The following is a 52,588-nucleotide window of genomic DNA, read 5'->3' on the forward strand; positions in this document are numbered from 1 at the left end:
CCCTAATCAATCAGAAAAATTGTAAATTTTTGCCCTGATTATTCTGGTAAACTATACTCAGGAATCAGTGGTAAACATTGCTTCGGAATCGGTGGTAAACATTGGGTCGGAACAGTGGTAAACTTTGGGTCGGAATATCCAATTATCATTTAATTAACAAAGGTCTTAAAAATTTATCAAGTGATGGGCTATCATTCTTTAATTAGTTAAAAAGTGAGTTAGAAAGAATAATTTATTTTTTTAAATTATTAAGCCCATTCCCCTACACTTCGCGAAAAGCTACATTCCGGAAAAAGCGCTTCATTACACAAGGTCTTGGACACAATTTCAAAGTTTCCGATTTCCATAACGCTAAATCCCCCAAAAGCGGAAAACGTCAATCTACATCTTTGAAATTAAGACCGCTTTAAACTCTACTAAATAGGATAATTCGTTTTCATAATCCGTTCAGCACATTCCCCTACATTCCGCGAAAAGCTACATTACGGGAAAAGAGCTTCTCTAAAAAGGTCTTGGACATCATCCACAATTTCAGCTTTCCATTTCGTTAACCCTTCCCGCGATGCTGGGAAGGAACACTTCATTCCCGAGCCAAAATCGTGAATTAAGTCCGCCTTCTTGAGCGGAAAGTCATCGCCTCAGTTTTCTTAACAGAATTTGCGGCGAAGTCTTCTTGAGCCTTCACTCGAAAATTCTTAAAAACCGAACCGCTGCCTTACACATTTTAAGGGGTTTATAATGGATAAAGCCTTTGTTGTTTTTCGGGGCGTCGAAAAACAGGCACGACATAACCAATTCTAATTTAACCACAGCTACTTATCTCGCTTAAGTACCGGTACGCTCAAACGCAACTGCGTTTAAAAGAATTGCTAATGCCCTTATGGAACTTGTCAAGACTGTACAAGTTTTAATGAAAAATAAGGCTTCTACTTCCTTGAAACCCGCCGAAAAAGGCAGGTTTGCTACGTCGCAAACACACCTGATTTGTTCCCTAAAAGTCTTGACAAAACCCACTCTATCCATTGTGCTGTGCACAGAAGAAAAGAACAAACACCCCTTAAAATTTAATCTGTTTTAAATCAATAGGGGAAATATAAATCACTTAAATATTTAGTTATGAGTACTATTAGAAATCACGTACAGTTAATTGGAAACGTTGGTCAAGAGCCAACCATTACGAACCTTGAAAGCGGTAAGAAAGTAGCCCGCTTTTCACTCGCTACTAACGAGTATTACAAGGACAGCAAAGGCGAAAAGCAAACGGACACCAATTGGCATACCGTAGTGGCCTGGGGAAAGACCGCTGAAATTGTTGAGAAATATGTCGAAAAGGGCAAAGAAGTAGGAATCACAGGGAAACTAAAGACCCGAACCTACACGACCGATGATGGCAACCAACGCTATGTAACGGAAGTCGTAGCCGATGAAATCCTTCTACTTGGAAGTAAAAGCGATAAGTAATCTTCAAAATAAAGAGGGCGTTCCTCTCGAAAGTTGCGCCCTCTTTTTCATTATTCACACATTAAATATATGCACAATGAAAGCACAAGTTAACGAAATAAAAGAGCGATTGCAATATTTTACGGGAACAGAAATGTTCTATCAAATCCCCTTACTAAGAACACGTTTTACGGACGGATTGAAATATTTGTCAGAAGTAGCAGAATGTTTTTGGCTCATTACGGACACTTCCGTAATTGCAAAAAGTCTGATGAACCGAAGCGAATTTATAACCATAGACTTTAAAAGATTGCCCGAGGAAAAACAAAATTTTACAGGATATGAAGCTGAAATTATTTATACAGATGGCAACGACAATATTTTGGAAAAACACGGCTATCGGGCAACCGATTTTCCGCTCGATGAATTGCGGTTATTTTTTGTAAATGATACGCTGATGTTACCAAGCGAATATTAAAAATTCAGGCTATGGTTTATCTCAATTTTACAGACTTGAGCGAGGAGGCTCAAAACCGACTTTTAGAGGATTCTAAAAAAGACGTGGAACGAAAATTTGGCGATGATATTCGCAAATACGTAAGGGAAAATTACACCTGTTTTGAAACGATGATAGAGGAAGAAGCATTACGAAATTTATATTCCTATAAGTTCATATTCAACATCTAATTTTCTAAACTTAATAATCAAGCACCTCTAAATTTTGGAGGTGTTTTTTCTTTTCAAGTAATTCCAGTTCAATAAAAAAACCGTATCTTTATTTCGCTGAAATTCAGCACACATAATTTATATAGCTACCCTATTCTTAACTTTCGCTGGTAGCTGTATCCATCTATATTTTACATATTGGAATTTCCGAATTCCTAAAAGGGCAATTGGCTTTTTAGCCAGATTGTATGAAATTTTTGTCACGCTTTGGCGTGACGAAAAGGAATAGCAAGAGGGTAACGGGCAGAGCCGCGTTACATATCCCTTTTAGCTTATAACCAATTGATTTTCAACAACTTGAAAATTAATGGATTATATATATTTCTTCGATTTGCGTCAAATGCCCTTGAACAACCTGTAAACAGGGATGGATTTACGTCAAATACACAAAAAAAGCGAAAGAAAATGGATTCATTCATCACCATCAGGTTCAAAAGGAAAACTGCCAAACGTTTTCAGGAATTTTCAAAGACACACTTCAAGACCCATACCGAAGCAATGGAAAATATCCTTGATTTTTTCTTCTATAACGAGATATCGCCAAAGGAAAAATTGGGTCCGACAGGGCGAACCATCGAAGCCAAACTATTAAAAAGAATCAATGCAGTCATCGCTATAATGCGTGATGTTGAAAAGACACAAACCAAACCCACGGTCGCAATGATTCAATCCCTTTTTGAGACAGAACAGCCAAACAAAAAACCGCTGATTTTAGAAAAGAAATATGCCGAAGAAAAAAAGGAAGTACGCTTCCGTGAAAAACAAAATCCAAGTAACCAACTGTAAATTTTTGAGCTATGTATATTACAATCTCACCTCAAAAAATAGGAGGTAATTATTCTAAAAGTTCGGCTGATTTTGTTGGCTATCTGGAGAAGGAAAACCAAGGATTGGAACAACAGGATATGGAGCATTTTTTTAACCAATATGGCGACGAGATTTCAGCAGAGGAAGTGGTCAGGGAAATTGATAGCAATACCGCAAAACTTGAAAAGCACGAGCCACGGTTTTATTCTATTATCGTAAGCCCTTCACAATACGAACTGAAACGGTTGCAAAACCATAATAAAGATTTGCAAAAATATACCCGGGAGATTATGAAGGATTATGTGGCTTCATTCAACCGTGAAATAAATGGGCGACCCGTCAATATCGATGATATAAAATACTATGCAAAAATTGAACACCAAAGAACCTTTAAAGGAACAGATAAACAGGTGCAGGAAAACCAGCCTTTTGCCACAAAAATACTTCAATTAAAAACTGAAGTCCGAAATGTGCTAGATGGACGAGCAGAAGGAAATGTGAAAAAATTGGAAAAAGAAATCGGGAAACTAGAAAGAGAAGCACCGCACCAACAGAACGGAAAACGAATAGTACAAGGAATGCCAAAAGCAGGAGACCAAAGCCATTTACATATTATCGTTAGCCGCAAGGATGCATCAAACCGATTCAGTTTGTCACCTGGAAGTAAATATAAAGCTTCCGACGTTGAATTAAATGGTAAAACGGTAAAACGGGGATTTGATAGAGATGGGTTTTTTGAGAAAGCAGAAAAGACTTTTGATAAGACTTTTGGCTATCAAAGGAACTTCGCTGAAACCTATAAGGCAAGAAAGGATTTCATCAAGAATCCGAAAATCTATTTTGCATCGTTGATGAAACTACCAACCAACGAAAAAGCGATTGCGTTCAAATTAATGCGTGAAAGTAATATTCCAATAATGCCGAGTATTCCGGTCACGCAGGCACAATTGGTAATGAAAATATTTAACAAGCTACGACGTGGTGCGGAAGTGGCCATCAAATCAAGTTCCATCGGAATCTAACTTAAAATTATACAAATGGACAATCTCGTAACAGTACTTTTTATTATTGGTGTAGCCAGTGTTCTTTTCTATGGAATATTTCGGGTTAGCAGATATGCATTTGTCGTCAATTTTCTATTGATTGGCGCTTTTGTGTATTATTTAAATGAACAATTACCATTGGTGCAAATAGCACTTTATTTTGTTTGTCCTCTGATATTAATTAATTGAGCTATACATTTAGCTACCATTAATAATTTGGGAATGTAGCCGTGGTTTTCCTTGTATCATTCTCTTTATATTATTGTGAAAAATGGTTTGTTTTGACTGTGATCGATTCAACCTGTATGAATATTCATCCAGGTACCTTCTGACATGTTGTTTTGAAATAGGCGCATGAACTGTCCTCAACCAAGACTTTATCTTGTGGATTATAATATGAAGTTCCTTGAAATTTTTTCCTTTATTACTAGGTACCTGCTCGATATTATACTTTTTCTTTAATGGGCTGTAACCTCGCCATTTGTCGGTAACCACCTTTGCTTCTTCAGATATATGCTGTTCGAACAATGGGGTAAATGACTTGGCGGAATAATCGTCAATTACCTTGGCGTAGGCACGTTTAACTTTGCGTTCTTCATTAAGCTCCACCGCTATTATAACCTTGGTTTTACGGGTGTTGTAGCTTCTGCCAGGAGCATTTTCTTCTTGTCCGCCAATGATAAATTCATCGACATGAACCAAACCTTTCAAAGGATGTTTTTTGCTGCTTTCCATTGCCGAGCGTACTTTGTGCATAAAATACCAGGCTGTGCCCTGGCGGATACCATAACGTTCGCCCATTTGGATACTGGAGAGGCTTTTGCTAGTTGTACTCATCTCAAAAACGATACAAAAGGCTTTTCGTAACCCGAACTTGACCTTATGAAAAAGTGTTCCGGCCGTTGAAGATTCTACCTTTCCACAACCATAGCAATGATACTTATGGTCTTTTTTTAAGCATCCTTTAGTATGACCGCATTTTGGACAAGTAAATCCATCGTGCCATTTCAAGTTAGCCAAATATTCCCTACATGACCCATCATCCGGAAAGACTTTCATAAAGTCTAGGATATTTTTACCTTTAAATTTATCCATAATCAATGTTTACAAGGGCTAATATACGGCTCTTATATGTATAACTCAATTAATTAATATAGGAATGTATGTATTCTTGCATAAAACGGACGAGCCTAAAAGTGGAAATGCCAAATATCAGGTCAACTTTGCCACTACAAAAGGAAACTTCAAACTGGATAACATCAAACGTGGTGCATCTATAATCGGTTCTGCGGGAAGTGGAAAGACCGAAAGTGTAGTCTATGGTTTTTTGAAACACTTCGAAAAAGAAGGGTTTTGCGGAATTATCCACGACTACAAGGATTTTGAGCTTACTGAAATGGCTTATCCCCTTTTTAAAGATGGTAATATCCCGTTTAAGGTCATTTCCTTTGATAAAATCATACATAGGGTAAATCCTATTGCACCACGCTATTTAGAGAACGAGGAAAGCGTAAACGAAGTTTCAAGGGTATTGATTGAAAACCTTTTGGAACAACGGGAATCTGGAACAACTGGAACGACCAAATTTTTCAATGATGCTGCGGAAGGCTTGATTGGTGGATTGATTTGGAAATTAAAAACTACCTATCCACAATTCTGTACCCTTCCACATTTAATCGCCATTTATCAATATCTGGACACAAACAGCCTTATCCAGTTTTTGGAAACCAATACGACATCGAGGGCAATGGCAGATGCTTATATAAGTGGAAAAGATTCTGAAAGACAGACCGCAGGAGTAAAAAGCACCTTGGCCAATGCTTTTAAACGAATTAGTACACACCGCATTTTTATGGCGTTGTCTGCGGACGAAGTGCCACTCAATATAAATAGTCCTGAAAATCCAACTGTAATTTCGGTCGTGAACAATCCCAAATTTGAAACTTCGTATTCTCCTGTGATTGCCACCATCATCCATACCATTACAAAACAAATGAGTGTACGCAATGCAAAGCCTTCTTTTTTGATGATGGAAGAAGCACCAACCATTCGTTTATTGAATATGCATCGTATTCCTGCGACACTTCGAAGCTATAATATTTCTACGATTTATGTGATGCAGGACAAAATACAAAATGATATGATGTATGGGGACAAGGCAAGCAAAGCGATTTTAAGCAATCTATCCTACCAATTTTTCGGTAAAGTCAATGACCCAGACACCGCAAAATATTACGAACGGTTTTTTGAAATTATTAAGGATCCTACCAAAAGTATAAGTCGTGGGCATAATTTGGATTTTGACACTAGGGTAACTACTGGAGAAAAAGAGATTCCAAAGATAAGGGCTGACGTGTTTTTTCGGTTGAAGCAGGGCGAATTTATCACTTATGCAGATGGGAAGGATAAGAAGGTGCAATTTAAATTGGAAAAAATCAAAAGGGAGCTTCCGGAGAATACCAAAGAATTTTCTAACGCTGATTTGGAGGCTAATTTTGAGAGGATTTTTGAGGAAGCGAGGTCTATATTTGAATAGTAAGGAAAAAAGACCTCACTTTCTTCGTTAACCTAAATATCATTGAGCTTTTCTGCATCTATATTGAGAAAAAGGATGGAATGAATCATCTATAATATTCCAAAAACCGTATCATTAAAACTTATTCGCCGATTAATTCATTACTATCTGACCAAGGCACCAATTTTCAGATTTTATCCATATACCAAATCTTTTATAAAGAAATGAAACAAGAGAAGGGCTGCGATAAAAATTCCAATTAGGGCCATAATTGCCCATAACTTGTCTCTTTTGGTTATTTTACTCTTAGACCTTTTCTCCCTTCTTCTTATTCTTCTGTTTAATGACATAATTTGATTTCGAGTAATCAAGACACTTTTCAACTGGCAATAGGGACAATCCCTGAACCTTAAAAAATTTCAATTATTAAGAGGAAGGCGATGTCATCTATATAAATGAACTAGTTAAACACTATATTTTCAACTCCCCACAGTATTAGATAAATTAAAAATCCTTTGAATAGTATCAATCCGAAAAAAGCAGGTAAAAAAAGTAGAAAATGGCATCGAAAAAATAAATTATAAGTACTATAGAAAAGATTCCGACAAGTGCTAGGATGCCGTACAATCTGTCTTTTGTTGTCATAGTACTTTTTAGGGATTTTTCATTCCTTTTTCTTTGCCTTCTATTTCTACGATTTTGAGACATTTTATTCTTTATATGCTTCTTCCAATTTTAAATTAGTCCCATTTCATTTTCTGTAGTCGAATGGCATTGAGTATGGCAAGGAAGGCTACTCCAACATCTGCAAAAACTGCTTCCCACATTGTAGCCATCCCCATTGCGCCCAAAATCATAACAATGATTTTTACACCGAAAGCCAAACCAATATTCTGCCAGACAATGCGTCTTGTAGACCGGCCTATTTTTATTGCCCTTGCTATTTTAGAGGGTTGGTCGGTCTGGATAATGACATCCGCCGTTTCAATGGCCACATCGCTGCCCAAACCACCCATTGCAATGCCTACATCACTTATTGCCAAAACCGGGGCATCGTTAATGCCATCGCCAATAAAGGCAATCTTGCTGTCCGGGCGTTTTTTTAAAGTTTCCACTTCATTCAATTTATCTTCCGGTAAAAGCCCTCCTTTTGCCCAATCGATTCCCATTTCGTTTGCCACTTGCTGTGTAATTGAATCCTTGTCGCCCGAAAGCATTATAAGTTGTCGAATTCCTGCTTGACGTATTTGTTCAATGGCTTCGTGCGCATCTTCCTTCAGTTCATCGGCTATGGTTACATAACCTGCAAATTTTCCATCAATGGCTACCATTACAATGGATTCAACAATAGCGTCCGTTTCTGATGGAACTTCAATACCGTTTGAGGTCATCAAAGCTTTGTTACCTACAAGTACTGTTTTTCCGTTGACCATCCCTTTCAAGCCCTTTCCGGCTACTTCCGAAACATCGGTCGCCTCATAATCCGAACCGTCCGCTTTATATTCCAATATCGCCTTCGCAATGGGATGTGTGGATTGTTCTTCCATCGCCATCAGGTACTTCATAAACGTTGCCTTTTCTAATGTTATGGGTTTAATTTCCTTTATTTTAAAGACCCCGTGGGTAACGGTTCCGGTTTTGTCCATTACTATCGTATTCACTTGGGTCATTGCATCCAAAAAAGATGCGCCCTTGAAAAGTATACCGTTACGGGATGCGGCACCCAATCCACCGAAATAACCTAGGGGAATGGAAATGACCAATGCACAGGGACAAGAAATTACCAGAAAAATCAAGGCTCGGTATAACCAATCCTGAAACACGTAATCGTCCACAAAAAAATAAGGTAAAAACGTTAAGCATACCGCTAAAAAAACTACGATAGGAGTATAGATGCGTGCAAATTTCCTTATAAACAGTTCCGTCTTTGATTTTCTTGCGGTAGCATTTTGTACCATATCGAGAATACGGGCAATGGAACTGTCCTTGAATTCTTTGGTGGTTTCCACTTCTATAACACCTTCTAGATTGATGCTCCCGGCAAAAACCTTGTCTCCTTTGGCAATGGTGTCGGGTTTGCTTTCCCCCGTAATCGCTGCGGTATTGACCGATGCTTTTTCGGATAGTAATTTGCCATCTAAAGGAATCTTTTCGCCTACGCGCACTTGTATTTTTTCTCCAATTTCCACGGTCTCGGGATTGACGGAAACATAATCGCCGTTTCGATACACCACGGCCTCATTAGGGCGTACATCAAGCAGCGCCTTTATATTACCCTTTGCTCGTTTTACAGCTGCGTTTTGGAAGAGCTCACCTACGGCATAGAAAAGCATTACCGCAACGCCTTCAGGGTATTCCCCAATGGCGAACGCCCCCAGGGTTGCGATGGACATTAGGAAAAATTCGGTAAAGAAATCACCGTCCTTGATACTTTCCCATCCCTCTTTTATAACAGGAAAACCAACGGGGATGTAGGCTACCGCATACCAAACGATTCGCACCCAACTTTTAAAAAATGGGAAGGCGTCAAAATAATCAACCGCAATACCTACTATAAGCAATACAAAACTGAAGATGGAAGGGATATATTCCTTAATACTCAGTTGTGCTGAAACCTTATTTTCAATTGATGTATCGTTGAGGTCTCTTAAATTTAGTTTTTTCTTTTTCATATATGTTTTATTTTAAAATAGTTTTAGAACAAAAAATACCATTATTAATAGATAGACGATATAGGCTGCATCGAAAACGAATATCTGCCATCTGCTAAAACCGTGAAGTTCCTTGCTTTGATGGACAAAAAGGGAATACAAAAGCGGCATCAGCCCAACGAAGGCAAGGTTCACCCAGAACAACTGAAAATCTTCGATAGGGGTGGTTACCAGTGCCAATGGGAAAAAGGCTACCGTCATCGTAACCGCATTATCTGCGATAACACTGGTGGTGCCTGCCGTTACTTCGCCTCCTTTCACCACGCTCCAGGTCTTGAATATTTCAGGCGCGGTGGTCATTATACCCGTGATGAACAATCCGCCAACGATTTCAGAAATATTCAGGGTCGAAACAATATTTTCAGTGGCCTTTACAATAAAAAAAGCTCCTACCGCTATCGCCAAGGCTCCTGCAACAGATAACCAAATCTGTTTTTTGTCCCATTCTACATTTTTGCCCTTTTTCCGGCCTTTTATGATGGCGTGGGCCAAGAAAACTGCGTAGGCAGCGAGCATAATCCACCCATCCACAGGCTGAAGTCCTCGCCAGGCTTTGGGCAAAGTCAAAAGGGCGACAAGGGCGATAATCCCCAGATAAGGCAGGGAAAGGACAGAAATAGATCGTTTATTCAGCACAAGAATATTTTTATCGAGGTGTTTTTGATGTTTCTCATTGTTCTTGAATCGTTTCCGTGAAGCGAAATACGCTATGGTAACCATTAACGGAATGGAAATGATATTTGAGCCCAATAGATTACCTAGACCAATATCGGATACGCCCCGGGCTGCACTGGTAACGTTTACAGCTACCTCGGGGCTAGCGGTTACAATGGCAAGGAATGCTGCACCTGCTGAAGCGGTCAGGCCCCATTGGCGTCAAGAGTTGGTCCGCACCCCAGTGTGCCGCCCAAGCTGCTACCCCCAATACTAATATCCATAACCAGACGTCCATTAATAATTGTTGTTTATTATTGTTCTGTTACCATCGGTATATTTCAACTTTTTCATATTCGATCTTTTCTGGACCTTTCGTTGTTTGTTTTGAAAGATCAGGAGCAAAATCACTCCCGTGCTAATCCAAACATCTGCGGTATTAAATACAGGGTCGAAAAAAGTAAATTCATTGCCTCCCCATAATGGCAGCCATTCCGGAAGCCTTGTATCTATAATTGGAAAGAACCACATATCGACTACATTACCATTTAAGAATCCGGCATAACCACCGCCCGAGGGGAATATTTCTGCAATGTTGCGAAGTGCGGGATCACTTTTTTCAAAGATCAGTCCGTAAAATGCACCGTCAATCAAATTACCCAATGCACCTGCGTATATAAATGCTGCACAGATTACAAAAACCTTTGCATATCCTTCACGTATCATCTTTTTGATATAAAAAGTCCCCCAAACAATGGCGGCCAGCCGAAATAGGATCAAAACAAGCTTGGCCAGATATCCCTCCCCAAACTTAAAGCCCCAGGCCATTCCGGGATTTTCCAAAAAATGCAAGCGAAACCAATCCAGGCCAAATACGTAGTACTCCTCGCCATAATAAAAATGGGTCTTCACATAAATCTTTATGGTCTGGTCTATTGCCAACAACAGTAAAATCAATAATGCTACACTACTTTTATTCATAATTTCCTATTGTTTCCCAACGTCTTGTGCAACATATATTTGCATTATTTAGATAATTTTAAAATTCTTATGGCGCCCCGCATTACAAACGTGAAGACGATGCCGCCAATCACCAAATCGGGCCATTTGCTATTCAGAAAATAGACCAGTACCCCTGCCACTATAACCCCACCGTTTACAATAATATCATTGGACGTAAAAATGGCACTGGCCTGCATATGCGCCTCCTTACTTTTAGCCTTGTTTATCAACCAAAGCGAAATAAGATTCCCCAGTAGGGCAAAAATTGAAACAATGATCATCCATTGGAACAAAGGTGTTTCTGTATCGCTGAAAAACCTTCGCAAGACCTCTGCAAACCCAAGTGTTGCCAATGCCATCTGAAAGTATCCGCTGAATTTTGCCACCTTCTTTTTTCTTGAAATGGCACCACCTACTGCGAATAGGCTCAACGCATATACGATGGAATCTGCCAGCATATCCAAGGAATCCGCCACAAGTCCCATAGAAGAGGAAATCCAACCTGTGGTCATTTCGATAACGAAAAATCCAAAGTTGATGCCCAAGACCCACCAAAGGATTCTTTTTTGTTTGGATTGGTCTTCCATTACGGGTGTTTCGGCTTCTGTGGTTCCCTCAAAGGAATCCCCAAGTTTTAAGCTGGCTATAGACGTTTGTATTGCTTTAACACCGTCCACGTGATATATTTCTAATTTTCTATTGGGAATATCAAAATCCAAGTGTTTTACTTGAGCATAAGACTCCAACTTCATTCGAATCATCTGCTCTTCTGAAGGGCAGTCCATTTTAGTTATTATAAAAGTGCTTTTTTTCATTATTATTTGTTACTAGATAATTTTATTTAATGATTCTTTTTGCTTTATTGGAAGCGCTAATTTTTTAATTTTTTGTTACGAATCCGTATTTTTAATCATATCCCTAATGTATGTCTCGGCTTGGCCAATGGTGTTTAATTTTTCTGCCTCATTATCTGGAATGGCTATATTGAACTCGTTTTCAAACTCTAGCATCAATTCGACCATATCCAACATATCCGCACCAAGGTCTTTCGTAAAATTCGCTTCCGGTCTTATTTGATTCGGATGTATTCCAAATTTATTGACCAAGAGCTTGTTGAATCTTATTTTAAATTCGTCCATCTGTACTTCATTTATTTATGCGATTCTATATATCTTTCCAAGAGTGACTTCAGGCTATCTAAATAGTCCACGAACGAGTTAACGGAAATCTCGGGTGTTTCGCAATCAGGGATTGTAATAGGGTTTTCATCAAGATATTGGTATAGTTCGGGGTATTCCTGCTCAATTCTCAATGTCAATTCGTTAATTTCCTTGGTCAATCGCTGAAGCTTCTTCATCTCTTTTATTCTTTATTGTGCCGGTTATTGTAAATATTAAATATGCAATGCCCTGTCTTCTGTAGCGGCCAGACAAGCTTCCTTAAAGGTCTCGGAAAATGTGGGGTGCCCGTGTGACATTCTTGCAATGTCTTCGGCAGCTGCCCGAAATTCCATCGCTACCACCGCTTCGGTATAGCTGTCTGCAATGCGTGGCCCTATCATATGCACTCCCAATATCTCATCAGTTTCTTTATCTGCGATTACTTTTATGAAGCCGTCGGTGTCCATACTTATTTTCGCCCTTGCGTTGGCCTTAAAAGGAAAAGAGCCTGTTTTAATACTTCTTCCTGCTTCTTTCAATTCTTCTTCGGTTAAGCCTACCCCGGCCACTTCGGGCTGGGTATAAACAATATTAGGAATAAGCGAATAATTGATATGTGGCTTTTGATCTGCTATCCTTTCGGCTACAAAAACGCCCTCTTCACTGGCTTTATGGGCAAGCATTGCCCCTCGGATTACATCCCCAATGGCATATACACCCTTGACATTGGTTTCAAGGTTCTCATTTACCGTTACCTGTCCTTTCTCATTGGTTTCCACGCCAATGTTTTCAAGGCCTAAATTGGCGGTGTACGGTTTCCGGCCAATGGCCATAAGGCAATAGTCGCCTTCTAAATTCATTTCTTTTTTATCGGACAGGTTTTCCGCTTTCAATTCAACTTTGTTGTCCGTTGCTGTTGCATTGGTCACTTTATGTTCCAAATAAAACTCAATTCCCTGTTTTCTTAGGGAACGATGCAATTGATGTCCCAGTGCGCCATCCATAGTGGCGATGAGGCTATCAAAATATTCCACAATAGACACCTTAGAGCCCAGGCGGGCGAAAACAGAACCTATCTCAACCCCGATAACGCCTCCACCAACGACCAATAAATGGTCGGGAATTTCCTGTAGGGCAAGGGCTTGGGTGGAAGAGATTATCCTTTTTTTATCGATTTTAATATTGGGCAAGGAAGCGGGTTTGGACCCTGTGGCAATGATAATTTTATCGGTTTCTATAGTTTCCGTTTTAGCTTCGGCCTTAATCTCAATCGTGTTTTTGTCCTTGATGGTGCCGTGGCCTTCATAGACGGTAACTTTGTTCTTTTTCATCAGATACCCAACGCCATTGATGATTTCCTGTACCACATCCTGAACCCTTTGGTTCATTTTTTTGATATCGACATTGGCTTCTTTTACATCAATCCCAAAATTTTCGAATTGATGTTTGAGTTTGTAATAATGCTCAGAGGCTTCAAGCCAGGCTTTTGACGGGATACAGCCCACGTTAAGGCAGGTGCCGCCAAGCGTGCTGTACCTTTCAATAATGGCTACTTTTAATCCCAATTGGGCGCAACGGATGGCACTTACATACCCGCCCGGGCCAGACCCTATAATAGTTACATCAAATTTTTCCATATTCATATTTTTTTTAAGGTAGTTACGGTGGAAAAAACCTTAAGCTTGACCATTGGGGGCTGGGATTCAGGCTTAAGGTACTCCCACCTATTATTTTTTGCTACAATTTTTACATATCCCTTTTAATACCAGGTTCACATCGTTCACTTCATAATCGTCCGGCAAGCTCTCTTCCGATATTTTATTTGGCAGACAGATTGTTTTCTTACAATCGATACAATGAAAGTGCATATGTAAATCTGTACTGTGTTTAACATTGGTGTTTTCATCAGAAAGCGCATATTTTGCAAAAGCAGTTCCATCGTCAATTTGGTGCACCATGCTTTTTTTCTCAAAGAGCTTTATCGTCCTATAGAAAGTGGTCTTATTGGCTGTTTTGATATTTTTATGGATAAAGACTTTTTGCATTTCATTTAAACTTACCGCATAAGTTTTCCTTTTGAGGTATTTGTAAATTTTCAACCTCATTTCAGTGGAACGTATCCCTTTGGACGATAATTTTTTTTCCGTTTTTGTCATTTTATATTCTTTCGAAAAACAGTCTAAGTCCGGATTTTCTATTCTTTTTTATAAGCCAAAAGCCTTAACGCATTAAAAACCACCAGTAGTGTGGAACCTTCATGGATTACAACCGCCATTCCAATATTTGCCAAGCCGAATATGGTTGAAGGTATAAGTAGGGCAACAATACCAAGGCTTACCCAAAGGTTCTGTCTGATAATCGCCTTTGCCTTCCTGCTTAAGCCTATGGCAAAGGGCAGGGTTTCCAACTTGTCGGCCATTAGCGCAATATCCGCCGTTTCCAGGGCCACATCACTTCCAGCAGCACCCATAGCTATTCCTACAGTGCTGTTTGCCATGGCAGGGGCATCATTAACGCCATCGCCCACCATTGCCACCTTGGATTCCTTTTCTTTTAATTCTTTTATAGCATCCACTTTTTCTTCCGGCAATAGGCTCCCCCAGGCATCGGTCAATCCTATTTCTTCTGCTACAGCGTCTGCTACCTTCTGGTTATCACCGGTAAGCATGATCATTCGTTTAATGCCGATTTCTTTTAATTTTTTAAGGGTTCCCTTGGCGGCTTCACGAGGGGTATCCATTAATGCAATGATGCCTATATATTCTTCATTTTTTCGTATAAGCATTGTTGTATTTCCACCACCTTCAAGACCACGCACTTTCGTAGCTATTTTTTCGGAAGGTGTACTCTCATCAAGCCCTTCGTACAGGTCGAGGTTACCTATATAGATTTTATCATTGCCAAATGATGCTTTAATCCCTTTACCCAGAACTGCCTCCAAATTAGAGGCATTTGGGATTTCCTCGCCTTCCAGACGCTCTTTTCCATCACGAACTACAGCTTTGGCCAGGGGGTGATCACTAAGACCTTCCACGGCTACTGCTATTTTGAGAAGTTCGTTTTCAGAAATTTTTCCAAGTGGCACCACTTGGGTAAGTTTTGGCTTTCCTTCCGTTAGAGTTCCGGTTTTATCAAAGGCTAGGGCGGTAATAACCCCCAGGTCCTCCAGAGGGCGCCCTCCTTTAATTAATACCCCGCCACGGGCAGCTCTGGCCACTCCACTTAATACAGCACTTGGGGTCGAGATTGCCAACGCACAGGGACTTGCAGCTACCAGTACCGCCATTGCCCGGTAAAAGCTCGCGCTAAAGGGTTCGTCAATAACTAAAAAAGCGAACAAAAGAATCCCGACCAAAATAAGGACGGATGGTACAAAATATTTTTCGAATTTATCGGTGAGCAACTGGGTAGGTGATTTTTGGGTCTGGGCTTCGTTAACCAGTTTCACCAATCGGGAAAGCGTTGAATCTTTGGCTGCTTTGATCACTTTAATTTCCAAAGTATTGTTCCCATTGATCGTTCCTGCAAAAACGCGGTTTTCATCTTTAATATCATCTACCTCTGAGTAATCCTTCTCAACATCTTCTACGGGAACTTTATCTACCGGTACACTCTCCCCAGTTATTGGAGCCTGGTTAACACTACTCTGCCCATCTACCACTACTCCATCAGCTGATATTTTACTATTTGGTTTCACCACAATGATATCCCCAATATTGAGTTTTTCGATACCAACTTCTTCCGTTTTACCATTTTTCTTAACCAAAGCTGTTTTTGGCGCCAGTTCAGCCAATGCGGCGATAGATTTTCGTGCTTTGTTCATTGCATAATGCTCCAGGGCATGCCCCAGGCTGAAGAGAAATAACAATAAGGCACCCTCGGCCCATTCTCCTAAAATAGCAGCGCCGATAGCGGCTACCAACATTAGAAAGTCAATTTCAAAACCACCCTTGGCAACGGCCTGTATGGCTTCTTTCGCTGTAAAGTAACCTCCAAAAAAGTAGGCACCTATGTATAGGGATAAGCTGACCCATTCCGGTATTGATGTTACGTAGGACAAACCAAAACCAATACCCAAAAGAACACCGCAAATAATAGCAAAAATAAGTTCGGTGTTTTTCCCAAAAATACCTCCGTGGGCGTGGGAATTTTCTTCCCCGGCCCCGTGGCTATCCGCTTCTTTATGATTCTGGACATCGGTATCTTTATGCTTTTGTTCTTCTTTATCCTTTACCTTTTCTTTATTTAAATTTTGAGGATTCTTTTCGGCAGATTTAAAGCCTTTATTTTCAGCAGAGGAGCTTTTATTAACTTTTATGTTTTCTTTTTCTAACTTTGCACTTATTTCATCAAAACTGGTCTCACGCTTATCATATTCTAAACGGATCATTCCTCCCGCATTGGCGGAAGCTTCCAAAACACCATTGGTATTTAGCAGACTCTTTTCTATAGTTCTTGCATGCCGGGTATGCCTAATCCCCTCAACCTCTATAAGAAGATGTCCATATTTCTCGGTAATTTCAGCCCCGGTTCTTTCTGCCAATGATTGAATGCGGTCAATAGAAATTATATCCGGATCGTAATGAAAGCACAATTGTGGCACCGTATCTTCCTGATCATCCGCTATGTGGACTTTTTCAAGGCCATTTTCGGCTTCCAGTTCCTTAATTAGCCTTTCCACACAAGCGTCTTTTTCATTAGGTACCTGTGGAAGGATTACGGGAATTTTGATTTTTAGTTTTTTCATATCCTTAGTTATTTGTATCCAGTTTTTTGCTTGTTCCTTATCCTGAAGGTCAAAATATTTGACTTCTGAACCGGTAAAGAAATGAGTAGCTTTAACGACCCATTCCTGCTATTTTTTTCGCCTACAAATTTTATGACTTTTTTCGATGATATTGTGGATTAGCGGATGGATTTTTTATATCCTTCTTCGTGATTCTACCATTGATTTTAGCAGCAATCAAGTTTTCTTTTTCTATGTCCAATACCTATATCATTTTTTCAATTTTATAGGGTTTATATTAATTTAAGTGTATCTCCAAATACTCCAGAGCCTCAGGCATATCCAACTCACGGGTACCATTCCCGGTTCTGATAAAGAAATGCGAACGGTCAATCAAATTCAAATACACAGGTTTTTGTGCTTTGTGAACCCTTACATAACAGATATCCTTTTCTTCGAATTGGTAAAAGGCCACTTTAACCAAAGGGCAAAAATGAGTGCCGAACTTGAGGGACACCAATTGCATTATATATTGCTCAAACCCGTCCTTGCCAGGTTTTTTTAAAGTACCGCAATCCTGTTCCAGCCCCAGAATACTACCTTCATCATCAATTCCGATAATTAAATGCCCTTCTTGGGTGTTCATAAACCCGGCAATTGTTTTTGCTATTACGTCCTCCAAAGCCTTATTCGGTTTAAACTGCCTCAAATCCCATCTCAAGGTAGATTTAAATTCTACTTGCTGGTTTTCTCCTGCCGCAATCAGCTCCCTGATCTCCTCCAGCTTATCTCTTCTTCCGGTCAATTGAAATATTCTTTGCCTGACCATAAACATAAGCGACAAGGCAATGCCCAGCAGTCCAAATAGCAATTTGATGATGGCTTGATCCAAATCCCATGAACTAACTTCCTGCTGATATGAAGCAAGCAGAGATTTCCACCATTCGCCATTACCTCCCTGCATGTCATACATGTGGAGTGAAATAACCAGGGGCTGTATTATAAATAAGCCAAGGGCTAATCCAATGAATATAAAAACAAATACTTTGCGTTTTTTCATTTTTACCTTCTTTTATAAGCCATAGGTGCCATCGCTTTCGATGCCTGTGCCTTATAACTACTTCTTCTTATCCTGAAGGACTTTCTTCTTTTGTTCAAATTCCTCATCGCTTATCTCGCCCCGGGCGTATCGTTCTCTCAGGGCTTCCATAGCCTTATCCTTCCGTCTATTTTGTCCCGGGGTGGGATAAGGAATTAAGAATATCCAAAAGATGAGGATTATCCAAAGCCCCCACCATATCCAGTGCATTCCCCCAAAATTCCAGTTGTCCATCATAATCTTTCTGTTTAAATTTATTTAACTTTTTTAATGATTTTCTTTCTCCATCCATTCCTTGGCCAAATCTTTTTCTTCAGGGCTAAAGAATTTAATATGTGCCCTTGTAAAGGGAATCAAAACTTCCGTAAACTGTTCCTTCCATTTTGTATTTCCCACCAATGCAACCTTTTTAACGCGTTCTTCATTCGGAAGTTTCAGTTCAATGCCCTTCCAATACGCACTTGCGCTCCACCCTTCAAAATTTTCCATTTCAATATACCAGTACACTTTATGGTTTGCCTGTATATGGTTTTTTAATTGAGATATCAAATTGTCATAATCGGTAGCATCCAATCTATTTTGAGCTACCATATATACCTTGCTTTCTTTTTTATAAATTTTCATCATTGTTCCAATTTTTTTTTAAAAAAACTTAATCCAAGTCATTGCTACATTTCTCACAGACTCCCTTAGCCACCAGATTGATATCCTCTGCCACGTAACCTTCGGGCAGGTTTATCTGAGGGATTTTATGTTCTGTAAGGCACACGGTTTCCCCGCAACTATTGCAATGAAAATGTAAGTGAAGGTCGTTACCCACCTCGCATTCACAATTGTCTTCGCACAGGGCATATTTAATGATGCCGGTGCCATCCTCAATTTGATGCACAATTCCTTTTTCTTCAAATGTCTTCATAGTACGGAAAAGCGTACTCCTTTCCGAGCTTTCGAAATCCTTTCCAAGGTCGCCTAAGCTAACGGCCACATTCAGTTGTGCCAGCCGTCTATAGGTCATCAGGCGCATTGCCGTAGGGCGGATGCCTTTGCTTTCCAACTTTTTTACTATTTTTTCCATTTGCTATAAAAGTATTTAGGGATCGTAACGCTTTATGGATTCCCCGGTTTTTATCTGGAAGGCATCTTCAATATCGGAAAGATAAATTATTCCGTCACCGGGTTCAGTTGTTTTTGCATTCTCAAGGATAATATCTATTGCTGATTGTGCTTCTTCGTTTTGACATACCAGTTCTAACTTTACCACCGGACTGTCTGTTACACGGAAATCTAAAGAAGGTGATGCGCCTTTTGCTTTAAAAGCCCCCGTTCCTTCTCCCTGGGAAAGGGTCATACTTTTAAATCCGCTTTCACTAAGAGCTTCAATTACATTTTGAACTCGTTTCGGTTTTATAAATGCTTTTATTTCTTTCATTGCTGTAATATTAATTTTAGTATTAAGGATGAACCCTCTGGAATTTTAATTAAGACAAACATTTAACAGAGAGTCCATCCATCTAATTTTTTTAATTTAATGACCATGGGAAGTCTGGCTTTTCTGCATTTCAGAAACCAGATAATAGGCATTATTATAGGCAACCAACGTACCTTCAGGCAGAGGCTCCAGCAGTTTAATTTCAACCCAACCATCTTCATTTATTCCCGTTCTAACCTGCACTGGTTTCAATTCCCATTCGGTTTCACCATCTTCCTGGTGTTTTTGGGCCGTAAAGATGTAGGGATTTCCTTCTTCTTCAATTATTGCTTCTTCCGGTAAGGCAGGAACAGCTTCTTCACCGGTCCTGATTTTTCCGTTTATATACATCCCCGGAATTAGAAAATCTTCTTTATTATCGATTTCTGCATGCACATGTACCGCTTTAGGGTTTTGTTCAAATTGTTTCCCCACTGAATAAATTTCCCCGGTTAAATTACTGCCTGGAACCGATTCCAGTGTAAACGCAATCTTTTGGCCTTCTTTCACCTTATAAATATCTTTTTCAAAAACCATTAGATCGGCATGAACATGTTCATTATCAACTACCATAAACATACTGGTCTGAGGGTCTACATATTGTCCTACCTGTACCAGTACTTTTTCAATATAACCTCCAATTGGGCTTACTACCGGAATATATTCATATAATTCACCGTCTCTAACCTGGGAAGCATTTAGGTTTAACTGGCGCAATTGCGATTCGTACCCCCGCACTTCACCTTGTACAGACTGGTAATCTGATTGGGTTTGTTGAAAAGATTTTCCAGATCCTACCTCTGCTTCATATAAACGTTTCTGTCTTTCAAATTCCTTTTCCAAAAATTGCATCCTACTATATGCATTAATATAATCAGACTGCATTCTGGTTAAATTTGGGTGAGAAAGATAAGCCAACACCTGACCTTTATTTACCTTATCCCCCTCAATAACCTTTATAGAAGTTATATTACCGCCTAAAATTGCCGTAACGGTAGCTTCATATTGTGGCGGCACTTCTAACTGGCCATTGGCTTCCACAATACCGGACAAAGCTTTTTTAGGCAAGGTATCTACTTTAATCCCCAGACTATTGAATTTCATTTCTGAAAGATGTACCGAACGCATCCCACCTTCTTCTTCACCGTGTTCTTCATCTCCTTCCTCACCGTGATTTTCACCTTCTTCGGTATTAGTAGTTGCAGTTTCACTGGAAGCATCTTCCCCTGCCGCAGGATTTTCTTTACATCCAAAGAATATGCTGAGCGTTAAGGCAAGCATTAGAATATTTATTGATCTTGTATTCATATCGATTTTCTTATTTTAATTTTTAATTTGAATTCTTAAGGTAATATTCCAGTTGGTAACGGCTGTCGAGATAATCGTTAAAAGCACTCCAGGCATTTACTTCGATTCTAATGGCATCTCTTATATTTTGAAGGAAGGTTACGTAATCTATAGCACCTTCCTTAAATGCTAATACCGACCCATCCTGTTGTTCCTGTGCTAAAGGAAGCGCTTCATCCCTATAATAATTCCATGAGTTTCTCCATTTGATGTAGTCTTCCCGCATATTTTTATAGGCGATTTCCAGTTCGAGTTTATCCTGGTAAAAGTTTTGCTCTGCAATCTGTCTATTTACTTGTGCTTCCTGGGTACGGCCTAATTCCGGCCCAAAAAACAGTGGAATTTGAATTCCTATTTGATATTGAAAGAAACCCGATTGCCCGGCTATTTCCTGCCTACCGTATTGACCCTGAAATTTGGGCAAAAATTCAGATTTTCGTTCTCTGGTAACCGCTTTTGCCACGTCAATTCTTTGTTCTGAAACCTGTAGTAAGGGATGATTTTCAAGAGACTCTACCAGAAAGTTTAAAGGTTCATCCAATGCTTCAGCAGGCAAATCTGGTACATCGTAAATTGTGTCACTAACAAACCATAGGTTTAAGCGCTGTATTGATTTCAGGTAATCTCGATAAGCTTGTTCTAACTGTATTTTCACCTCATTCCCCTGATTTGAGGTGGCAAGATATTCCAGTTTAGAGGTAGCTTCTGTCTCATACCTGATTCTAGCCGCCCTTTCAATATCTTCGAAAATAGAATCCATTTTCTTATATACCTGATACCTCTTTTTACTTGTATAAACAGATGTCCAGGCCCTGCTTACTTCACGTTCAATTTCAATAGTAGATAGCTCTAAGGCATTTTCAGCAAGTGCCACCCTTTCTTTCTGTAGTTTTAACCGGGGCACTATTCCGAAAATATCGATGCCTTGTTGTTGGACGCCAATTTGGGTATAGATCCCATCAGAGCCATTTCCTACTTCTTCTTTTCCTGTAAAGATTTGGGTGTTTCCAAAATCAAAGGCGGTTTTGCGCAATACTTCCTCACTTTCAATTTCGAGCTGGGCAGCTTGGAGCTGTGGAAAATTTTTGATTGCCATTTCTTTTGCATCCTCCAAACTAATAGTTTGTAAAGTATCCTGCTGTGGATATTCCGAGGACATTTCACCAGATTGGGCATTTACGGAAAAGGTTCCGCCTAACATCAAGCCAATTATCAAAACCGTAGCTAAAGATCGCGTATTGGAAGAACCAAGATTGTTCTGTTCCTTCTTCTCACGTCTCTTCTCTACAAATGTATAAAGGACAGGAAGAACAACCAGGGTAAGCAAGGTAGCTGTAAGCATGCCACCAATAACTACCGTAGCAAGGGGTCGTTGTACTTCAGCTCCTGCTGACGATGAAAAAGCCATCGGCAGAAATCCAAAAATATCTGTTGTTGCTGTTAACATAATGGGACGTATTCGTTCTTTGGTTCCTGTAAAAATTCTATCTTTTATACTGGTTACCCCTTCTTCTTTTAAGGAATTAAACCTGTTAATAAGCACCAGCCCGTTTAAAACGGCAACCCCAAACAATACAATGAAGCCTACACCAGCTGAAATACTAAACGGCATATCTCTTAACCAAAGAGCAAATATTCCTCCAATAGCCGCCAGTGGTATCGCCATATAGATCATGATAGATTGGGAAAAAGATTTTAAGGCAAAATATAGAAGCACGAAAATCAGGAATAATGCTATCGGTACAACAATCACTAATCGATCTTTGGCACTCTGAAGGTTTTCGAATTCCCCCCCATAAGTTATATAATAACCGGGAGGTAGTTCCAATTCTTCATCTAATCTTTGCTGAATATCATTAACGACTGACTCTACATCCCTTCCCCGGGCATTTACACCCACATAGGTTCTTCTATACGTGTCATCCCTTGAAATTTGCATAGGACCCGGAACATATTCGATATTTGCTATTTCTTTTATCGGCACCTGAGTTCCGTCTGGAAGATCGATATACATACCACGCAAATCATCAATATTCTTTCTATGTTCCTCATCAAATCGAACTACTAAATCGAATCGTTTTTCTCCTTCAAAAATGACTCCGGCTGTTCCTCCTGCAAAAGCTGTACTTATGTAATCATTGGCTTTTTGGATATCCAGTCCATATTGCGCAATTTTATCACGGTTAAATTTAACGGTCATTTGTGGGAGGCCTGATGTTCGCTCCGCGTTTACGTCTCCTGCACCAGGCACGGTTTGGATAATACTGGCCATTTCCTGTACCTTTTCCGACAACACCCCCAGGTCCTCTCCATATAGTTTAACCGCAATATCTTCTCTTACTCCCTCTAATAATTCGTTGAACCTTAATTCTACAGGTTGCGTAAACACAAGGTTTACCCCAGTAAGTTCTTTATTGAGTTTTTCCTTGATTTGCGCTATAAGTCCTTCTTTAGTTTCAGCGGTTGTCCAATTATCCTTATCTTTTTCAAGAATCAGGTACATATCTGCTATATCCATCGGCATTGGATCTGTTGGGATGTCCGCTACTCCAATTCTTGCTGTTGCTGTTTTAATTTCAGGAAAATTTTCTAGAAGGATATTTTCTATTTTTTTGGAAACTTCAATAGACTCTGTTAATGAACTTCCTGGTCTGATTAAAGCCTGCATTGCAATATCCCCTTCATCCAGTTGAGGCACAAATTCTCCTCCCATTCTGGAAAAAAGGAAACCGGCTAATACAAGTAGAACAGCAGCAGCACCTACAACAATGAGCTTCAGTTTTAATGCCCCTTTCAGTAAAGGCATATATACCCTTTGTATTCCACCAATTATCTTATCACTTATCCTTTCCAGCCAGCGTTCAAACCTTCCAAACCAGTTCTTTTTATTCTGAATGGGTTTCATAAATAGGGCAGACATCATAGGGACATAGGTAAGGCATAAGAAAATAGCACCTATCATGGCAAAACCGAAAGTGTACGCCATCGGCTTAAACATTTTACCTTCTACCCCCGTAAGAAAAAGTATAGGCGTGAATACAATAAGAATTATAATCTGTCCAAAAAATGCGGAACTCATCATCGTGCTCCCAGCATCATAGGCTACTTCATCCATTTTAGCCTGATTGAATTTCACCTTGCCAGATCTTATCCGTTTTTGTATTTCATACACGGTTCCCTCGATGATAATCACTGCACCGTCTATAATGATTCCAAAGTCAATAGCGCCCAAACTCATTAGATTGGCCCAGACATTGAATTGTTTCATTAAAATAAAAGCAAAAAGCAGTGATAAGGGAATAGTGGTAGCAGTAATAAGTCCACCTCTTAGACTACCTAATAACAATACCAGGGCAAAAATCACTATCAATGCACCTTCCAGTAAATTTGTTTTAACAGTATCGGTTGTTCGTGCTATTAATTCACTCCGATCAATAATTGGCTCTATGGTCAAACCTTCAGGAAGTGACTTTTCAACTTCTGCCATCCTATCTTTAACATCCTGAATTACGGCATTGGGATTGGCGCCTTTTAACATCATTATTATCCCGCCTACGGCTTCCTCTCCGTCTTGAGTGAAAGCTCCGTAGCGTACCTGATTTCCAAACTGAACATCTTCCGCAACATCTCCAATAGTTATCGGAACAGCATTTTCGGTAGTAATAGCAATTTTCCTTATATCCTCCAGTGAACGGATTAAACCTTCACCTCTAATAAAATTTGACATTTTATTTTTCTCAATATAAGCTCCACCGGTATTCACATTGTTTCGGGCCAGCGCCTCATAAACCTCAGAGATACTTATACCCATACTGTTTAATTTCTCAGGATTGATTGCTACCTCATATTGTTTTATGGAGCCTCCAAAAGAATTTACTTCCACCACACCTTCCAGCAAGGTAAGTTGTCGCTTGATTATCCAGTCCTGAATAGTTCGTAGTTCCATGGGAGAATATTCAGTTTCGTATCCCTCCTTTGGCTTTATGGTATACTCATAAATTTGACCCAATCCGGTTGAAATAGGTCCCATAGCAGGACTTCCAAATTTATCGGGAATGGTTTCTCCCAATTCATTAAGTTTTTCCTGTACTAGTTGACGAGGGAGATAAGTTCCCATATCATCTTTAAAAACAATAGTAACTACCGAAAGTCCAAACCGTGAAATAGAGCGAATCTCTGTAACTCCAGGTAAATTACCCATCGAAAGTTCTACGGGATAGGTTACAAATTGTTCAATATCTTCTGTGGCAAGATTTGGCGACTGGGTGATCACCTGAACCTGATTGTTAGTAATATCTGGCACCGATCCCAGGTTGACGGTCATCATGGACCAAATACCCGTCCCTATCAGCGCTAAGGTAAGTAGTCCAATAATAAATTTATTATTAATGGAAAATGCGATTATCTTATTAATCATATAAATAAAAATTTAATTCAGTTAAAATTCTTGATAATAATTTTGTGCCTAACAAAATCTATCAATAGGACCAAGGATCTAGTATGAGAACCAGGATTTGGTCAAAAAAGGATATAATTATCCTTTAAAAAAACTGAATTAAACTTTTGGAGGATCTAAAAAGGAAAGAATAGGTTCTTCCACTGAGCTGTCAAAATGGACAAAGGCTTTTGATGGAATTTCAATAATCAAAGCCTTGAAATTTGAAGAACCGAAATCTACTGTATGCACATGGCAGCAATGGCAACTACAAAAAGGAGGGCATAAATCTGCTACTTTATCATGTGAATAGTCGATATCTAAATTCTGCGTAGCAACCACTGTTACTTCTGAATCAGAAATCACTTGTGAAGTGTCACTATCATTACAGGCTAATAAGTTAAGCCCGAATATATATAGAGATAATATGACAGCGATAATTTTCACACTACAAAGATAAAAAAAAATCAATGCACAGATTGTGCAATGATGATTTAGAATTTCAGAAATCAAAAATTAATGACGCTATCCAAAGCATTATCGGCATCCCTATGCATAAAGTTAGATTGGTAATTTATAGTAGTGGTAATCGATGAATGTCTATATAATTTTTGGAGCATATTAATTGGGATTTTATCTTCCGATATATTCCCAAATGTATGTCTAGCAATGTGCATAGTTACTTTTTTTGATATTTTGGCTTTATCAGCGACCGATACCAAATATTTATTGAATTTCTTGTTGGCCGTTTTTGTTTTAGCATAGACATCTTTTGCATCTTGTAAATTTGCCTTTTTCATTTCCGGAAATATAAAATCGTCATCATTTTGTTTACTGTCCTGATAATATTCCAAAATCGGAAATATTTTATCTGGGATTTTAAGGGATAACAATTTTAAATTCTTGTTCATTCGATAATGCAGCCTTTCGTCATAAATATCGGTCCAACGAATTTTCAATACGTCAGCTACCCGAATTCCGGCAAAATAAAAACTGAAAAGCCAAACATTTCTAGCGTGAGTCTCGTTGTCGGTCAGATTTTCAACGGATTCAAGTTTTATGACCTCATTTTTGGTAAGGCCTATTTTTTCGGTTTCAGGGAACTTAATCCGTATTTTATCTGAACCGAAGGGATAGAGTTTTCTATCTACTATACCCAATTTAATAGCTCTATTATAGATAGTTCTAATCACAATAAGATTATTTACTATCGACCTTTCCGATAGGTTGTGTTTTGTACGGAGGTAAGTTTTAAATCTCTTTAGAAAGTTTTCATCAATTTCTTGAAAGGTAAGTTGTTTTGATTTGGTAAAGTTCAATACGTGGTTAACACGAGCCTTGTCGGTCGAGAGCCTAGACAGCTTTTCGTTTGCTTCTAAATCATCAAGAAAATCTTGTGCCACTTCGAAAAAAGTAACTGATTCGGAAGATGCATAAAGTTTCTCTTTTATTTGATTAGCCGATATATCCTTTTTGCTCGATTGCAAATCAATCAGCATCTTATTCGCCTCAGACAGTTTAGTACTAAGCAAGCCGTTTAACCTATCTGAGTAAGGGTGTGATTTTCTAACTCTAATATTTTTTCCATCCCAATCATTAGGGTCAATATTATGACCTATATAATGATAATTTGAGCGACGGTTTTTAGTAATACGAATACAAAGAGGACAATGCCCTTCTTTATTGGGCTTTTTCCGAAGTACTATTTTTGCGTTTGATGCCATATCTTAAGTATTGAGAATATAAAGATAATCATTTTTGGTACAACATAGGTACAACAAATTAGGATTTTAAACGATATCAATTGACATTATATAAAATTAATTATATGTTAATCAGTTGATTATAATATAACTTACGGAAATTTGGTGGTAAATACGCTGGATTCAAAATCCAGTTCCTTCGGGAGTGGGGGTTCGATTCCCCCCCAAGGTACAAAAAGGGATAAGCCGAGATTTAGATCTCGGCTTTTTTATTTTGGTACAACATACAACATTTTAAATTCTTCAACTTTAACATTTTGGTTGTGCGTTTTTGGTACCATTTGATCCTATTTCTTGCTCTTGGTCAAGGTATACCCATCTCCATCTTACCTAAAGGGTATGATTGGTAAGTTGAAAAAACATCTAACCTAGTTTGAAAACCCTTATCATCATTGGGATAGGTAGGAAAGTAGGGGGAATAACGATATTTGAGGCTATGAGAAGAAAAATTATATATACCATGGCGTGCGAAATCCGGTTCCTTTGCCACCTCCGGCAACACCTGCAACAATAGGGAGACCTGTTGCTTGAAATTATTCATAATTTTCCAATGCTTTAGGGACCGTGATACGGTATTTGGATATATAAACACCATCTTTTACCAAGGAGCGTTTTCCTTTTCCAAGATCGATTTTTTCCAAGTTGGTGTATTTAAACCAATCGTGCCCTGCCTTTTCTGCCATGTACAGAAAAAGTCGTTTCACCTTTACGGATGAGCAGGCCTCCAAAAGTTCCTGAACCTGTTTCGGCCTAAGGTTGTTCAAACCTTCCATTATTTCGTAGCACTCGACCAGTTCTTGTTTTTTGGGCACTAGATACAGACATTCCATTAAGGCCCTTGCTGGATTCGACACCAACAAATTGAAAGTCCCTTGCTCCAAAGTTTGTAGTCCTATATTGGAAGGAAGGAAGGTGGAACTGTAGTAGTCCACTTTTAACCCCCAGTTGTATTTTGAAAACCAAGCGGGCAATTTTTCTTCGCTTCCCCCGAACAACGTTATTTGCTTTGTGGATAGTTCCAGATAATGGACTTTTCCCAATAAGGATAAGGCGGTCTTAGCTCCCGGATGGATAGTTAGGTTAGCTTGTTCTTGCAACGCAAATAATGCTCCTTGATAGGTAGGCTTATCACCCATTCTCATCCAAGCTCCGGAACCTATGGAATATATCCAGCGGCTCTTTTTATATCGATTGAGCAATTGTGTGGAGAATCCATTTTCCGTTAACCATGAGCTTAAATAGACAACTCCCGGAGGCTGTGAATTGAGAAAACGGTTTATTTTTTGTTGTTTATCCAAACTAAAAGTCTTTGTATTAAATCTTTTTTAAACTATTAAAAGCCTAAAAGGTTTATTATTACTCAAATATGCAAACTATTAATTTGTGTATTTGTATTTTTTTAAACTTTTGTGTTCCCAAAAAATGTCTATAAAAAAGTATGGTAATGGATAGTGTTCATACAATATATCCGAAAGTTAAATGTTGCAAAATATTTCTCAGAAAGGTGACGGCCAACATTTTTTCAATCTTTACTTGTTCCATTTAATTGCCGTCCCCAAATTGGAACAAATGGACGGGAAAAAACGCTATTGATGAAATTCGTTGCTTTTGCTCCCCACGGTCGCAAAAGAAAGCTGAATAAAAAAGCGAACGAAACGGAGTGAAGTGCTGCAAGCCCCAAATCCAACTAATTTACTGAGCGTGGCAAAATCAGTTAAGTTTAAAGAGTTCCCATAGAACCTTTTTGAGAGGTATCCCAATGCATAACTATTAGAAGATGTAGACTTTTCTAACTAGTTTTTATTGTTGGTCATTTCCAAAAAAAAGGTGGATATCCTCTTTCCATTGCCTCATTTGCCGGTAGTAATCTGTATGATGAATTTATTCTCATCATGCTTGGCCTTTGTCGGAAATCGGTTGATGCGCTGCATGAGAACCAAGAAACGATAAACACGCTCAATAGGGGAAAGTGCCAAGAACTCCCTTTCCTGCTCCATATTGGCTTCTTTTTTGGTACGAAATTGCACTTGCATATGTCTAATTATTGCCGTTCTGGATTATAAAGATATTATAAGTTGAAAAGAACCATATTTTTTGAGGTTTGTTCTTCCAGAAGTAAGCGTAACCGCTTTCCTAAAGTCTAATTTTTGCAACATGTCCTTTTTTGCGCAAAATGTCGCTGATGTTGTGCATTCACTGCGCTCAATTATTTTTCGCACATTTTTGTTAAAAAACTGTGAAAAAAAATTAGCAGGAATCATACTTGCTGGATTTTTTTCCGAGCCCTTATTCCGCGTTTGCTCCGAAGGGTTTTTGCGGTTACAAAACATGAATGTTGATAAAAGTGTTAAGAACCTAATGGGTGAAACTTAAAATTCAACAGAAGAAAATATGAATTTTACATTCAAGCTATTTTTTACAACTCCAAACCGTTTTCTTCATGCAGATTACTCATATTACCAAGAGGGACTTTAGTACGCAAGAGTTTGATTTAAACAAGATTACGAATGCGATATTGAAAGCCATGACAGCTGTGGAGCATGGCCATATTACCGATGCGCAGACCATTGCCAGTAACGTCAGCAAGGTGTTATTGGAACGAAAAAGTCAGGATGAACATTATTTGCCTACCGTTGAAGAGGTACAGGACGTGGTGGAGAACGAACTTATGAACAGTGAGTTCCACGATGCCGCAAAGGCCTACATTATTTACAGAAACAAAAGGGCACAAATGCGCGAATCGGATATTTTCGAGAAGCGTATCAACCTGAAGCCTTATGAGTATCCCCAATTGTATGAGTACGTTCCGGCTATCCGACATTCGTATTGGATACATACAGAATTTAATTTCACCAGTGATATCCAAGACTTTAAATCCGGCTTGAACGAGGTGGAGCGCAGCGCCATAAAAAACACCATGCTTGCCATTTCCCAAATTGAGGTGGCGGTAAAAACATTCTGGGGCGACATATATCACCGTATGCCCAAACCGGAAATCGGTTCGGTAGGGGCAACATTTGCCGAAAGTGAAGTGCGCCACCACGATGCGTACTCCCACCTTTTGGAAATTTTGGGCTTGAACCAAGAGTTCGAGAACCTGAAGAAAAAACCGGTTATCATGAAGCGGGTGCAGTATTTGGAGACTGCCCTTAAAAATGCAAAAAGCGAGAACAACAAGGAGTATGCGGAATCCATCTTGCTGTTCTCCCTATTTATCGAACATGTATCCCTGTTTTCCCAGTTCTTGATCATCATGGCGTTCAACAAGCATAAAAATGTGCTAAAAGGAATTTCCAATGTGGTAGAGGCTACCTCAAAAGAGGAGCAGATTCATGGTGATTTTGGAATCGATGTGATCAACATCATCAAAAAAGAACATCCGGAGTGGTTCGATGATGCTTATAAAGAGATGATTCAGGATATCTGCGAAAAGGCATTTGAGGCAGAAAGCAAAATAGTGGATTGGATCTTTGAAGAAGGTGAATTGGACTTTTTGCCAAAGAAATTGGTCAACGAATTCATCAAGAACAGATTCAATAACTCATTGGAGAGCATTGGGATTTCCAAAGTATTCGATGTCGATCAAAAACTATTGGAACAGACCGAATGGTTCGATGACGAGATCATAGGGACAAAACACGGAGACTTTTTTGTAAAAAGATCCATCAACTATAGCAAAAGAACACAAAGTATAACTAGCGACGACCTTTTTTAATTATGGAGAAGAGAACACAAATAACCCCGACCACCGATCAAAAGCAGGATAACAAAACACAAGAACTTGTAAATGCAAGAAAGGATACTTTGTCCAAACTCAAAAGTGAGGAAGACAAAGGATTTGAATGGTTGAACGAGTATAGCCGGAAGTTTTTGGCATCTGGTTATCTTACCGAAGGGGTGGGGCCCGAGGAACGCATCCGTGAGATTGGTGATAGAGCAGAGGAGATTTTGAAGATTCCTGGGTATTCGGACAAATTCTATGGCTATATGTCCGAAGGATTCTTCTCTTTGGCTTCTCCGGTATGGTCCAATTTTGGAAAAAAGCGCGGGTTGCCGATTAGCTGTTTTGGATCGCATATCGATGACGATATGGGAAATATCCTTTACACCCAATCCGAGGTGGGGATGATGTCCAAGCTTGGTGGGGGAACATCCGGTTACTTTGGTAAAATAAGACATAGGGGAGCTCCTGTAAAAAATAATGGACAAGCTTCTGGAGCGGTCCATATTATGCAGTTGTTCGAATCCATGGTGGATGTGGTAAGCCAAGGGTCGGTACGTCGCGGACGTTTTTCTCCATATTTGCCGATTGACCACAAGGACATTATGGAGTTTTTGGAAATAGGCACCGAAGGCAACCCTATACAGCAATTGACCCATGGGGTAACGGTGACCAACCAATGGATGCAGGAAATGATCGAGGGTGATGTTGATAAAAGAACCGTGTGGGCCAAAGTATTGCAGCGCAGGGGCGAAATGGGGTATCCTTATATATTCTTCTCCGATAATGCCAATGATGGTGCCGCAGATGTTTATAAGGACAAGAACCACCGGATACATGCCAGTAACCTGTGTACCGAAATTATGCTGCCCTCCAATGATGATTGGTCGTTTGTTTGTGTGCTTTCCAGTATCAACTTAATGCATTACGACAAATGGAAAAAGACCGATGCCGTGGAGACCATGGTTCACTTTTTGGACGCCGTAATCACCGAGTTCATCGAAAAACTGGAAGCTTATAGGGATTCTTCCGATAGGGAAGACCAACAAACTTTCCTATTTATGGAAAGGGCCTACAATTTTGCAAAACAAAACCGTTCCTTGGGCTTGGGTGCTTTGGGATGGCACTCTCTTTTACAGTCTAAAAGATTGGCCTTTAACAGCCAAGAGGCCTATAACTTGAACAGTGAGATTTTTAGGGAAATAAAAGAGCGTTCGTACAAAGCATCCGAGCAATTGGCAGAACGCTTTGGCGAGCCAGAAGTATTAAAAGGTTATGGAAGACGCAATGCAACCTTGAACGCTATTGCGCCAACTACATCATCTGCCTTTATTTTGGGGCAGGTATCCCAAGGAATTGAGCCTATTTGGTCCAATTGCTACGTAAAGGATATCGCCAAGATCAAGGTCACCATCAAAAATCCGTTCTTAATGGACTTGTTGGAAGAAAAAGGACAGAACACTTCCGAGGTATGGAAGAGCATCCGTGATATGGATGGTTCCGTGCAGCATTTGGACTTTTTGACCGAGGAGGAGAAGGCGGTGTTCAAGACCTATTCGGAATTAGATCAGTTGGATATTGTATACCAAGCGGCCAACAGACAAAACCATATTGATCAGGGGCAATCGGTGAACATCATCGTACACCCCGATATGCCTACAAAGGACATCAACAAAATCCACGTTACGGCATGGAAATTGGGACTAAAATCCTTGTACTATCAGCATAGTATGAACGCAGCGCAGAAATTCAAGCAAAAGAAGGATTGTGTGAGCTGTGAGGCATAGGTAAGAAAACGACCGACCATAAATGAATGAAAGGCCCTAGGAAACTAGGGCTTTTTTTATTGTAAAAATGTCATAATCAATATTTTGTGCGTTTATTGGGGTTGATTGAACCGGATAGGCCTTGACCGCCGACCTAGTTTGTTTTCGTATTGGGCAAAAAGCTCAATGGACCCTAAATTTAGGGTGTTTCTTTCATCGGTTATTTGGGTTTTCACAACAAAAGCATCCCGCCATACAACATAACTTCCCATTTGTGCCATGTTCTCGATATGTTTGGGTATGTCTTACTACGTAAGACCAACCTGATCAACTAAACTATGAACAAACCCCAATCCTCCCTACTTTATAGGTGTTTTTTATTGGCAGTAGTTTTTCTTGCGTTCGTTTCATTTCAAAAAGCATATTCTCAATCTTCTGGGGATATTGATTTATCCTTGACAAAAACAATCGACAAGTCACCGCCATTGGTGAGCGATAATGTCAGGTTTACCCTTACTGTCACCAACGAAGGCCCAAGTGGAGCGACCTCTGTGGAGGTTACAGACCTTTTGCCTTCAGGTTACACCTACGTGACGGACAATGGCGAAGGCGCGTACAATGAGGCCACTGGGATATGGAATGTAGGGTCTTTGGCCAGCGGAAGTTCCACAAGCCTAAATATACTTGCCAAGGTAAATGCCTCTGGGGACTACGACAACACAGCTCAAATAACGGGGTATGACCAAACGGACATTGATTCAACTCCAAATAACGATGCACCCGGTGAGGATGATCAAGACGGGGTTTCTGTAATACCGGAACCCTTGGTGGATATTTCCGTCACCAAAACGGTAGATGAGTTTATACCTGAAGTGGGAGAGGAGATAGTGTTTTCCATAACCGTTCAAAACGATGGGCCAAGCGATGCCACCAATGTGGTGGTCACCGATGTTTTGGCCTCGGGTTATCAATTGGTGAATGCCGCTCCATCTGTTGGGACTTATAATTCAACCAATGGCTCTTGGGTCGTTGGCAATCTGGCCAATGGAGATTTAGAGACCTTGGAAGTAACCGTACAGGTTCTATCAACGGGAGATTATGTGAACACGGCCGAGTTGACCAATGTTGCTGAAAAAGATGCGGATTCAACCCCTAACAACAACAACGAATCTGAAGATGATCAACAGACCATTGAACCTATTCCAATCCCTGTTGCAGATCTTCTTTTGCGTAAATCCGTGAACGTGCTGAGCCCTTATGTGGGACAAGAGGTTATTTTTACGGTAAGCATCACCAATCTTGGGCCCAGTGATGCCTCAGGTGTTGAGGTAATAGATCTTTTGCCCGATGGATATACCTATGTTTCCCATACGACCACGGCAGGAATTTACAATGCAACCTCTGGCATGTGGGAACTTAAGGGTGATTTGGCAGATGGAAGCACGGATACCTTGACCATTGTGGCCACGGTAAATAACTCAGGGGACCATTTTAATGTTGCCGAAGTATTTGCTTCCGATCAGTACGACCCGAATTCCATTCCGAACAATACCAACGTTTTTGAAAATGACCAAGATAATGCCGGAACCACGCCCATTCCGTCCGCCGATTTGGCCTTGAACCTAGGTGTGGACAATGATTTTCCCGATGTAGGGGCGCTGGTCATGTTCACCATAACCCTTATAAACGAGGGGCCGAGCGATGCCTTGGGCGTTGAAATTAAAAATGTACTGCCCGATGGTTTTACCTATATTTCGGATGATTCGGGAGGACTTTTTAATCCATCCAACGGGGTTTGGGATGTTGGTACTGTTGCTTTTGAATCCCAAATGGAAATGAACATTGTAGCCGAGGTGAACCCTTCGGGAGGTTATACCGCTACAGCAGAAGTGGTGGATGCATCTTTTTTTGATGTGGATTCAACGCCAAACAACCATATACTGGCCGAAGATGATCAAGACGAACAAGCTGTAACACCAAGGTACATTACCGATATTTCGGTGTCTAAAACAGTGAATGATATGAGCCCAGAAGTGGGTGATGAAATTGTTTTTACCATTCGGGCAAGCAATAATGGTCCCAACGATGCCTCAGGATTGATTATTGGGGATAGGCTTGAAAGCGGATACGCATTTGTGTCCGCAACCGCAACATCGGGAATCTATGATGAAATCGCAGGTTCGTGGGATTTGCCGGCCGTTTCCAACGGCTCAACCCAAACTTTGGAAATACGGGCAAGGGTGCTTTCCAGTGGAAATTACCAGAATACCGCGGAACTTACCGCTTTGGATGCGTATGACCCAGATTCAACCCCAAACAATAATTTGGGTTCCGAAGATGACCAAGAAACCGTAATACCGATTCCAGAGGGATCGAGTGACTTATCCCTTAGTAAAACGGTGGATAATGACAATCCCAATGTGGGGGATGTGGTTCGGTTTGTGGTGCGTGTCACCAACCATGGCCCATCAGATGCCAGAAATGTTGAGGTAATCGATGTGTTGCCGTCTGGTTACTCCTACGAATCCCACACGTCAACGGCTGGGGTTTACCATGTTGACTCCGGGATTTGGAGCGTAAACAGAACTATTCTGAATCAGGACACAGAAAGTCTGGAAATTTTGGCCGTGGTAAATGCGCCAACAGGGGCCGAGGACGAATATTTGAATGCAGCTTTCGTTTCGGGAAGTATGTATGCTGATCCGGACAGTGACCCTTCAACGGGGCCGGATGAGGATGATTTTGCAGATGGTATTGCAGATGATGACGAAGCCACTGCCAATGTAGTGCCTCAAACTACAGACATTGCAATCACAAAGAATGTGGACAAGGCCATGCCCAACATTGGTGATGAGGTCGTTTTTGAAATAACCGTAACCAATCAAGGTATGGATGATGCCACTCATCTTGGAATTGAGGAGCAACTGCCCTTGGGCTATGGTTATGTAAGCTCGCAAGCAACAGTGGGTACATACGATGCAGCGTCATCTTTTTGGGAAATTGAATCGTTGCCTGTTTCCGAATCCGCAACATTGTTGCTTACGGTAAAGGTCTTGGATATTGAACAATACCTAAATGTGGCAGGTTTGGCCTATACGGATCAATGGGACACCGATGAAACGAACAACTCTGCCGAAGCTTTTGTGGAACCTAGCTGTTTGGTGGTGTACAATGAGTTTTCGCCCAATGGGGACGGTGTTAACGACTATTTTAAGATTGATTGTATTTCCCGTTATCCGAACAATACGCTCCAGGTGTATAACAGATGGGGCAACATTGTTTTTGAAAAACGTTCGTACAACAATGATTGGGACGGTACGCCCAACGGACGGGCCATTGTTCAAAAAGAAGACCAATTGCCGGTAGGCACCTATTATTACGTACTGGATTTGGGTGATGGGTCCGAACCACGGACAGATTGGTTGTATATAAATAGATAAATATGGGAATTGTTTCAAAAAAATATAGGGCCAAAGGACTCAAGCAAGTTTGTGTATTGCTGGTCGTAGCGGGCTCATTTTCCATTTATGCGCAACAGGACCCTCAATTTACCCAGTACATGTACAACACTATGAGCGTGAACCCGGCCTATGCGGGCACTAATGGGCATATAACCGCTTTGCTGATGCACCGTTCCCAATGGGTCGGGGTAAAAGGTGCGCCAAATACCCAAGTACTTGCGGTAGATTCACCTTTGGAGAACAAACTTGGGATAGGGGGGATAATTGCCCGTGATGCCTTGGGGCCTTCTTCCGAAATTTCTTTGGACGGAAACGTTTCTTACACCATTCAACTGGACAGTGCCAACAGAAAACTCTCCTTTGGCATGAAGGTTGGCGGGCGTATTTTTGATGTGGATTTTTCCAAAGGACTCACGGAAGAGGCCGATGTTGCCTTTCAAAACAATATAAAGAGCAAATTTTTCCCGACCATAGGGGCAGGGATATATTACGATTCCGGAAAAGGGTACTTGGGCTTTGCCATACCCAGTTTCTTTTCACAAAAACATTATGACGGGGAAGAACAGGAAATTGCAGCGGAGCGTTTACATTATTACTTTATTGGTGGTAAAGTGTTTGATTTGACCCCTGATGTGAAACTCAAGCCCGGGTTCTTTGTAAAATGGGTGCCAGGAGCGCCTATTATAGCCGATGTATCGGTAAATGCGCTGCTCAAGGAGACCTTTACCTTTGGTTTGGCCTATCGGTGGGACGATTCATTCTCTACCTTGTTGGGGATGCAGATCGACCCAAATTTTAGCGCAGGTTATGCCTATGATCTTACTACTTCCAATTTGGCAAGCTACACGGGAGGGTCGCACGAGCTGTTTGTGAGGTACGAGTTCAAATCCTCCCAAAAGCAGAAAGAAACGCCAACATTTTAAATAGTGGGCAATATATCTTCACTTTAAGAAGTATACATCCGGAAAAATAGTCGTTATCTTTAGCATTGCAATAAGGAAGGTAAGCCGCTAAAATTGATTTGCTATGGAGAAGAATGAGTTGTACCCCGTTTTTTTGAAAGTTTCAAACTTGAACGTACTAATTGTGGGAGGAGGCAATGTTGGATTGGAAAAGCTGACATTTTTATTGAAATCCAGTCCCAATGCCCGGGTTCAGATGGTAGCTCCAGAATTTTTGCCAGCTACATTGGAACTGGCCGAAAAGCACAATGTGGACATTACAAGGGAAGCGTATTCAGAAAACTTTTTGGAAGGAAAACATATTGTTGTTGCCTCTACGGACAAGCCAGAGGTGAACGAACAGGTGTACCAGGACTGTAGGAACAGGAGTATATTGGTAAATGTAGCGGACAATCCACCATTTTGCGATTTTTACATGGGCGGCATTGTGACCAAGGGCAATGTTAAGGTCGCTATTTCCACAAACGGAAAATCCCCGACCACGGCCAAACGGCTGCGTCAATTTTTTGAGGATGTACTGCCTGAAAATATTGACGAGCTGGTCAACAACCTTAACGAATACCGCAAAACCTTGAAAGGGGACTTTGAACAAAAGGTAGAGGCCTTGAACGAGTTCACGAAAGGGTTGGTGAACAAGAAGGATTGATTCCTGTTTTTTTTTCAAACGATTTTTACAAGCCTTCATGGCTTCGATCAAATCATTTTTTTCCCTGGCGAAATGTTCACATCCAAATCATGGTCCATATTTAGGGGACCGCCATCCGATGTACTTGCAAAAATGTGAATGACCTATGTGTATGCGCTAAACCATTGACCTTGCTTTTTCAATTGGCTTTAACGCCTTATTGCAGAACAAGGATAAGAGCTGCAAAAGGGATTGAGGCAGCCCGTTTTATGGATGACCGTTTTGATTTGATGGATGCAAAAAAGGGACATAAAAAAAGCAGCCCAAAGGACTGCTGTGTTTTTGTATAAATGATAAGGTTTTATTCAGAGATTTCCTCTACCGATGCACTTGGCGCGTTCTTTTTAACGGAAGAAATACCATTTTCCATGGCCGATTCGCTGGAATACATTTCGCTATTCCCAATGACTTGACCGTTGGAAGCTTTCAGGTTAAAGAATGGACTTCCATCCTTTGCTGTGTTTCTTTCGAAATTCCCATCGTCCGGAGCATGTGCCCTCACGGACTCGATTCCATTTTCGCAGGCAGACTTGGAGGAGTACCCTTGACTGCTTAAAATGACCTGGCCGTTTCCAGCTTTTAAATTAAACCTGTACTTACCGGCTTTATCCGTTTTAATTTCAAATTTTCCCATATTCTTTATGTTTTAAGTAATAAATCTAGATAATATATTAAAAATTGACCAATAAATGAGGGAGAAATCACCAATAAAGTAAGCTTTTGCTCTTTTTGAAAGATAAATGGGAATGGTGCCATGTTTTTGGGATAAAAAAAGGAGGCCGATCGGCCTCCCTTTGAATTATGTAAGCTCATGTTTACACCCTTATCTGACCGTCTCCAAATACATAGTATTTGTTGGTCACCAATTGTTTTAGGCCCAAAGGCCCGCGATGGTGCAATTTATCGGTGCTAATGGCCAATTCCGCACCAACGCCCATTTGTCCACCATCGGTGAATCGGGTGGAGGCGTTTTGGTACACTGCTGCACAGTCCACATTTTCCATAAAGGTTTTTGCCACATCATTGTTTTCTGTCATGATGGAGGCAGAGTGCCCGCCAGAGTTTTTGTTGATTTTCTCTACGGCTTCATCAATATTGTTGACGGCACCGATAACACACTTCATGGCCAAAAACTCTTCTTGCCAAACGGAAGGGTCCGGAATTACTTCCTCATCCTTCAATACTTTTTTGACTTGATCATCTACCAAGATGGATACGTTGTTGGCGGTAAGGACTTGCTGCAATTCCTTGAGCTTGTCCTCATAACCGTCAATTTGGGTATCCATCAAAACTTTGTCCAATGCGTTACAGGCAGAGATTTTATGGGTTTTCGCGTTCAATATTACTTTTAGGCTCTTTTCCCAATCGGCTTCTTTGTGTACATATAGGAAATTGTTTCCTCTACCGCTTATCAAAACGGCGCATTTGGCGTGTTCCTTTACAAAGGCGATCAAGCGCTCACCACCACGGGGAACGATAAGGTCCAAGTCTTGGTCTGGATTCCTTAAAAATTCCTGAGTTTGTGTCCTGTCCATTTCCAAGAACTGGATAAAATCCTCCGGTAATCCGTTTTCGGACAAGGCTTGGTGCCAAAACTTTACAAGGGCCTTATTGCTATGGTAGGCTTCTTTACCACCTTTCAACAATATTTTGTTGTTGGCCTTGAAAGCTAGTACGGCGGCCTCGACGGTTACATCCGGACGTGATTCGTAAATAATCATTATAGTGCCGAAAGGGGCTGTACGGTTGATGATTTTCAACCCGTTGTCCAGCTCTCTTGTGGAGATTTCCTTGTTAACAGGGTCCTCCTGCAAACGAACCTCTTTTACGGCCTGGATCATTTGGTCTACCTTCTTTTGGTCTACAACCAAACGATCGTACAATGCTTGATCGTCGCGGTTAAATGCGTCAAGATCCTTTTTGTTGGCTTGGAGCAATTCTTCTCGGTTTTGATCGAGAATACGCTCCATATCTTGTAATACTTTATTTTTTAAATCTGTTTTTAATAACTTCATTACTCTGGTTTTGAAACTTCTGTTCCTACGTTTTTTCCGTCTATAACATCTAGGATTACGTTATCCCGCTTACCGTTAACAATGTAGGATGGAATGTTATCGGCAGCTGCTTTTTGTGCGTAGCTCAATTTTGAACCCATACCGCCGCGGCCTTCACCTTCTTGTTTGTTGCCCTCTTCAATATATTTATCTAGGTCTTCTTTGGGCTCAACTTTATCGATTACCTTGGAATCCGCCTTTTCAGGGTGTCCATCATACAGGCCGTCAATATCCGTCATCAGGATTAATTTATCGGCCCTCATTAATTGCGCAAGCAAGGTGGCCAGCTCGTCGTTGTCCGAAAACATGGACATGGATACGGAAACGGCATCATCTTCATTGGCTATCGGGATTACTCCTTCGGAAAGGAGGCCTTCAAGGCAATTGATCATGTTGTCGCGGTGCACCCCTGGGTTAAAATCCCTTTTAGTGGGGAGTACTTGGGCACATTTCATACCGTAATCGTTAAAGATGTTGTAATAATGCCTCATCATTCTGGGTTGCCCAATGGCAGAATACACTTGCCTACGTTGGGTTTTGTCCTTGATTTTTGCTTTTCCCAGCACCTCCTTACCGGCAATTACCGATCCGGAGGAGACCAAAATGGTCATGATGTCTCGTTCGTACAGTTCTGCAATTTGTTGCACCAAATTGTTTAGCACAGGTCTTACTATTCTGTTGTCTTTGTTGGTCATCACATTTGTGCCTACTTTGATGACCACTAGTTCTTTGTACATGGTTTAGTATTCTTCGCCCAGTTCCACAGCTCTGCCAAATGCTGCGAAGGCGGCTTCTTTGATTAATTCGTTTACATTATTGTCTTCCATGGAGTCCAAGGCGGCTCTGGTTGTTCCTCCTTTGGAGGCTACCATTTCCATCCAGGTGTCGGGATTCAGGTTGTTTTGGTTGAACAACTCTACCGCACCGGTAAAGGTTTGGCTCACCAATACTTTGGATACATTTTCGGAGAATCCCATTTGTAGGGCGGCTTCCATCATACTTTGCATAAAGTAAAAAACGTATGCCGGCCCACTTCCGGAAATTCCGGTGGAGGCATCAATGAATTTCTCATTTTTTACCCGGAGCGATTTTCCTGTGGTGTCCAACAGGCCTTCTACCATAAAAAGTTCCAAACGGGATACTTCTTCGGCGGAAACATAGCTGGTCAGCCCTTTCCCAACCTGTGCCGGCAAATTGGGCATGGCCCTCACCACTTTTTTTATTCCCAAGGCTTCTTGAATATAGTTTATGGTGACCCCCGCCATAATGGAAATGAACAATTGTTCCGGGTTTACCAATTTTTTCATGCGTTGGAAGAGTTCTTCCGCATGGTAGGGTTTTACTGCCAAAAAGATAATGTCTGCCTGTGGAACACAATCCTCGATTTTGTCAATGGCATCGAAATAGGCAATTTTTCCCACTTCTTCCAATTTTTCTTTTGACTTGTCCAGCACCATAATGTTGCGTTTCTTCAACAATTTGGATTTGGACATACCTGTGGCATAGGTAAGCCCCATGTTACCTGCGCCAATAACCAATACTTTCATTTGTTTTATTAAAGGGTTATTAAATTATAATGGTGTTATGCTAATACATTACATTCTTCACAATCTTTGACCTCACCATAGTAAGTTTCACGGTATTTGTGCAAAGTGCGAACGGGAAGCCCTATAATGTACTGTTTGATATACGTAACTTGGGTGGTAAGTTCCCCCATTTTAACGCTGTAACGTTTTTCATATTTGGTTTCCCTTTTAATTCTTGAAAGTCTCATTTTATTGTTGTTGATACTAGAGTTTTTATGTTATTGGTCTTCCTGTTCGTTCAGGAATTGTTCCTTGTATTGTGCCTTTTTTAATGTTTTACGGCGTTCTACTGATTTTTTAGTGTATTCTTGACGGCTTCGTATTTGGTCCAAACGCTTGGTGTTTCTATATTTTCTTTTGTAGCGTTTTAGAGCCCTTTCAATACTTTCGCCTGGCTTAACTTCTATTTTTAGCATATAATGATTTATCTGTTCAATCTCATTTCTAAATGGGTTGCATTGAACCCTTTTTCTTCGAAAAATTTTTTGTTCGGATATTGGTTTTCACCGGTAATGTGGATGGCAACGTCCCCCTTGCAATATTGGAGCGTATAGTCCAATAGTTTCTGTTCGATGTTGTTGCCCCTGTGGTCTCTGTGTATTACAAAGAATACAAGAAAGTTTTCGGGGATATAGTCTCCCATACCGGTCTTGTTCACAACAGCTAAACCTAAAATTTCATTTTTTTCTTCCATGGCAAATACATATCCGCCCAATCCGGGAATGTCTTTGGTGGAATACTGAATAGCTTTTCTAATGGCTTTTTTCTCTGCCTTTTTTCCCTCTTGATGGTCAAAAAGAAAGTTGGCAAACCGATTTGCTTCCATGGTAGAAAGTCTAGTATAGGCATCGTAGGTTTTGATTACCATGCTTTTGTTTTGAACGATAATGGATTTGGTTTTTTGTTAATGGTTACGACTAGGGCTAATGGAAAATGGCGGAAATCTTTTTCCGTAATTTCCATTATAATGGGGTCAACTTCCCGGGTTAAGGGAAGGTAATTATAGCGTAGGCGGTATAAACTTATCTGGCTGGTTTCTAAATACCAGATAATTAAAACTTAGGATCCTGCAATTTTTTCTCTCGTGGAGCTTGACGTTCATCAGGGCAAAGATAAGAAATATAGCCCTTAAATCCCAATAATACTGGGGTTTATGTTTTTTGTAACGTTTATTCCAAGGTTTTGGGCATAAATTAAAGTGGTGGTTGGGACGATTATTATAAGGATTACTTAAGGTTCGTGTATGTAATGTTAATGGTTCTTAAAAGTCAACTTTTCCAATGGAGCATGACCACAATGGATTTGGCCAAAAGACCAAATGTTTTCCATTGCTTCCAAGAATAAGGGGGCCAAAAAATGTTTAATGGCCAGTACTTTTATATTTTGGATCCATTTAACATTTTGGTTTAAGTTTATAGGGGCCCGTACTATGGGCAATAAGTTAGTTCTCAATGTTCACCCTCTCATCCATACTGCCATTGCATTTGTCAAAACAAGGGTTGGTATTGGTGACCCCGACAGTACTATTTGCGATACTGATGGCAGGCATAGGGCAACACAGTGATCGTTGGCCAAGAGCGAAGTTTTGCACGCCAGTTTTTAGCTTGAGGAGCACTGTGTCAATGGTCCCGTACAAGGGGACGTTGAGACAAAACCTCTTTTTGGCAAAGGCGTTTGTACACCTGCCCCCGTTGCCGTTGCACTTATGTTAGGTGACACAAATGTCCCTAATCCTATCTTTTGATAAAAGAATTCCGGGATATCATCAATAATTTAAAAGGAGGTGCTAATGCTCGGTCAAAAATACCTTGTTCTGATTTCTGGCCTTATTGAAGGCCATATGGGCCTACGACAAATAAGGGAGGTTTTTAAACTAAATTAAAGGCCAAGGGAATCTGCAAACGTTACCAACAAAAAACCGGTAACATATCATAACGCTTTTTTTTTGGTGAACTCAAAATGGATAGGTCTTTGTATTAATCCTCCTTTAAAAACCTTTTGATGTCCTTGTTGGAACCATAAACCACGATAATGTCATCCTTATTGAGTTCGCTATTGGGATTGGCTACACCCTTTACTTTGGTAACGTTCCTTGTCTTTCCCACATTGGTCCGTTCTTCCGTGTTTGCAATTGTGGTCAATACCAGCAAATTGTACTGTTCCCTGATATTGCTCTCCCTAATGGTCTTTCCGTGCAGTTTAATGGGCACGTTGACCTCGACAATACTGTAATCATCGTTCAGCTCAAAGGAATCGACGACTCCTTTTAAGCACAGCTTTTTGGCCCAGCGTTCAGCCGATTCCTCCTCGGGATGTACAATTTCGTCCACCCCAATGGCATGCAACACCTTCTCGTGCAGTTCATCAATGGACCTACTGATCAAGCGTTTTACCTGGAAGTTCTTGAATAGTGCCGTGGCCATTACACTGGCTCCCTTATCTTCCCCAATGGCCACGATCACCATATCGGTGTCGTCCAGGGGCAATCCAGAAACAGTAAATTCATCCGTGGCATCCATACAAATGGTATGGGAAATACGCTCCTTATAGTTATCCACGCGATTCATGTTGGTGTCAATGCCAATGACCTCATTGCCCTGTTCGGTAAGTTTTTCCGACAGTGAAGCTCCAAAACTGCCCAATCCCACAACGATATACTTCATACTTATGTTTTAGTTTATAGTAAGTTCCTCAACGGGATACCTATAATTCTTTTGTTTTATCTTTTTGAACACTGCAATCAATAAGGTAAGCATGCTGATCCGTCCAATAAACATCACTGCTATTATAACAAACTTACTGGCAGCGCTCAACTTTGCGGTTATTCCAAGACTCAATCCTACGGTACTGTACGCCGAGAAACATTCGAAGGCGATATCCAATAGTTTCTTTTCACTGTCAAAAACAGAGATAAGGATGATTCCCGTACCAATGACCATCAATGATAGGGCTATTACCGCAAAGGCTCTTCGCACCGATATTTCCGCAATTTCCCTACGAAAGATCTCAATCTTTGATTTTCCCTTGGCAAGACTCAAAAAATTTAGTGTGGCAATGGCAAAGGTATTGGTTTTGATACCGCCTCCCGTGGAAGCTGGCGAAGCCCCGACCCACATCAACAGAAAAATCATCATAACGGTGGAAAAGTCCAAAGCAGCCATGTCCACAGTATTGAAACCGGCCGTTCTGGGAGTAGCTGCACCAAAAAGTGCCGTCACTACCTTCCCAACACCAACATGTTCTGCCAGGGTATTGTTATATTCATTGAAATAGAACATCACGGTTCCCAAAACAGTCAGGGTTGAGGTGGTTATGAGCGTAATACGGCTGTTCAGGGTCAATACCCAAGGTTTATGTGTCTGCTGTTTCCCTCTAAAATAAAAGAACTTTTTGAGAAAGAAATATTTAAGATATTTTATAATGTTGACCACAATGGGAAAACCCAACCCGCCCAGCACAAAAGCGGCAATAATGACACCTTGGAGAGGGTAATTGTAACGAAAACCTGTTTCGTATAGACTGTTGGGCAGGGTTGAGAACCCTGCATTACAGAAAGCGGATACCGCATGGAACACAGAGAAAAAGAAACGCTCAAAAAATGACCCGAATACAGTTTTGTCCGCGCTTATATATATCAATAGGGCCGCTACCAATTCTATGGAGAATGTGATGAGAAGGATACGTTTGAGGGTGGAGAACACCTCGCCGAGTTTTTTACTTCCCGTCATATCACTTAAGGTCAACTGGTTCTCGTAAGAGGCCCCGCCCTTAAAAAAGTAGCTGAAATAACTGGCCACGGTAAGTATGCCGATTCCCCCGGCCTGTATAAGGCAAAGGATTACCGATTGCCCAAAAGTGGTGAAAAAGCTACCGGTATCCACAACGATCAAGCCCGTGACGCAGACAGCACTTGTTGAAGTGAACAATGCATCCAAAAACGAGATGCCTTCGTAGGTGGCATTGGGGAGCATCAATAATAGGGATCCCACGAATATAATACCCAAAAAACTTGCAATGAACAGTTGTGCCGGATTGAGCCTTGTCTTCTTATAATTGATGTTTTGCTCCGAAAATTCTCGAATAAACGTAAGGATGATGGCAAATTTCACCCAATTGTCATTGTACAGGAATGATAAGTGTTTGTGCGCCGCTTCAAAAAAATGGGCATAGAGTATGGCCATGGTCGCCAAAATGGTCACGGCATCAAAAATGATGACAGAACGCTTGATTTGCTTAATGCGCTCCACATACCGCAGAACAGTGGCCAAAATACCCAGACCGATGACCACAAAATAGAAGGTGTTGAACCAATTCTGGACCTGCCGTGATTTATCAAACCCAAAATCGATAATAAAAAGAAAAACCCCAATAATGCTGGCGTAGAATGCTATCTGAAAAAGGGTGTTGAAATACTTCCAATCAACAAGCCTTAACCTTCCCCATTTAAAAAACGACATAGAATCCCATAATTCGGTTGGCGGTCATAAAGGTATGGATAGTGTTATAAAGATTTAATAAAGATTGGCTGTTTTTTAATAGGATGTAGCCACATGCAGTCTTTCCAATGAAATTGTTTTTAACTTATAGGTTGCTTTACTCTCTTATAGAACATCAAAACCAAGAAACTTGTCAAAAAAACAAAGCATACTGCTCCAATAATTGCTTGTGATAGGGACAGAGAGTGGTGATGGTACCTGCTCAATCCGTAACCTGTGATACTGCCGTAGAGGACAATGGAGTGGACAACATAGATGGCCAAGGTATGCCGACCGATATCAAGGACGATTTTGTGGTTCAAAAAGTTTCTCAAGAGCATAAATGTTGCAAAAACCAACAGGACCACGCCCAAGCGGGCAAAAAGATAGCTTTCCCCAAGTGCGCTTTTAAAAAATTGGAGATCGGTAAGGTTTTCAAGATCCCTTATGAATTCATAGGATTGGAAAATAAGTAGAGTGCCAACGGCGAGGGTAGCCAATAATGCTTTCCTATAAAACCCCTGTTTGTTGAGATTGTAATGGAAGAATCCGGAAATGCAGGCACCCGCCGTTGCAAAACCAAACCAGGGCACTATGGTAAAAACCGAACCGTTCGCCCGGGTAAAATAATTTGAGAGCCCATCGGGCAAGGAACTATATTCCCATTGGCCAAAGGTGGCACTGGACAAGAAAAGTAGAATGGTAATGGAACCCAGCAGAATTTGAAAAACATACGTTTTGAACCGATAGGAAATCAAATAAAGAATGATAATCAATACAATGGAGAGCCCCAAGCATTGGAGTACGTGGACAATATCAAAGTTCGGATTGATGGAACCTTCCCACAATCGCCCAAACCGGATTTGCAATATATAGCCGATGACAATGAGCAAGCCACCTCTTTTAATCCCTTTTTTTACCCGTGGATTTGACCATCCCATCCCATATCTCTTGAGGAGTAAATAGGTGAATATAAATCCTGATACGGTAAAGAACACAGGGGCTGTCACACCTCTTAGGTAACTCCAAGCAAAAAAGAGTGAACCTCCTCCTTCTCGATAAGTATCTGCCAATAACGAGGACACAAAATGTCCCTGTAGCATCATCAATATGGCCCATGCACGTAACGCATCTATAAAATATAGCCGTTCGGTGCTTAATTGACCATGTGCTGATGCTGTTATTTCATTTTTCAAGTGTAAAGCCTGCTTTTATAGGTTTGAAAAGGATTATTCACTATTTGAAGTACGAAATTATTGTGCAATTGGACGCTCGACCGCAATATTAATATTAGTACTTGATTTAGATGGCAAACTTAAAGGAAGTAACCCTATAATCGTACTTATGTGTCCATTTAAATTATCCCGCACATAAGGCATAGGGTTACCAGCTCCACGCTATTTTTACACTGGGTCTTTTTGAGCATGTTCCTTCTATGTGTACGGACAGTGAGAAAAGCTATCTTCAATTCCTCCGCAATTTCCGCATCATTTAGGCCCTTGGCCAAAAGCTCGGCTATTTCCCTTTCCCTTTTGGTGAGGGATTTAGCTATTGCATTACGTACCTCCTTTCCCATATTGGGATCAAAAACACCTTTGCTCGCAGAAACGTTCAAGTAATTTTTTCCTCCATCAATGCTGAAATAGGATACTGTATCATTGTGCTCAACGCCAAGGTGGGTAATATCGGTATGTATGCCCAGTTGATGCTGTGTTGTACCGTCTTCGGAAAGTGACAAGGGCGAAACCTGTATCATCATATCACGTTTTTCACCTCGATGGTTTCTATAGGGATAGGTATATACATTTTTATAATGTAAACGTTCCTTCTCGGTGAGAAAACGATTGAAAAAATCGCTGATGGCCGCTTCCTTTTGGGCAATGGTGGGAATAACCTCGGGCAAGGCCATGTCCAACAACAGATCCATAGTGGTTTTCTCGGGATCCATACCCAACAAATCCACTACTCCAGGGGAAACATATTCCAACTCAAAGGTAAATGTGTTGGCAATGTAGAAATAGAACTGGCCTGGCGTAAAAAGTGAAGCCATGCGCACCAATTTTGTCGGAATTTTAAACCGAGAAGGCTTTTTTATGCGGTCTTTATATCCCTTTTTCCAAGCCTGGAATACAGGAACAAGGTTTGGGTTCATGTGCTTAAGTTGTTAGGTCGGTTCAGCGATTAAATTAGGGATTTATGTTAAAATTACCTAAAATGCGGTATTTACATGGGGCTTTTTATGAGGTAGCTTTGCAGTGAATAGGCATTTGGTCCGGGCATCAGCTTTTTTTGTCCCATTGCTTAATTTAAATGGTATGTTCAAAACACTTCCAGTCTTCATTTTTGTAATTTCTACCTTTTCGTTGACGGCACAGAACAGTTTTCCATGCACGGAATGTGAAGGGATTGCCGCAATGCCCAATGTTAAAATTGACTGTGACGATATAAGGGGGTCCCTTGCCGGTTATGAAAATATGGAACGGATAATCGAATGTTTGGAGTGCAGATGTGAGAAAGCGGCAGAGAAGGAAAAAAGACAAGCTGAGATTGAGGCCATGTATGACCAAAAGAACGTTTTGGACGATAAGGCCCAGAAAGCATGGGAAGAAGGGCATCGGGCCAGCAACAAATTAACGGACAACAATCCAAATTTTGAAGCGGACAGACAAGAGGCCATTGACAAATTGGAGGCGTTCATAACCTATAAGCGACAAGCTATTGGTGTCCAAAAAGATATCAATCAACGTTTTGGGGGAAATGTAAGCACCAAATATGCAGAAGACGACATTATAAGTGCACAAAACACCATTGCGCGCCTGCAGACCAAGAAAAAGAAAAAGACTTTGGTTCTGTCCAGTATGGATGCAGGGGCAATTTCCGATAATTATAAAAATCCTTCTACGCTTAATAATGATGCGGCTTTAAAAATAGGGAATAACCAATCCGTTTCCACAGCTACTTCGGATTATGCCCGTCAAGGTGCCGGTCAAAACCAGGTCTACCAGAAAAAAATGGAGGAAAGGCGCCGGCAAATCGCCGCAATGCGACAAAGACTGGCCGAACAGCAACGTCAATCGCAAAATTTACAAAATGCCGCCGATCAGACGATGGGCCAATGGGCCCAACAGATGCAAAATGGTGGAACCAATTATATAGAGGGAGTACAGCCACTGGCGGAAGAGTTTGCCAGACAGGGGAATGTGGAAGGTGCGGTCGGTGCTGTAGTAGTTGGTACAGCTGCATCCATAATCGCCGATCTCTCCCAAAGAAAAAAGCAAAGGGAAGCAGAGGAACGTGCCGAGGCAGAACGGCAACGTCGCTTAAAATTGCAACGGGAAAGGGAACAACGGTACCGGGAAGAACAGGAGCGATTAAGACGCGAAGCATTTAAAATGATCATCGATCAGCGCAAAAATATCTTGCATGCCTTTAGCGAAAGCTTGCCGCTCCCTTTGTCTAGCAGCAAGCTGCAAACCGACCGGATTTATTACTTCTTTTATGCCACGGATTCCAGTACCATGAACAAGAAAAACACCACTGTTTATGTCTCCAATGTCTTTGAAATAGCACAATACGACAATGGCACTTGGCCTTATCAGCGAAGAGTGGATAAGGAAATTGCTGTACTGGTCCCACACAGGCCTACCATGCAAGGGTATTACCTCACTTTGGACGACGCCAAAACCATGCGGAACGAATTTGTAAATAGTTTTAAGTCCATCGAGGGCGTTAGTATAAAAGAAGTGGAATATAAGGGAAAACCCAAAAGTGGGATAAAATCCAATAATGACTCCAACCCATTGGGCATTCCTTTGGGGACACTCAAAAAAGAGCACAAAAATGTTATGGATAAACCGGGCCCCAAAACCACAGGAGGTCTGGGAGTTCCCATAAAGAACAATTGATAAGTAAACCAATGAAAAAATGTATCCTCTTATTATCGCTGTTATTGACCGTTGGCATGCAGGGGCAAGATGCCGTTACATTGCTCAAATTTGAAGAAGCCGAAAAGGCCTTTAACTCGGGCGATTACAGGGCTGTTATAGAGAAACTTGCAGAAGTTGAAGCAGGGATAGGAGTTACCTCAAAGACACTCTACCTAAAAATCATGGCACAAAACCAGTTGTTGGGTGCAGAAAACAAAGTATTTACAGATCCATCAACAACGCTTGACTTTACATTGTTGCGCAGTTTGTTGGAAAATACCCAGACCTATATAAATGCCATGAAGGAACAAGGGCTTGACGATAGGTTTAGGGAAGTGCACAATATTCATGAAAAGCTTAAAGTCTACCCCAAAACCGAAGCAGAATTAAAAAACATATACACAAAACCCTTTGTAGAAACAATTGATAAATATTATGCAAGCATTGGTGGTCAAGAAGATATTGCCAACGTAGAGACAATGGTTGTCGAAGAAAATCAAGAAAATGATTTTAACAGCCAGTATGTAGAAAATTACAGTAGTACCATCATCACGAAAAAAGCAATAGGGAAATATTCCCTAAGTATAGAAGGCCCGCATGGAAGCAAAACCGTATTCAATAAGGAAAAGGGCGTTTACAAAGGTATTTTATTTACTTCGAATTTTGAACATACCAAAAAGCTCTACGATAAATTGACTTCAAATAGCTTATCGTTGGTTTCGGTATTGCCCTTTAACATGGATGATGTCCAATCCTTAAAGATCAGACAGGGCAGTTTTAGTGGTGAAGAAGCCACTATTGTTAACCAACAGCAAGAAGTTAACAGTACTAATTATAGTGTCAATTACTATTTTAGTAATACATCGGGTAGGCTCATTGGCACCGTTACAAGTTTAAAAGGCGGTGTGGTTACAATAATCCGATTTACAGATTTCCGTGAAGTTAAAGGCTTGACTTTCCCTTTTAAAAGGATTACAAAAACCTATCAATTATCTGAACATGGCAAAGAAGGATATAACTATGAAGAAGGGTTGGGAGATGAAAAGTTGGCCCTTTTGATGGAACAGGACAACTACATGTCGAGTATTATAAATACAACCACCCGGTTAAAAATAAACGAACCCATACCCGAAAGTGTTTTTGAATAAAAAATGATTATGAAGAAAACCATATTTCTCCTACTATTATGTATGGCATTTGGTCTACAAGCCCAAGATGCCGTTACATTGCTCAAATTTGAAGAAGCTGAAAAAGCCTTTAACTCTGGCGATTTTAAAACGGTATTGGAAAAGCTGGACGAAGTGGAGGCCATGGCGCAACCCACATCAAAAACCCTTTATTTAAGAATTGCATCCCTAAACTATTTGTTTGATGGAGACAAACTTTTCAACAACCCGGAACAATACGGGCTTTTGGAAGAGCTTAGGAACCATGTAAACACCTATTTAGAGGCCATGGCCAACTACGAACTTGATGATAGGTTTAGGGAAGTGTACCAAATTGGGGAAAACCTCAAAAAATATCCCAAGGACAGAGCAGCCTGGGAGAAATGGAACCAAGAGGAAGACAACAGAAGAAACCCCAAGGAGTATTACCCCAGTGGCGCCTTAAAGTCGATAACCAAAACAAAGGAAGGTTCCAATACCGTTGCTTGGCAGGCCTATTATGAAAATGGCCAACTAAAGGAAGAGGGAGAAAAGGTAGGGGAGAAAAAAGTGGGTCCATGGAAACATTACCACAAAAATGGACAACTGGCCGCCCAAGGAACCTACTGGGATGGAGGAAAAATCACTGGTAAAATAGGGAGATGGTACTATTATTATGATAATGGAACAACAAAAGAAGCAGTCAATTATAGATCGGTTTCCTATACGGATGGTACGGTACGGTCGCATTTATGGGGCCAATATTTAAGCTGGTATAAAAATGGACAATTAAAGGAGGAGGGTACTTTTGAAAAGGAGATTGAGACTTTATTTGGGACTGGGTACAATGAAGGCAATAATAGGAAAGTAGGTAAATGGAGTGAATATTATGAGAATGGTCAATTGAAAACATATCAAGAATACGATGAATATGGTTACCATGCTGGCCTTTATAAAAGTTACTTCGAAGATGGAGTTGTGAAAACTTCGGGACAATATGGAGGCTACCATGGTAGTTTGCCAGTTGGAGAATGGAAAACCTATTATGAAAACGGCAACCTAAAATCATTAAAAGCGTACAGTAAAGATGGGTATAAAGCCAAATGGGAACTGTATTACCCAAACGGAACAATTAAAGAATCCGGCAGATATAATTATAAGGATAATAAGGAAGGTAATTGGGAAGTATATCATCCCAACGGTCAACTTAAAGAGGAGGGAAAGTATAAATATGGTAATAAACATGGTAAATGGAGCTATTATGACCAAAATGGGAACTTGATAAAGGAAGAAAAATTATAGAAAGGGGGTAGGTCAATATCGTTTATTTAGCTGTAATAGTTAAGACTTAATCTGACAATCTTAATAAATTAGTTTAACCCTTAAATTAGATTTGTCAGATGAGTACAGAAGAAAAGATCATCAAACCAAAGTAGGATTATTAAAACTTGCCAAACAATTGGGCAACGTATCCCAAGCCTCTAAAGTGATGCGATGGTTTCTTTTGTAAAAAAGACCATGGCGAACAAACAGATAGATATGCGAAAGGCAAAAAGGATTTACAAATTGTACGGCGAGGGTGCCAGCAAACGACGCATCAGCAAGGAACTGGGCATCTCCCGCAACACGGTGGCCAAGTACATCGAGTTCTTCAAGTGTTACAGGCTGACGCCCTGCGAGGTCTCGGAGATGACCCTGGAGGAGATCCACAGGCTCTTCAAGGCGGACCAAAAGCCCAAGAGCGAACAGCAGGGCCCACTGCTCCAGTGTCTGGGGAAAGGTAGGTTCATACCTGCAGCTGCGCACCACCCATTGCTTCATATTGTCGGATCTGGCATTGAGCGGCACCCCGCCAAAATAGTTCAAGATGTCGTTCAGGGCCGGAATCACTTGGGCAAGGGAAGCATCGGG

The 52,588-nt window shown here is 40.7% G+C and carries 45 protein-coding genes and 2 pseudogenes; 14 read left to right on the forward strand and 33 right to left on the reverse strand.

The window, feature by feature from the left end; translation table 11 throughout:
* Positions 1–1,116: 1,116 nt before the first annotated feature.
* From AC13CC_RS01065 to mobB, 5 genes are all read left to right on the forward strand, one after another.
* Positions 1,117–1,461 (forward strand): single-stranded DNA-binding protein, encoded by a 345-nt coding sequence (locus AC13CC_RS01065; protein ID WP_008610918.1) that lies wholly within the window; start codon positions 1,117–1,119, stop codon positions 1,459–1,461.
* A gap of 76 nt (positions 1,462–1,537) precedes the next feature.
* The gene (locus AC13CC_RS01070; protein WP_008610919.1) at positions 1,538–1,918 is read left to right on the forward strand and encodes a DUF6876 family protein; all 381 of its coding nucleotides are present in this window, start codon (positions 1,538–1,540) and stop codon (positions 1,916–1,918) included.
* An 11-nt stretch (positions 1,919–1,929) separates the two neighbouring features.
* Positions 1,930–2,127, forward strand: a complete 198-nt coding sequence (locus tag AC13CC_RS01075) for a hypothetical protein (protein WP_073101100.1) — start codon at positions 1,930–1,932, stop codon at positions 2,125–2,127.
* A gap of 444 nt (positions 2,128–2,571) precedes the next feature.
* Positions 2,572–2,952 (forward strand): BfmA/BtgA family mobilization protein, encoded by a 381-nt coding sequence (locus AC13CC_RS01080; RefSeq protein ID WP_008610923.1) that lies wholly within the window; start codon positions 2,572–2,574, stop codon positions 2,950–2,952.
* Between the two features lie 11 nt (positions 2,953–2,963).
* Entirely contained in the window at positions 2,964–3,995 is a 1,032-nt protein-coding gene (mobB, locus tag AC13CC_RS01085; protein ID WP_128759353.1) for a MobB family relaxase, read from the forward strand.
* A gap of 219 nt (positions 3,996–4,214) precedes the next feature.
* On the opposite strand, the gene AC13CC_RS01090 is transcribed toward mobB, so the two are convergent.
* Positions 4,215–5,111 carry an IS1595 family transposase gene (locus AC13CC_RS01090; protein WP_057481168.1) on the reverse strand — a complete coding sequence of 299 codons (897 nt, stop codon included), beginning with the start codon at positions 5,109–5,111 and terminating at the stop codon, positions 4,215–4,217.
* 37 nt (positions 5,112–5,148) lie between these two features.
* Here AC13CC_RS01090 and AC13CC_RS01095 point away from each other — a divergent pair.
* Positions 5,149–6,552 (forward strand): annotated as a pseudogene (locus AC13CC_RS01095) (type IV secretory system conjugative DNA transfer family protein); the annotation flags it as partial.
* 719 nt (positions 6,553–7,271) lie between these two features.
* On the opposite strand, the gene AC13CC_RS01100 reads toward AC13CC_RS01095, so the two are convergent.
* From AC13CC_RS01100 to AC13CC_RS01195, 20 genes are all read right to left on the reverse strand, one after another.
* Positions 7,272–9,203, reverse strand: a complete 1,932-nt coding sequence (locus tag AC13CC_RS01100) for a heavy metal translocating P-type ATPase (RefSeq protein ID WP_008610948.1) — start codon at positions 9,201–9,203, stop codon at positions 7,272–7,274.
* A gap of 12 nt (positions 9,204–9,215) precedes the next feature.
* Positions 9,216–10,106 (reverse strand): sodium:calcium antiporter, encoded by an 891-nt coding sequence (locus tag AC13CC_RS01105; protein WP_482875786.1) that lies wholly within the window; start codon positions 10,104–10,106, stop codon positions 9,216–9,218.
* 87 nt (positions 10,107–10,193) lie between these two features.
* The gene (locus tag AC13CC_RS01110) at positions 10,194–10,877 is read right to left on the reverse strand and encodes a lipoprotein signal peptidase (RefSeq protein ID WP_008610950.1); all 684 of its coding nucleotides are present in this window, start codon (positions 10,875–10,877) and stop codon (positions 10,194–10,196) included.
* 44 nt (positions 10,878–10,921) lie between these two features.
* Positions 10,922–11,713: a cation efflux transmembrane domain-containing protein gene (locus AC13CC_RS01115; RefSeq protein WP_008610951.1), complete on the reverse strand. Its 792-nt coding sequence runs from the start codon at positions 11,711–11,713 to the stop codon at positions 10,922–10,924.
* A gap of 75 nt (positions 11,714–11,788) precedes the next feature.
* Positions 11,789–12,037: an acyl carrier protein gene (acpP, locus tag AC13CC_RS01120; protein WP_008610952.1), complete on the reverse strand. Its 249-nt coding sequence runs from the start codon at positions 12,035–12,037 to the stop codon at positions 11,789–11,791.
* An 11-nt stretch (positions 12,038–12,048) separates the two neighbouring features.
* Entirely contained in the window at positions 12,049–12,255 is a 207-nt protein-coding gene (locus AC13CC_RS01125; protein WP_008610953.1) for a hypothetical protein, read from the reverse strand.
* Positions 12,256–12,291: 36 nt separating this feature from the next.
* The gene (gene lpdA / locus AC13CC_RS01130; RefSeq protein WP_482875768.1) at positions 12,292–13,695 is read right to left on the reverse strand and encodes a dihydrolipoyl dehydrogenase; all 1,404 of its coding nucleotides are present in this window, start codon (positions 13,693–13,695) and stop codon (positions 12,292–12,294) included.
* A 90-nt stretch (positions 13,696–13,785) separates the two neighbouring features.
* Entirely contained in the window at positions 13,786–14,214 is a 429-nt protein-coding gene (locus AC13CC_RS01135) for a Fur family transcriptional regulator (protein ID WP_008615614.1), read from the reverse strand.
* Positions 14,215–14,252: 38 nt separating this feature from the next.
* A complete protein-coding gene (locus AC13CC_RS01140; protein ID WP_482875769.1) occupies positions 14,253–16,805 on the reverse strand; it encodes a heavy metal translocating P-type ATPase in 2,553 nt (850 codons plus the stop codon).
* A gap of 277 nt (positions 16,806–17,082) precedes the next feature.
* A complete protein-coding gene (locus tag AC13CC_RS01145) occupies positions 17,083–17,844 on the reverse strand; it encodes an AlbA family DNA-binding domain-containing protein (RefSeq protein WP_482875770.1) in 762 nt (253 codons plus the stop codon).
* Positions 17,845–17,901: 57 nt separating this feature from the next.
* On the reverse strand, positions 17,902–18,120 hold the full coding sequence (locus AC13CC_RS01150) for an SHOCT domain-containing protein (RefSeq protein WP_008615618.1): 219 nt from the start codon (positions 18,118–18,120) through the stop codon (positions 17,902–17,904).
* A 30-nt stretch (positions 18,121–18,150) separates the two neighbouring features.
* Positions 18,151–18,510 carry a SpoIIAA family protein gene (locus tag AC13CC_RS01155; RefSeq protein WP_482875771.1) on the reverse strand — a complete coding sequence of 120 codons (360 nt, stop codon included), beginning with the start codon at positions 18,508–18,510 and terminating at the stop codon, positions 18,151–18,153.
* 25 nt (positions 18,511–18,535) lie between these two features.
* Entirely contained in the window at positions 18,536–18,958 is a 423-nt protein-coding gene (locus AC13CC_RS01160; protein WP_008613756.1) for a Fur family transcriptional regulator, read from the reverse strand.
* 15 nt (positions 18,959–18,973) lie between these two features.
* Positions 18,974–19,312 (reverse strand): P-II family nitrogen regulator, encoded by a 339-nt coding sequence (locus tag AC13CC_RS01165; protein ID WP_009778856.1) that lies wholly within the window; start codon positions 19,310–19,312, stop codon positions 18,974–18,976.
* Between the two features lie 96 nt (positions 19,313–19,408).
* A complete protein-coding gene (locus AC13CC_RS01170) occupies positions 19,409–20,659 on the reverse strand; it encodes an efflux RND transporter periplasmic adaptor subunit (protein ID WP_190324899.1) in 1,251 nt (416 codons plus the stop codon).
* Between the two features lie 22 nt (positions 20,660–20,681).
* Complete coding sequence (locus AC13CC_RS01175) at positions 20,682–25,115, reverse strand: CusA/CzcA family heavy metal efflux RND transporter (protein ID WP_482875772.1); 4,434 nt, start codon at positions 25,113–25,115, stop codon at positions 20,682–20,684.
* A gap of 138 nt (positions 25,116–25,253) precedes the next feature.
* Complete coding sequence (locus AC13CC_RS01180) at positions 25,254–25,580, reverse strand: DUF6660 family protein (protein ID WP_225573949.1); 327 nt, start codon at positions 25,578–25,580, stop codon at positions 25,254–25,256.
* Positions 25,581–25,642: 62 nt separating this feature from the next.
* Positions 25,643–26,857: a site-specific integrase gene (locus tag AC13CC_RS01185; protein WP_008610969.1), complete on the reverse strand. Its 1,215-nt coding sequence runs from the start codon at positions 26,855–26,857 to the stop codon at positions 25,643–25,645.
* A gap of 572 nt (positions 26,858–27,429) precedes the next feature.
* Positions 27,430–28,194, reverse strand: coding sequence for a type IV toxin-antitoxin system AbiEi family antitoxin domain-containing protein (locus AC13CC_RS01190; protein WP_482875773.1), 765 nt, complete (start codon positions 28,192–28,194; stop codon positions 27,430–27,432).
* Positions 28,195–28,746: 552 nt separating this feature from the next.
* Positions 28,747–28,929: a hypothetical protein gene (locus tag AC13CC_RS01195; RefSeq protein WP_326276930.1), complete on the reverse strand. Its 183-nt coding sequence runs from the start codon at positions 28,927–28,929 to the stop codon at positions 28,747–28,749.
* 407 nt (positions 28,930–29,336) lie between these two features.
* On the opposite strand from AC13CC_RS01195, the gene AC13CC_RS01200 reads away from it, so the two are divergent.
* From AC13CC_RS01200 to AC13CC_RS01220, 5 genes are all read left to right on the forward strand, one after another.
* Positions 29,337–30,611 carry a ribonucleotide-diphosphate reductase subunit beta gene (locus AC13CC_RS01200; RefSeq protein WP_326276931.1) on the forward strand — a complete coding sequence of 425 codons (1,275 nt, stop codon included), beginning with the start codon at positions 29,337–29,339 and terminating at the stop codon, positions 30,609–30,611.
* A gap of 2 nt (positions 30,612–30,613) precedes the next feature.
* The gene (locus AC13CC_RS01205) at positions 30,614–32,404 is read left to right on the forward strand and encodes a ribonucleoside-diphosphate reductase subunit alpha (RefSeq protein WP_326276932.1); all 1,791 of its coding nucleotides are present in this window, start codon (positions 30,614–30,616) and stop codon (positions 32,402–32,404) included.
* Between the two features lie 434 nt (positions 32,405–32,838).
* A complete protein-coding gene (locus AC13CC_RS01210; RefSeq protein ID WP_482875774.1) occupies positions 32,839–35,823 on the forward strand; it encodes a T9SS type B sorting domain-containing protein in 2,985 nt (994 codons plus the stop codon).
* 2 nt (positions 35,824–35,825) lie between these two features.
* On the forward strand, positions 35,826–36,767 hold the full coding sequence (locus AC13CC_RS01215; protein ID WP_326276934.1) for a PorP/SprF family type IX secretion system membrane protein: 942 nt from the start codon (positions 35,826–35,828) through the stop codon (positions 36,765–36,767).
* 103 nt (positions 36,768–36,870) lie between these two features.
* On the forward strand, positions 36,871–37,452 hold the full coding sequence (locus AC13CC_RS01220; protein ID WP_326276935.1) for a precorrin-2 dehydrogenase/sirohydrochlorin ferrochelatase family protein: 582 nt from the start codon (positions 36,871–36,873) through the stop codon (positions 37,450–37,452).
* A gap of 340 nt (positions 37,453–37,792) precedes the next feature.
* Here AC13CC_RS01220 and AC13CC_RS01225 read toward each other — a convergent pair whose 3' ends face one another.
* The 11 genes from AC13CC_RS01225 to AC13CC_RS01275 form a co-directional block, all read right to left on the reverse strand.
* Complete coding sequence (locus AC13CC_RS01225; RefSeq protein WP_326276936.1) at positions 37,793–38,125, reverse strand: YegP family protein; 333 nt, start codon at positions 38,123–38,125, stop codon at positions 37,793–37,795.
* A 181-nt stretch (positions 38,126–38,306) separates the two neighbouring features.
* Positions 38,307–39,506 (reverse strand): glutamate-5-semialdehyde dehydrogenase, encoded by a 1,200-nt coding sequence (locus AC13CC_RS01230; protein ID WP_326276937.1) that lies wholly within the window; start codon positions 39,504–39,506, stop codon positions 38,307–38,309.
* Entirely contained in the window at positions 39,506–40,282 is a 777-nt protein-coding gene (gene proB, locus AC13CC_RS01235; RefSeq protein WP_014033013.1) for a glutamate 5-kinase, read from the reverse strand. The genes AC13CC_RS01230 and proB overlap by 1 nt, the downstream gene beginning before the upstream one ends.
* Before the next feature lie 3 nt (positions 40,283–40,285).
* Positions 40,286–41,092 (reverse strand): pyrroline-5-carboxylate reductase, encoded by an 807-nt coding sequence (gene proC, locus AC13CC_RS01240; protein WP_326276938.1) that lies wholly within the window; start codon positions 41,090–41,092, stop codon positions 40,286–40,288.
* A gap of 35 nt (positions 41,093–41,127) precedes the next feature.
* Complete coding sequence (locus AC13CC_RS01245; protein ID WP_293166948.1) at positions 41,128–41,319, reverse strand: hypothetical protein; 192 nt, start codon at positions 41,317–41,319, stop codon at positions 41,128–41,130.
* Positions 41,320–41,349: 30 nt separating this feature from the next.
* Positions 41,350–41,547 carry a 30S ribosomal protein S21 gene (gene rpsU, locus AC13CC_RS01250; RefSeq protein ID WP_014033016.1) on the reverse strand — a complete coding sequence of 66 codons (198 nt, stop codon included), beginning with the start codon at positions 41,545–41,547 and terminating at the stop codon, positions 41,350–41,352.
* Positions 41,548–41,555: 8 nt separating this feature from the next.
* Positions 41,556–41,999, reverse strand: a complete 444-nt coding sequence (locus AC13CC_RS01255) for a GNAT family N-acetyltransferase (protein ID WP_326276939.1) — start codon at positions 41,997–41,999, stop codon at positions 41,556–41,558.
* 1,108 nt (positions 42,000–43,107) lie between these two features.
* Complete coding sequence (locus tag AC13CC_RS01260) at positions 43,108–43,794, reverse strand: NAD-binding protein (RefSeq protein WP_482875775.1); 687 nt, start codon at positions 43,792–43,794, stop codon at positions 43,108–43,110.
* A 9-nt stretch (positions 43,795–43,803) separates the two neighbouring features.
* On the reverse strand, positions 43,804–45,588 hold the full coding sequence (locus AC13CC_RS01265; RefSeq protein ID WP_482875776.1) for a TrkH family potassium uptake protein: 1,785 nt from the start codon (positions 45,586–45,588) through the stop codon (positions 43,804–43,806).
* Between the two features lie 119 nt (positions 45,589–45,707).
* On the reverse strand, positions 45,708–46,802 hold the full coding sequence (locus tag AC13CC_RS01270; RefSeq protein WP_482875777.1) for an acyltransferase family protein: 1,095 nt from the start codon (positions 46,800–46,802) through the stop codon (positions 45,708–45,710).
* Between the two features lie 158 nt (positions 46,803–46,960).
* A complete protein-coding gene (locus AC13CC_RS01275; protein ID WP_482878232.1) occupies positions 46,961–47,758 on the reverse strand; it encodes a LuxR C-terminal-related transcriptional regulator in 798 nt (265 codons plus the stop codon).
* Between the two features lie 163 nt (positions 47,759–47,921).
* Here AC13CC_RS01275 and AC13CC_RS01280 point away from each other — a divergent pair, with 163 nt between their 5' ends.
* The 3 genes from AC13CC_RS01280 to AC13CC_RS01290 are packed head-to-tail and all read left to right on the forward strand — an operon-like array spanning position 47,922 to position 51,979.
* Complete coding sequence (locus AC13CC_RS01280; RefSeq protein ID WP_482875781.1) at positions 47,922–49,511, forward strand: hypothetical protein; 1,590 nt, start codon at positions 47,922–47,924, stop codon at positions 49,509–49,511.
* A gap of 11 nt (positions 49,512–49,522) precedes the next feature.
* Positions 49,523–50,680 carry a hypothetical protein gene (locus AC13CC_RS01285; protein ID WP_482875782.1) on the forward strand — a complete coding sequence of 386 codons (1,158 nt, stop codon included), beginning with the start codon at positions 49,523–49,525 and terminating at the stop codon, positions 50,678–50,680.
* 9 nt (positions 50,681–50,689) lie between these two features.
* The gene (locus AC13CC_RS01290; RefSeq protein WP_482875784.1) at positions 50,690–51,979 is read left to right on the forward strand and encodes a toxin-antitoxin system YwqK family antitoxin; all 1,290 of its coding nucleotides are present in this window, start codon (positions 50,690–50,692) and stop codon (positions 51,977–51,979) included.
* A 120-nt stretch (positions 51,980–52,099) separates the two neighbouring features.
* Here AC13CC_RS01290 and AC13CC_RS01295 read toward each other — a convergent pair.
* Positions 52,100–52,588 (reverse strand): annotated as a pseudogene (locus tag AC13CC_RS01295) (hypothetical protein); the annotation flags it as partial.

The sequence above is a fragment of the Flagellimonas sp. L-11 genome (assembly GCF_056857735.1).

Excerpts from the sequence above, each read along its gene's own strand:
- acpP (WP_008610952.1), bottom strand. The coding sequence starts at position 12,037 with ATGGACGAATTTAAAATAAGATTCAACAAGCTCTTGGTCAATAAATTT.
- AC13CC_RS01110 (WP_008610950.1), bottom strand. The coding sequence starts at position 10,877 with ATGAATAAAAGTAGTGTAGCATTATTGATTTTACTGTTGTTGGCAATA.
- AC13CC_RS01245 (WP_293166948.1), bottom strand. The coding sequence starts at position 41,319 with ATGAGACTTTCAAGAATTAAAAGGGAAACCAAATATGAAAAACGTTAC.
- AC13CC_RS01195 (WP_326276930.1), bottom strand. The coding sequence starts at position 28,929 with ATGCAAGTGCAATTTCGTACCAAAAAAGAAGCCAATATGGAGCAGGAA.
- AC13CC_RS01175 (WP_482875772.1), bottom strand. The coding sequence starts at position 25,115 with ATGATTAATAAGATAATCGCATTTTCCATTAATAATAAATTTATTATT.
- AC13CC_RS01145 (WP_482875770.1), bottom strand. The coding sequence starts at position 17,844 with ATGAAAAAACGCAAAGTATTTGTTTTTATATTCATTGGATTAGCCCTT.
- AC13CC_RS01290 (WP_482875784.1), top strand. The coding sequence starts at position 50,690 with ATGAAGAAAACCATATTTCTCCTACTATTATGTATGGCATTTGGTCTA.
- AC13CC_RS01170 (WP_190324899.1), bottom strand. The coding sequence starts at position 20,659 with ATGAATACAAGATCAATAAATATTCTAATGCTTGCCTTAACGCTCAGC.
- AC13CC_RS01205 (WP_326276932.1), top strand. The coding sequence starts at position 30,614 with ATGGAGAAGAGAACACAAATAACCCCGACCACCGATCAAAAGCAGGAT.
- AC13CC_RS01090 (WP_057481168.1), bottom strand. The coding sequence starts at position 5,111 with ATGGATAAATTTAAAGGTAAAAATATCCTAGACTTTATGAAAGTCTTT.
- proC (WP_326276938.1), bottom strand. The coding sequence starts at position 41,092 with ATGAAAGTATTGGTTATTGGCGCAGGTAACATGGGGCTTACCTATGCC.
- AC13CC_RS01150 (WP_008615618.1), bottom strand. The coding sequence starts at position 18,120 with ATGATGGACAACTGGAATTTTGGGGGAATGCACTGGATATGGTGGGGG.
- rpsU (WP_014033016.1), bottom strand. The coding sequence starts at position 41,547 with ATGCTAAAAATAGAAGTTAAGCCAGGCGAAAGTATTGAAAGGGCTCTA.
- mobB (WP_128759353.1), top strand. The coding sequence starts at position 2,964 with ATGTATATTACAATCTCACCTCAAAAAATAGGAGGTAATTATTCTAAA.
- AC13CC_RS01255 (WP_326276939.1), bottom strand. The coding sequence starts at position 41,999 with ATGGTAATCAAAACCTACGATGCCTATACTAGACTTTCTACCATGGAA.
- AC13CC_RS01075 (WP_073101100.1), top strand. The coding sequence starts at position 1,930 with ATGGTTTATCTCAATTTTACAGACTTGAGCGAGGAGGCTCAAAACCGA.
- AC13CC_RS01260 (WP_482875775.1), bottom strand. The coding sequence starts at position 43,794 with ATGAAGTATATCGTTGTGGGATTGGGCAGTTTTGGAGCTTCACTGTCG.
- AC13CC_RS01125 (WP_008610953.1), bottom strand. The coding sequence starts at position 12,255 with ATGAAGAAGCTTCAGCGATTGACCAAGGAAATTAACGAATTGACATTG.
- AC13CC_RS01280 (WP_482875781.1), top strand. The coding sequence starts at position 47,922 with ATGTTCAAAACACTTCCAGTCTTCATTTTTGTAATTTCTACCTTTTCG.
- AC13CC_RS01115 (WP_008610951.1), bottom strand. The coding sequence starts at position 11,713 with ATGAAAAAAAGCACTTTTATAATAACTAAAATGGACTGCCCTTCAGAA.
- AC13CC_RS01165 (WP_009778856.1), bottom strand. The coding sequence starts at position 19,312 with ATGAAAGAAATAAAAGCATTTATAAAACCGAAACGAGTTCAAAATGTA.
- AC13CC_RS01140 (WP_482875769.1), bottom strand. The coding sequence starts at position 16,805 with ATGAAAAAACTAAAAATCAAAATTCCCGTAATCCTTCCACAGGTACCT.
- AC13CC_RS01230 (WP_326276937.1), bottom strand. The coding sequence starts at position 39,506 with ATGAAGTTATTAAAAACAGATTTAAAAAATAAAGTATTACAAGATATG.
- AC13CC_RS01070 (WP_008610919.1), top strand. The coding sequence starts at position 1,538 with ATGAAAGCACAAGTTAACGAAATAAAAGAGCGATTGCAATATTTTACG.
- AC13CC_RS01080 (WP_008610923.1), top strand. The coding sequence starts at position 2,572 with ATGGATTCATTCATCACCATCAGGTTCAAAAGGAAAACTGCCAAACGT.
- AC13CC_RS01065 (WP_008610918.1), top strand. The coding sequence starts at position 1,117 with ATGAGTACTATTAGAAATCACGTACAGTTAATTGGAAACGTTGGTCAA.
- AC13CC_RS01275 (WP_482878232.1), bottom strand. The coding sequence starts at position 47,758 with ATGAACCCAAACCTTGTTCCTGTATTCCAGGCTTGGAAAAAGGGATAT.
- proB (WP_014033013.1), bottom strand. The coding sequence starts at position 40,282 with ATGTACAAAGAACTAGTGGTCATCAAAGTAGGCACAAATGTGATGACC.
- AC13CC_RS01285 (WP_482875782.1), top strand. The coding sequence starts at position 49,523 with ATGAAAAAATGTATCCTCTTATTATCGCTGTTATTGACCGTTGGCATG.
- AC13CC_RS01185 (WP_008610969.1), bottom strand. The coding sequence starts at position 26,857 with ATGGCATCAAACGCAAAAATAGTACTTCGGAAAAAGCCCAATAAAGAA.
- AC13CC_RS01155 (WP_482875771.1), bottom strand. The coding sequence starts at position 18,510 with ATGATGAAAATTTATAAAAAAGAAAGCAAGGTATATATGGTAGCTCAA.
- AC13CC_RS01135 (WP_008615614.1), bottom strand. The coding sequence starts at position 14,214 with ATGACAAAAACGGAAAAAAAATTATCGTCCAAAGGGATACGTTCCACT.
- AC13CC_RS01200 (WP_326276931.1), top strand. The coding sequence starts at position 29,337 with ATGCAGATTACTCATATTACCAAGAGGGACTTTAGTACGCAAGAGTTT.
- AC13CC_RS01265 (WP_482875776.1), bottom strand. The coding sequence starts at position 45,588 with ATGTCGTTTTTTAAATGGGGAAGGTTAAGGCTTGTTGATTGGAAGTAT.
- AC13CC_RS01160 (WP_008613756.1), bottom strand. The coding sequence starts at position 18,958 with ATGGAAAAAATAGTAAAAAAGTTGGAAAGCAAAGGCATCCGCCCTACG.
- AC13CC_RS01100 (WP_008610948.1), bottom strand. The coding sequence starts at position 9,203 with ATGAAAAAGAAAAAACTAAATTTAAGAGACCTCAACGATACATCAATT.
- AC13CC_RS01220 (WP_326276935.1), top strand. The coding sequence starts at position 36,871 with ATGGAGAAGAATGAGTTGTACCCCGTTTTTTTGAAAGTTTCAAACTTG.
- AC13CC_RS01225 (WP_326276936.1), bottom strand. The coding sequence starts at position 38,125 with ATGGGAAAATTTGAAATTAAAACGGATAAAGCCGGTAAGTACAGGTTT.
- AC13CC_RS01215 (WP_326276934.1), top strand. The coding sequence starts at position 35,826 with ATGGGAATTGTTTCAAAAAAATATAGGGCCAAAGGACTCAAGCAAGTT.
- lpdA (WP_482875768.1), bottom strand. The coding sequence starts at position 13,695 with ATGGAAAAATTTGATGTAACTATTATAGGGTCTGGCCCGGGCGGGTAT.